The sequence below is a fragment of the Pseudoalteromonas sp. BSi20429 genome (assembly GCF_000238895.1).
Taxonomy (GTDB): Bacteria; Pseudomonadota; Gammaproteobacteria; order Enterobacterales; family Alteromonadaceae; genus Pseudoalteromonas; species Pseudoalteromonas arctica.
The window spans coordinates 1-51,755 of sequence record NZ_BADV01000045.1; the positions used below are offsets into that span (position 1 = coordinate 1).

A 51,755-nucleotide genomic window follows, 5' to 3' on the forward strand; every position below is an offset into this window, starting at 1 on the left:
ACGGTTAATCGCGCGCGTTTTTTTGTATCTAAAATTCAAAGCTTATCTTTGTAGCTCAGTTACGCTTGCATCAGCAAGTAAGTTTTCAAGCTCGTCCTGTAACTCAAATAATTCAGGTTCAATATTCTCTAACAAGCATTTATTTTTAAGTGATGTTTCAATTGTTTCTGCGAGTGATTTAAGTTTTGGTACACCAGTGTAACAACATGCGCCATGAAACTTGTGGACAATACTTAGGACTTGCTGACAATCATTACTCTCTATCGCTTTAGCAAGCAATGTAAGAGTTTCAGGGACGCTTAGAAGTAGCATATTAAGCATCTCTAGCGCTAACTCGCTCTTTCCTCCAGCACGCTGCAGGGCTTGTGCCCAATCAATTCGACTACTTTGAAATGGAGCCGGGCTTTGTGGTGTATCTGTTTTAGCTTTATCGCGATTAACCGGGGTCTGTGGACTATGATCGCTAATAATTTGTTTAAGCATATCTTCATCAATAGGCTTAGTTAAATAGCCTTTAAAGCCATCTTTTAGTAATTGCTCTTTTTCGCTTTGAAGGGCGTGTGCCGTTACAGCTATAATGGGTGTATCTTCATTAAGTGATGATTCTTGTATAAGCTTGCATGCGGTTATACCGTCCATAATTGGCATCTGAATATCCATAAAAATTATGTCGTATTTATGACTTTTACTTAAGCTGTATGCTTGTGAACCATTATGTGCCGTTTCTATTACTTCAATCTGTTCACTTAATAAAGTATGGAGAAGTTTTAAGTTGGCATCGTTATCATCAACAACTAATACTTTTAACGGCAGCAAAGCTTGATCGTTTTGTTCAATATTATGAGTAGGGTGGTCAAGCCTGTAAGGTGCAGCAAGTACTTCACATAACTTACGGTGATTAAGTGGTTTACTTAAACACGCATCAGCACCGCTGCCTATAAAGGCTTCTCGCATATTGTGCGATACAGTATTAAGCATTAAATATAAGTAATCAGTAGATTCACGCACGGCTTTTACATAGCTTTTTAGTTGCTGCATATCATCAACTGATGCCATATGGCCAATTAAGCAAACATCATATTTATGTTCAGTATTTTTTATAGCGTCTAAAAAGCTAGTCTCGTTAAAACATGCCGTTACGCTTGATTCCCATTGAGTCAATAACGAAAGTACAGCGTGATGTGTATGCTCGTGTGGCTCTAAATACAAAATACGTTTACCAATGAGCGATTTAGTCGGTAAGTCGTTAGTAAATACATGATTGGGCAAACTAAACACACTATTGAATGTAAAACAGGTACCGTTACCTGGTGCAGAGTTTAATGTTATGCGGCCATTCATCGCTTCAACAATATGCTTAGTAATAATGAGGCCAAGACCTGTACCACCAAACTTACGTGTAATGCTTGAGTCTGCTTGCCCAAATGGAGTAAATAAAGAGTCTTGCTTATCCATAGGTATACCCACGCCAGTATCTGTTACTGACACAAGTAAAGAGGTGCGTTCGTCGTCGAGTAACCGATGGCTTATGTCGACCTTAATGGAGCCTTTTTCAGTAAATTTAATCGCATTACTTAATAGGTTTATCAGCACTTGTTTAAAGCGAGTGGGATCGCCCGTTAAGTCATCTGGTACTTGTTGGTTAATGTAAATGGATAGCTCTAATTGCTTATCGTGTGCGCTAGGAGCGAGTAGCGTCATCACTTCATTTACAGCATCACGAAGTTGAAACTGAATCGACTCAAGTTCCATTGCACCCGCTTCTAGTTTGGAGAAATCTAGAATGTCGCTAATAATAGTCATTAAACTATTTGCTGATAGCATAATAGTGTCGAGATAATCTTTTTGATGCTTGTTTAGTGGTGTTTTATAAAGCTGGCGTGTAAATCCAATAACACCATTTAACGGAGTACGAAGTTCGTGACTCATTTTAGCTAAAAAGTCTGATTTTACGCGGTTAGCATCTTGAGCTTCTTTTTTTGCAAACGAGAGTTCTATATTTGAAGTTTCGTATTGCTCTAGTGTTTCACGGTAGTCGCTAGTTGCTTGATCAATATTTTTTTGCATTTCATCTTTTTGCATCACCATAGTGTGAGCAATGGTATTTAAGCCTTCTCGCAATAGCTCAAATTCACCTATCATGTTGTCGTTAAGGCCAGTACTTCTTTTACCTTCGACTAACTTGTCGGTTGCAAGTACTAACTTATTAAGCGGCGTCATAAACATGCGGCTTAACCTTAAAGCTAAAATTGCTGCAAACACCAATGATAAAATAATTACAATACCGCTAATTAATAAAGCACGTTGCTGCCCTATAACCGCTTGGTCTTTGTTTAGCTGTATAATAACGGTGCCCAAAGATGACTGAAAAGCAGATGGGTCCCATTTAGAGTCGTGACTTGTATGGTTAATAATGGGCGTGAAGAATGTAACAAGCTCATCTGACTTTTGCACGTGGGTCGTTTTTAAATTTATGAGCGTCTTTTGATTAATTAACTTTTCAAATGAGCGGTGATAATTACTCGTCATTAATAGCGCATTATTTTTATCAAAAATTGCAATCGACTTAATTGTAGGGGAGTGCTTGTTATGTGTGTAGCTTATAAGGCGATTCAATAGCTGTTTGTTTTTTTCGAGCATGGGTTGCTCAAGCGCAATAGCAAGGGGCTCAGAAATAGTAGTACCTTGCTGATATAAAATTTCATCAAGCTCAATGTAACGATTTATTGTAAAATAGCCACCAAGTAGTAATCCTATGATCACCGTTGGGATCAGGGTCAGTGTTAAAACAGAATCGCGTAAGCCTAATTTGGTCATAATGGGAGCGTTTTATCGTTATTAGTATGATTTGAGTATATACGGTTCAACACGCATTCTAAAGCATCTAAATATAGGTGCTTCATAAATAAACTGAAGGTAATGCCTAATGGCGCAAATTTTTAAAGCGAAAAAAAAACCGCTTAAGCAACAAACATTAGAATTAAATATAACGGGAATGGATCATCAAGGGCGTGGCATTGCTAAGCATAATAATAAAGTATGCTTTGTAAGCGGTGCATTACCAAATGAAACAGTTAAAGCAATGCTCGTCGAAGATAAAGCTAAATACAGCAGTGCAAAAGTAATTAAAGTTATTAAAGCGAGTGAATCAAGAGTAGACGCTTTTTGTGAGCACTATAATCAGTGTGGTGGCTGCCAATTACAGCATTTAGAAGTAAGCCAACAAGTTGTAGAAAAACAAACTGCAGTTACTCAGCTATTTAGTAAGTTTGCTAAATTAAACAGCTTAAACTGGCAAGCTCCATTATTAAGTAAGTCTGTGCATTACAGGCGCAGCGCTCGCATAGCCGTTATGTTTGATAAAGCAGCAAAAAAAATGCGTGTGGGTTACAGAGCCAGTGGTTCAAAAAATATTGTCAGTATTAATAAATGTGCAGTACTTGATGAAGCATTTGCAGATGTTTTTACACTTTTTGATGGTTTAATTAATCAACACAAAGCGCTGCACAGTATAAGCCATTTACAGTTATGCCAAAGTGATGAGAAAAACTTTGTTGTTATTCGTCACACTAAAGCAATTAACGATGATACAAAGGCTTTGGTTGAGCACATAACAAAAAGCCAACAGTTTGAAGTTGTATGGCAAAGCGAGAGCGATGTAATTGAGCATTCACACTTAGCCATGCCGTTTTATTATCTTAAAGAGTTTGATCTAAAATTTGAATTTGGTTTAGGTAATTTTATTCAGGTAAATGCGCAAGTTAACGAAGCTATGTTAAAGCAAGCCGCAAATTGGCTTGATTTAAAAGGTGATGAAAATTTATTGGATTTATTTTGTGGCATTGGTAATTTCTCATTAGTGTTGGCAAAACAAGCAAAATCTGTAATTGGCGTAGAAGGTGTGACTTCAGCGGTTGCAATGGCTGCTCAAAATGCGCAAACTAACTCTATTACCAATGCGCAGTTTCATTGCTTTGATTTAACGCAAAGCATACAGAGCGCCCCATGGTTTAGTAAAAACTTAGATGTGCTTGTACTCGATCCATCTAGGACTGGTGCAATGGCTGTATTAGAGCAATTATCTTTAAAGCAGTTTAAAACTATTTTATATGTCTCTTGTGACCCTGTTACTTTAGCCCGTGACAGCGCAATTATTTCACAAGCTGGCTTTGATCTTAATAAAATTGGGCTAATGAATATGTTCCCTCATACAGGGCATATTGAAACTATGGCGTTATTTCAACGGAGGTAGAACGCATTATGGTAGCTACACGACAATCACATCAACAAGATGAGACAACAGATTTTAGCACTCGGCTTTCATTTCTTGCCTTGTCTGAAGAAAAAACAGAGCTACTTACTAAAGCGCAAGCGCTCTGCGTAAAATGTGATAATGAAAGCAGGCAAACTACTGCAATCGAAATGGTTGAAATTTTAGCTGAGCTAAATCTCGACCCCGAATCGTTAGCTACTGCGTATTTAACCCCGTATTTTTTAAACGATTTAATATCACTAGAAACCATAGAAGAGCAGCTTGGTAGTAATATAGCCATGCTGTTAACTGGGGTTGCACAAATGGCCACTATTAGTACTTTATCGCATCAAGGTAAAGGAACTATGCAAGTTGATAATATTCGAAAAATGTTATTAACCATGGTTGAAGATGTGCGCGCCGTGGTCATTAAGCTTGCCGAGCAGGTATGTCATTTACGTAATGTAAAAAATGCGGATGAAGAAGACCGCGTCATTGCCGCTAAAGAAACGGCTGATATTTTTGCACCATTGGCAAACAGATTAGGAATAGGGCAATTAAAGTGGGAACTGGAAGATTTATCGTTTAGATATTTGCACCCAGGCACCTATAAAAGCATAGCCAAACAACTTGACGACAAACGTCTTACGCGCGAAGCCTATATGGAAGATATGGTTGAGCAAGTAAAAAACCGTTTAAGTGAAGCGGGCATAGAGGCCCAAGTTTATGGCCGCCCCAAGCACATTTACAGCATTTATAAAAAAATGCAGCAAAAAAACTACGAGTTTGATCAGCTTTTTGATATTCGTGCAATGCGTATCGTTGTTGAACGCCTACAAGATTGTTATGGAGCGCTGGGTATTGTGCACACCAATTGGCGTCATCTTAATAAAGAGTTTGACGACTATGTAGCAACCCCAAAACAAAACGGCTATCAGTCAATCCATACCGTAGTATTTGGGCCTGAAGGTAAAACAGTAGAAATACAAATTCGTACCAGCGATATGCATCAAGATGCTGAGTTGGGTGTGGCTGCACACTGGATGTACAAAGAAGGTGCATTACCGGGACGCGGCTCGGGTTATGAGCAAAAAATTAGCTGGTTGCGTAAGTTACTTCAATGGCAAGAAGAAGTGGTTGATGGTGGCGATTTAGCAGAAGAGCTTAAAAACCAAGTAGTAGAAGACCGCGTATACATATTTACCCCAAGCGGCGATATTATCGATTTACCACTTGGCGCTACACCACTTGATTTTGCTTACTACATTCACTCAAATGTAGGGCATCGTTGTATTGGCGCAAAAATTTTCGGCAAAATAGTGCCGTTCACGCATCAACTTACAACTGGGGATCAGGTAGAAATACTGACCCAAAAACAACCAAATCCAAGTCGTGATTGGTTAAACCCGTCATTAGGATACATTAAGTCATCGCGCGCTAGAGCCAAAATTCATCACTGGTTTAAACAGCTCGACCGCGACAAAAACTTAAGTGCGGGGAAAGAAATTCTCGACAGTGAATTACAAAAGCTTAATTTAACATACAAAGATTTAGAGCCAGCCATCAAGCGTTTTAATTTTAAAGAACTTGATGACTTAATGGTTGCAATTGGTGCGGGCGATGTACGCCTCAATCAAATGCTTAACTTTGTAAGTGATCGGACAGAAGATGAACCGGTTATTCGTATTAAAGCGCCTAGCAAAGTAACCGGTGACAAAAACGGCATAGTGGTTGATGGCGTTGGTAGCTTAATGAGCCATGTAGCAAAATGCTGTCGTCCTGTCCCTGGCGATGAAATAATAGGTTATATAACGCAAGGTCGAGGGATAGGTGTTCATAAGGAAGACTGTGATTCGTTTAATAACTTAAAAAATCAGCATCCAGAGCGTGTTATTTCGGTAAGTTGGTCTGAAGATATCAACGGCTCGTACGCACTAAGTATTAAAATAGAAGCAACCGATCGTTCTGGGCTAATACGCGATATAAGCTCAGTACTTGCTAACGAAAAAGTAAATGTTTTAAATATGAACGTAAATACGGTTGAAGATAATCAGTTAGCTATATTTACGATGCAAATAGAAGTACATGACTTATCGGGTACTAACCGTGTTCTTTCTAAGTTACACCAAATTGAAGGTGTACACGATGCCAAGCGTGGTCATTAATCATGAATGATAATGCAGCGCTTACACAACTTCTTAGCATAATGAAAACACTGCGAGATCCCAAGGGCGGTTGCCCGTGGGATCTCAAACAAGATTTTAAATCTATTGTGCCGCATACGCTAGAAGAAGCGTACGAAGTTGCCGACTGTATTGAATCAGGCAACTTAGATGAGCTTAAAGGTGAATTGGGTGATTTGCTATTTCAAATAGTTTTTTATGCGCAACTTGCACAAGAGCAAAATCTATTTGATTTTAATGATCTAGTAGAGCAATTAAACGATAAGCTTACCCGTCGTCACCCGCATGTGTTTGGTGAAAAAAAAGAGCTAACAGACGCTCAATTATCGCAGCAGTGGCAAGCAATCAAAGCACAGGAGCGAAGTGCTAAAGCGCAAACCGAATCCCCTTCTTTTTGGCAAGATATCCCTGGCAATATGCCAAGCTTAAGTAAAGCCAAAAAAATTCAACAACGCGTGGCTTCCCTTGGCTTTGATTGGCCAACGTATCATGGTGCACTAGATAAAGTGAGTGAAGAAGTGCTAGAAGTAAAAGAAGCGATTGAGCAAGACCCGCTATCTGATCATACAGCGGAAGAGCTCGGCGACTTACTTTTTGCCACGGTTAATGTTGTACGTCATGTTAAACGAGATCCCGAACAACTGCTTCGTAGCGCTAATGATAAGTTTTCAGCGCGTTTTGAAAAGGTAAACGCCTATTTGCATGTGCAAGGTAAAAGCTTAGATACAGCAACCTTTGAAGAGATGGATAGTGCGTGGGATGCGATTAAAAAAGTAAAATAGGCTTAATGTTAAATAGTGCACATTTTTTGTGCGCGTATTAGCTAATTTTAGCTGGATTGATAAGCAGTGTTTTGGTACAATTTCGCCCCGTCTTGATGATATACCCTTAGGCTCTTCTTTGGGTGTTATATTCCTTTTAATTCCTGATATTCTAGGGTTCGCATGAGTACAAAATTTATCTTCGTTACTGGCGGAGTTGTTTCTTCGTTGGGTAAAGGTATTGCCGCAGCTTCACTGGCCGCTATTTTAGAAGCCCGTGGTTTAAATGTTACCATTTTAAAGCTGGATCCTTACATCAACGTTGACCCAGGCACAATGAGCCCAATTCAACACGGTGAAGTTTACGTTACAGAAGACGGCGCAGAAACTGACCTTGATTTAGGTCACTACGAGCGTTTTATCCGTACCAAAATGACTAGTCGTAATAACTTCACACAAGGCCGTGTATATGAAGACGTATTACGTCGTGAGCGCCGTGGTGAATACCTAGGTGCTACTATTCAGGTTATTCCACATATCACTAACGATATTAAGCAACGTGTATACGACGGTGCTGAAGGTTATGATATTGCTATTGTAGAAATTGGCGGCACTGTAGGTGATATTGAATCACAACCGTTTATTGAAGCAATTCGTCAGATGGGAACTGAAATTGGCCGCGAACGCGCGCTATTTATTCACTTAACGCTAGTGCCATTTTTAGGCCCTGCCGGTGAAGTTAAAACGAAACCAACTCAGCACTCTGTTAAAGAGTTACGCTCAGTAGGTATTCAACCAGATATTCTTATTTGTCGTTCAGACCGTAAACTACCTAATAATGAGCGTGCAAAAATCTCATTATTCACAAACGTAGAAGAAAAAGCGGTTATTTCACTACCAGATGTAGACAGCATTTATAAAATTCCTGCGTTATTAAAAACACAAGAATTAGATAACTTTGTATGTCGTCGTTTTCACTTAGATCCACCAGAAGCTGATTTAGCTGAGTGGGAACAAGTACTTTATCAAGAGTCTAACCCAACGGGTGAAGTGACCATTGGTATGGTTGGTAAATATATTGAATTACCAGATGCGTACAAATCGGTTAACGAAGCATTAAAGCATGCGGGTCTTAAAAACCGCCTAACAATCAACATTGAATACGTAGATTCACAAGACTTAGAAAGCAAAGGTGTTGAATTACTTTCACACTTAGATGCTATTTTAGTACCGGGTGGATTTGGCGGACGTGGTGTTGAAGGTAAAATTTTAGCAGCTAAATATGCACGTGAAAATAAAGTACCATACTTAGGTATTTGTTTAGGGATGCAAGTAGCATTAATTGAATATGCACGTAATGTTGCAGGTTTAACGGATGCAAACTCTACAGAATTTAATGCAAATTCAGAAGCACCGGTAGTTGGCTTAATTACTGAATGGCTAGATGCTGAAGGTAATGTTGAAACACGTAGCGAAAAATCTGATTTAGGTGGCACTATGCGTTTAGGCGCACAAAAATGTCATTTAACGCCTGGTTCTAAAGTACATGGAGTATATGGCAGCGACGAAATTGTTGAACGTCATCGTCATCGCTACGAAGTAAATAATAACTTCGTAGAAATACTTGAAAAAGCAGGCTTAAGCTTTACTGGTTTATCAGAAGATAAAAAACTGGTAGAAATTATCGAAAATAAAGATCACCCATGGTTTATTGCCGCGCAGTTCCACCCGGAATTCACGTCAACGCCACGTGATGGTCATCCGTTATTTGAAGGGTTTGTAGCAGCTGCGCACATCCACCAAAAAGCGAATTCGTAATTTTAAAAGCCGTGCATATTGCACGGCTTTTTTGTTTTAAGGGCTGACTAAGCTATATAAAACGTAGTAAAGTTAGCTGAACTCACCATTTTGGGAATATAGAGGAATCAAGATGTCAGAAATCGTAAAAGTAATCGGTCGCGAAATTATGGACTCGCGTGGTAACCCAACTGTTGAAGCAGACGTACATTTAGCAGATGGTTCTTGGGGTCGTGCAGCAGCACCTTCAGGCGCATCTACTGGTACTCGTGAAGCATTAGAGTTACGCGACGGTGATAAATCACGTTACTTAGGTAAAGGCGTATTAAAAGCAGTTGGTTATATTAATAAAGAAATTGCTGATGCTTTAGCTGGTCAAAATGCATTAGATCAAAACGCTGTTGATAAAGTGATGCTAGATTTAGATGGTACCGAAAATAAAGAAAAATTAGGTGCAAACGCAATCTTAGCTGTATCATTAGCAACTGCGAAAGCAGCTGCACAGTCTAAAAAAGTTGAGCTTTATGAACATATTGCTGACTTAAATGGCACACCAGGTGTTTACTCTATGCCACTTCCAATGATGAACATCATCAATGGTGGTGAGCACGCAGATAACTCTGTAGATATTCAAGAATTCATGATCCAACCTGTTGGCGCTAAAAACTTCCGCGAAGGCCTACGTATGGGCGCTGAAGTATTCCACAGCCTTGCTAAAGTGCTTAAAGCTGATGGTCACTCAACAGCGGTTGGCGATGAAGGTGGTTTTGCACCTAACCTTGCATCTAACGAAGCGGCTCTTGCTGCAATCAAAGTGGCTGTTGCAAACGCAGGTTACGAGCTAGGTAAAGATATTACTTTAGCGATGGATTGTGCTGCATCTGAGTTTTACGACAAAGAAGCAAACATCTACGACCTTAAGGGTGAAGGCAAAAAATTCACTTCTGAAGAATTTAACTTCTTCTTACAAGATCTTACTAATCAGTACCCAATCGTTTCTATTGAAGATGGTCTTGATGAGTCAGATTGGGATGGCTTTGCACATCAAACTAAACTAATGGGTGATAAAATCCAATTAGTAGGTGATGATTTATTTGTAACAAATACTAAGATTTTAAAACGTGGTATCGACAACGGTATTGCTAACTCAATCTTAATTAAGTTTAACCAAATCGGTTCTTTAACTGAAACTTTAGCTGCAATAAAAATGGCTAAAGATGCTGGTTTTACTGTTGTTATTTCTCACCGTTCTGGTGAAACTGAAGATTCAACAATTGCTGATTTAGCTGTTGGTACTGCTGCAGGTCAAATTAAAACAGGTTCATTGAGCCGTTCTGACCGTGTTGCAAAGTACAACCAATTGCTACGTATTGAAGAGCAATTAGGTGATAAAGCACCGTACAACGGTCTTAAAGAAGTTAAAGGTCAGTAATTCTATTTTATATAGAATCTAATTTTTAATTTTAGATGATAAAATCCTCGCATAAGCGGGGATTTTTTATGCCTGATACTTTTTCACAGAGATGAGAATAAGTTGTAGCGTTAAGCTTGCTGACGCGCGCACGCAGTGCGAAAAGAGGGTACCCACAAAAATGGCTCAACAATTAATATTTTATAACACAGTTAAAGCTGAAACTGCTGTTTTAAAATATCACCTGTAAAACCGGTTTTTAAGTAAAAGCCACGGGGTAGGGTTTTAATTATTTGCCCATTTGGACCAATAGCATCAGTCACTATTTTACTATGAGCAGCTTTAGGGCGTATTTGCATCGCATCGCCTAAATGGCCTGATATTTCGTCGACTCTACCTAGTGCAATTAGCTCCATTTGCTCTTCCCAGTCGCGTTGTAATAAAGCGTCTTGTTCAAACGTGGGTTGCCACAAAAAGCCGCTGCCGATGGTTCTATCAAACGGGGCAATATCACGTTCGCTTAAAATTGGCAGCCATAAAACATGATTTAGTTTTTTACGCACAGAGCTGGTATGCCACGTCATTCCCGTCACGTTCATTAAAGGTGTAACCGATACAAACGTAGTTTCCAGTGGCTTACCTTTATAAGAAATGGGGAGTGTTTTTAGCTCAATTCCTAAATCTTCAAAATCCGGAAGTGGTTTTGAGCCCGCAGTAGCACCTAATACATATTCAATTAACTGACCAGTCCAACCTTTCTCGCGCAGTAAATCATCTGGCGTTTTAAAATTATACTTGTTAGCAAGCTGCCCTAGAGTTAATCCGGCAATATTATTAACGCGTTGCATTAAATCGTTTATTGAGTGTGGTTTTGTAGGTCGCATGTCATGCCAATTTTATTAAAATATGAATATTATAGAGGTTTAACAACTCACTAACTACGTTGAAATTACTTATGCGGAGAAACTGCATATGATAGTTTTTTGTTATTGAGCTACTTTTTATTGCGATTATAAATATCAATGCAACGTAATTAGTATTCTTAATTTTGGTTGTATAAATATCATAGCCATGATAGCAAATAGGCTAAGCCGTGGATATCACTAGAGTTGTGTGTTTTTTGCTCGCTTGTTGTTTGGGTTAATTTTGAACATATTGAAATTAAGCTGCTTTACTTTAAGTTACTGACTCAGTTGGTTTTTTTAATGTTGTACATTCAGTTTTGATTAAGCAATTTAAAAGTTGTAAGGATAAATACAACTATATGAACATGTTTATCCACAGAATCTGTGGAGAAGCCAAGTTTTTAGATCTAATATTGTGGATTTGTTTGCAAAATGAGCGTGTTTTACAAAAGTTATGCACAAACTGTGAGTAACTAGAGGAAAACAAGAACCGCAATAGCCTTGTTAAGTTATTTTCCAAATATTTACCCACTCTCCATAATTTATCAATGTACTAAAAGCTCAAACTTAGCTTACTAATCGGGTTGGGTATAATAGTATTTGCCGTATTGCGGCTAATGTGGAACAATCATTAAAAATCGACTTACAAATGAGGCACTAAGGTGATTGATGCCGAAGGTTTTCGTGCCAATGTCGGAATTGTGATTTGCAATAATCAGGGACAGGTTTTTTGGGCCAGACGTTATGGTCAACACTCTTGGCAATTTCCCCAAGGTGGTGTTGATGATGGCGAAACTGCAGAACAAACCATGTACCGTGAATTACACGAAGAAGTAGGGTTGCGACCAGAAGATGTAGAAATAGTCGCAAGCTCAAAACATTGGTTACGCTATAAATTACCCAAACGATTAATCCGCCGAGACTCTAGTCCGGTGTGTATTGGGCAAAAACAAAAATGGTTTTTACTAAAATTACGCTGTAAAGACGAAGATGTAAATTTACTTAAAACCCATCATCCTGAATTTGATGATTGGCGCTGGGTAAGTTATTGGTATCCTGTAAGACAGGTTGTATCGTTTAAACGGGATGTTTATCGACGTGTAATGAAAGAGTTTGCTCCTTTCGCCATGCCTTTTAATAAGAGAGAACAACATAAAGATCATTGGCGAAGTAAAAGGTAGTTAATTCAGAATAAAATAAAGGAGCAGGACATGCTGGCTACACTGAGATCTATTGCGGAGTCTGTATCGCGACAAGCGAATTTAGACAGCGCATTAGTGTGCTTTGTGCAAATGGTTAAAGATGCCATGAAAACCCAGTGCTGCTCCATTTATTTTGCAGATTACAGCCAGGACAATTTTGTACTTATGGCAACCGAAGGGCTAAACCCCGATGCGGTAGGTAAGTTTAGAATTGGTTTTACCGAAGGTTTAGTTGGCCTAGTAGCGCAACGCGAAGAACCTATTAATATTGCATTTGCTAAATCGCATCCTCGTTTTAAGCTCTCCCCCGAAGTAAACGAAGAAGGCTACAACGCTTTTTTATCTGTACCCGTTGTTCATCAAAAAAAAGTACTGGGCGTTATTGTTGTCCAACAAAAAATGGCACGTGTATTTAGCCAAGACGAAGAGTCTTTTTTAATAACACTTTCTGCTCAACTTGCTTCACAGTTAGCGCATGCTGAAATTAAAGAAATACTACGCCAAGATGAATCATCTCATCAAACGTCTGTTTTAAAAGGTGTATCGAGCGCGCCAGGAATAGGTATAGGACAAGCATTTGTTGTATTACCAAAACTTGATTTTAAATCTATTGAGCTTTTAAAAGACAGTGACGTCACTGAGCAGCGGCGTTTGTTTACTCAAGCTGTAGCTGCAACGCGCAAAGAATTTAATACCCTATCGATGACGCTAAGCGATTCTATTCCGCACGAAGCTCTTGCGGTATTTGATGTGTATCAACAACTGCTTGATGCTAAAAGTTTAGGGCATAATGTTGAAATGCAATTACAAGAAGGCTGGTGTGCTAAAAGCGCCCTAAAAATTGTAATAGAGCGTTTAATATCTCAATTTAATGCCATGCAAGACCCTTATATAAAAGAGCGTGCTGTTGACGTTAAAGACATTGGTCTTCGCGTATTACACCACCTTGTAAATACCGAGCACGCTGTTAAAAATTATCCGGCCAACACTATTTTAATTGCTAATACCTTAACGCCCGCCATGCTTGCTGAGGTGCCAAAAGGTCACTTAACAGGCGTTGTAAGCGTAAATGGCTCTGCAAATAGCCATGCTTCTATATTAACGCGTGCGATGGGCATTCCTGCTATTTGGGGTATAGAGGATTTACCTCTACTGCAGTTTAATGGCAAACCGATGATTTTAGATGCATTTGCTGGGCGTTTATATATATCGCCTTCACAAATGCTGATGGACGAATACACAGAGTTACAGCATCAAGATAACCTACTTAATAACCGCTTTTTAGCTGAGCAAGACTCAGAATCAATTACGCTTGACGGTGAACATGTTAGCTTATTATTAAACGCAGGCCTTGAGCTTAATACTGAGCAAAGTAGCGCGCATATTTGTGACGGTGTGGGGCTTTATCGAACCGAAGCGTGGTTTATGCAAAAGGGTCAGTTTCCTTCGCAATCAGAGCAAGAAAATTGGTACCGAGAAGTACTAACTAGCTATCATCCTAATCCTGTGGTTATGCGTACATTGGATATTGGGGGTGATAAGGTACTTGATTACTTTAATATTACCGAAGAAAACCCATTTTTAGGTTGGCGTGGTATTCGTATTAGCCTTGATCATCCAGAGTTATTTTTAGATCAACTAAAAGCGATGCTTAAAGCAAATATTGGTTTGGGTAATTTAAAAATAATGCTCCCTATGATCAGTGGCACTGAAGAAGTTGATGAGTCACTCGCGTTATTTGAACAGGCTTATTTTGAGTTAAGTGAAAAATACCCAGAGCAAACCATAGAAAGACCCGACATAGGAATAATGCTGGAAGTACCTTCAAGTGTATTTATGCTTCCAGAGTGGTCAAAAAAAGTCGATTTTTGCTCAGTAGGCAGTAACGATTTAACACAGTATTTATTAGCAGTAGACAGGGCTAATGCACGTGTAGCCGAACTTTTTAACCCTTATCACCCAGGTGTACTAAGAGTACTAAATAAAGTGGCGCACGAATGTGAGCAATATGAACTGCCATTTAGTTTGTGTGGTGAACTAGGCGGCGATCCTGAAGGAGCTATTTTACTTATTGCCATGGGTTACAGACGCCTGAGTATGAATTTATCATCGCTTAATAAAGTGAAGTGGGTACTTAGGCGTTTAAATGTCAGTGACATGGAACAACTACTAAGTGAATGTTTAGCGCAATCCACAGCCAAACAAGTACTACGTTTAACGCGAAGCTTTATGCTAGAGCATAAATTAGGTGATTTGTTTTACACCCCAAAATAAGCTTGTACACCTAATTAATTGCAATACACAGATGCTATTAGTTTTATAATCCTTTAATATATAAACCTTAAAAGGGTATTTGAGATTACTATGTATGACTTAGGTTTGTTAGTCGCAAGCTGCGCACTACTAGGCTGTATTGTTGGGTTTTTAGCTGGGTTACTAGGCATTGGCGGCGGTTTAATTATCGTTCCAGTACTAACCACTCTGCTACTCTCATTTAATGTAACGTCGGCTGATCATGTATTAGTAATTGCTATTGCAACCTCACTCGCTTCTATTTTATTTACTTCAACGTCTTCAGCGCTGGCTCATCATAAAAATGATAATGTGCCTTGGGCAATCGCCCCGTGGGTTATGTCGGGTGTGGCTTTAGGTGCACTTATTAGTGGCTTTGCAGCAAGTTTAATCCCTGAACAAATATTACGTACAGTGTTTGCTATAAGTGTTGTATTTATTGCAGCAAGAATGGTGCTCTCCGCGCGTAATAAACCGATGTCAGAAAAACCGTTGCCGGCAGGTCCTATTTTAGGGGGCGTTTCTGCAATAATGGGCGGGTTATCAGGTTTAATAGGGATTGGCGGCGGAGCTTTAATAGTACCGATGCTTAATTATTTTTCGGTTGATATAAAAAAAGCAATTGGCTGCGCGGCAGCGTGCGGAATTGTTATTGCATTATTTGGCTCTATTGGTTACATCAGCGCAGGCTGGCATGTTACCGATTTAGAGCATGGTTTTGCCGGGTTTGTTTATTTACCTGCATTATTTGGGATTGTTATTACCTCGTGGTTTGTTGCGCCCATTGGCGCCAAAGCAACTCACTATTTACCTGTTAATACAATTAAGAAAGTTTTCGCGGTGCTGCTTGTAGTTATCGCAATTAAAATGGTTTTTAGCTAAAGGTTTATTTTTTATGGCACTTGAGTTTCCTCAAATTGATCCAATTATTTTTTCTGTTGGACCGCTAAGCGTACGTTGGTATGGCTTAATGTACTTAATAGGTTTTGCATTTGCGATGTGGTTTGCTAATCGTCAAGCGTCAAAGCCAAATTCGGGTTGGACTAAAGACCAAGTAAGCGATTTACTGTTTTACGGCATGTTAGGGGTAATACTAGGTGGGCGTATTGGCTACGTATTGTTTTACCAGTTTAGTTATTTTATAGAAAACCCACTGTATTTATTTAGGATAGATCAGGGCGGTATGTCGTTCCATGGTGGAACACTTGGCGTTATAACCGCCGTCGCAATTTTTTCGTGGACGCGTAAAAAGTCACTGCTTCAAGTAGGCGACTTTGTTGCACCACTTGTTCCTGTAGGGCTTTTAGCAGGGCGTATTGGTAACTTTATAAACGGTGAGTTATGGGGCCGAGTTACCGACGTGCCATGGGCAATGGTATTTCCAACGGGCGGTCCGCTTGCGCGCCACCCATCGCAATTATACGAAGCATTTTTTGAAGGCTTAGTGCTGTTTTTAATCCTGCAATGGTTTATTAAAAAACCACGTCCAGCAGGCAGCGTAGCCGGTGTATTTTTATTAGGTTACGGCGTGTTTAGATTCTGTATTGAATATTTCCGCCAACCCGATGCACAACTCGGTTTATTTGCCGACTTTATTTCAATGGGACAAATACTTTCGTTACCTATGATAGTGGGTGGTTTAGGTTTATTAATTTGGGCATATAAGCAACCACAACACGTTAAAACAGCTAAGGCATAATAAGAAAAACATGAAACAATATTTAAAATTATGTCAGCGTATTGTTGACGAAGGTCAGTGGGTCGAAAACAAACGTACAGGTACGCGTTGTTTAACCGTTATTAATGCCGATTTAGAATACGATGTGGCTAATAATAAGTTTCCAATGATCACGACGCGCAAAAGTTACTACAAAGCAGCGATTGCTGAGTTACTAGGATATTTACGCGGTTACGACAGCGCTGAGCAGTTTCGTGAGATTGGCTGTAAAACATGGGATGCCAACGCGAACGATAACAACGCATGGCTCAATAACCCTAACCGTAAAGGTGAGGATGACATGGGGCGTGTTTATGGCGTACAAGGCCGTGGTTGGCAACGTCCAGATGGCTCAACGCTTGATCAGCTTTCCAAAGTTATTAATAACTTAAAAAATGGCATTGATGACCGTGGTGAAATAATCACGTTTTATAATCCAGGTGAGTTTGAGCTTGGTTGTTTGCGCCCGTGTATGCATACGCACACTTTCTCCTTACTTGGCGATACGCTATATTTAACGTCATACCAGCGAAGCTGTGATGTACCGCTTGGCCTTAATTTCAATCAAATTCAGTGTTTTGTGTTGCTTGCGTTAGTGGCTCAAATTACCGGCCACAAAGCGGGTAAGGCGTACCACAAAATTGCTAATGCACATATTTACGAAAACCAACTTGAACTGATGCGAGACGTGCAGTTAACGCGTGAGCCATTTGAATCACCTCAGTTAAAAATTAATCCAAAAATTAAATCATTAGAAGACATAGAAACGTGGGTAACACGAGACGACTTTGAAGTAACAGGCTATCAATGCCATGAAGCGATTCAATATCCATTTTCAGTATAATAAAAGATTAAGGAAAACATAAAATGAAAGCAGTGATCCCAGTAGCGGGCCTTGGTACTCGTATGTTACCAGCCACTAAAGCAATTCCTAAAGAAATGCTTCCAGTGGTAGACCGTCCTTTAATTCAATATGTAGTAAACGAAGCCGTTGCTGCAGGAATTAAAGAAATAGTGTTAGTAACGCACTCAAGTAAAAATTCAATCGAAAATCACTTCGATACGAGCTTTGAACTAGAAGCTACTTTAGAAAAGCGTGTTAAGCGGCAATTACTTGCCGAAGTGCAAGCAATCTGCCCTAAAGACGTAACCATTATTCACGTACGCCAAGGTGAAGCAAAAGGCTTAGGCCATGCTATTAGTTGTGCAGCGCCTATTATTGGTAACGAACCGTTTGTAGTTATTTTACCAGATGTAATTATCGACGATGTAGAGAGCGATCTTAAAAAAGATAACTTAGCAGAAATGATCGCTAACTTTGAGAAAACTAAGCACAGCCAAATTATGGTAGAACCAGTACCAATGGCACAAGTGAACCAGTTTGGTGTGGTTGATTTAGGTGATGTTGACTTAAAGCAAGGTGAAAGCTCGCCAATTCTTAATATGGTAGAAAAGCCGCCAGTAGATGAAGCTCCATCAAACTTAGCTGTAGTGGGTCGATACGTATTAAGCGAAAATATCTGGCCGTTACTTGCAAAAACTCCGCAAGGTGCAGGCGACGAAATTCAATTAACTGACGCAATTGCGATGTTAATGGAACACGAAAAAGTAGATGCATACGCAATAAAAGGCCGTAGCCACGATTGTGGAAGTAAAATTGGTTACTTAAAAGCAACGATTGAGTTTGCACTTCGTCGCGATGAATTTGCCGATGAATTAAAATCATTTATCAAAAAACTGATTTAACAGTTAACAAAAACATGAAAGGCGCCTATATCGGCGCCTTTTTTTATGAGTTTTATTAGGATAGAAGTAAGAAAAGGAATAGCTCTAAAATAAAAGTTTTTAAGTCATTACAGACATATTGTTATTTATGTTGTAAAGTTTGTGTTAATTGGCATTGAATTTGTATTAAATAATGCTCTCAAGGAAGGGATGGAGTATGCAACGTTGTGTTTTACGAAATACTGACAAGCATGCGAAGAGCTATGTTTTATAGCTCACAGCTTAAATAAAGTTAAACGCTTTCTTGTGAGAATGTTTAACTGAAATGTAGTGTAAAAACACTGCTTTCAGGACAACTAATACATGTTTATATATAAAAAAATAACATTGAGCTTTTACTTAGCTTGCTAATGCTTTTATTTGGTACAGCATGCAGCGTCTCGCCTGAAATAAAAACCATTGATGAACAACCTCAAAGTAACTCGCCTGACTACGTATCAATTACAGCCCTTGAACTTGCACAGCTAAAAGATGCCGCAATGCAGTGGCAACAAGCTCGTGAAGGCATAGAGCGAATTTTAAGATTAGAAAAAGAAATAACTTACCTCGTAAATCATATTGATATTATAAACAGCAAAGCTATTGCGCAGTCTAATCAAGGGTATAGCAGCAAGTCTGTACGCTCACCACGAAACACACGTAATGTTAAATCACGCCAACAAGTTAAACAAAATTACAGTAATAAAAAACAAACTGTAAAATTAAATAAACCTAAACATGTATTTGCTTTACAGGTAGCTTCGGTTGACTCAGAGCAAGGTGTGGCTAAAGCATGGCAAGAGCTAAATACTAAAGCAGCGCCGTTGTTTAGAGACAAAATATTGACTAACGTAGAAACCGCCAAAATAAACGACAAAATGTTTTACAGGCTAAAACTTGGCTCTTACCAAAACTTTAAAAATGCAAAAGCAGACTGTGACGTATTCAAGTTGTACAAACTCGATTGCATAGTAAGTAACTATACCGATAAGCCAGTAAGGCTTTAGCTCACAGTATGTAATATCAATCTGCAATAATACTTAATCAATTTGAAGGATTAGACCTGACGCTAACTTTGCTAATAATTTTTGATCTACGACTGCATGAATGCAGGAGGTAGAGCAATGCAGCAGCAATTAGTGATACCAACTAAATGATGAAATTTTGCCTTATTATCGATATGGCTTTTCTTACTTCAAAATAGACTACTTAATTAAAAAGTTGCTATAAAGTGGCGCAAAATTTGCTTTGATTTATTATCTTGGTTAGTAGAGTGCATTTTGCAATGCGGTATTTTAAGTCTTGTCATTTAATATCAGTTTTATTCTTATCTTTTTATTTATATGGATGTAGCAGCGCAACTGTAAATAACGAGAGCGTGCAGCATTCTTTAATAACTGATAAACAAGTAAAAGAGTATGTTTCGCAGTGGCACTTACAGCAAGAAAGCATTGGTCGTTTAACTGCTATGGAAGATGATTTACAGCTATTAATTATGGCGTTATCGTCTCAAAGTGAATTAACTGAAAACCCGCCTTTACTCATGCAAAGTAAAACCGATATCACCTATGGTAATCAGCCTTCACAGAATTTGGAACCGACGGCACTAAATAACACTCCCGAAGTAAAAACACCAAACTTACAAAATTCAGAACTCACCTTAACAGATGAAACTAAAATTGGAGCACAGCTTGGTTGGTATTTAAAGCCAGAGCTTGTTAAAGCAAGAGTCGAAAGGCTTAAGCAATTATACCCCAGTGCATTTACTCAATTTAATTTTACTATGTTTGAACGTAAAAATAATAATATGACTTTATATGGATTACGTGTAGGTCCATTTAAAAACGATGCTCAAGTAAGTGCGTTTTGTTATTTAGCTAATCAGCTTGATCAAGTATGTAATATTGCTGCTTTTGTCGGAAAACCAATATAATTAATAAATTAGGCCTTTTAAACTTATATAGTATTAAAGTATTTGTACTAATAGTCGATACTAACTATAGTTGGGCAAATATTTGATAAAGCCCATTTTCTTATAAGGATTTAGCATGAAGTTTTATTTATCTGCATTAGCTGTAACCACCGTGGTCAGCTCGTTTAGCACTTATGCTGCTACAGAATCATTTGAAGCGAAAGTAACGGTACAAAATGCTGTAGTACTCACAAAAGATAACGATTTAAATTTTGGTACTATTCGTGCTATTTCAGATCCATTAGGCGCCGAACAAGCAACGCTGACAGTTAGTCCTGATCCAGCTGCGAGCCCTGTTACTTCAAAAGAGAATCCAACTGGTAACGCTGCGAGTATCTCAATAATTGAAGGTGGTGAAGCGGGGGCTTTTAGTGTGTCAGATGTAGTACCAAACTCTATTTTAACCATTAGCGACCCAGTAAATACTTTAATACTACCCTTAGCTGGCCAAGGCTTAAATGAACCTGATTTTACTGTAGATGCTTGGACTTACTTTATAACGAGCGGAACAAATGCAGGAGCGCTTTATACGCAGGGTACTCCCAACCTACAAGCTGGTGTTGATGGCGCTGTATCATTTAATATAGGCGCGACTCTTTCTACTTCATCAAACGCATCAAGTGTGGATTACCCTGATGGTGAGTATTCTGGTAGCTTTAATATTGAAGTGTCATATTAATTAGTGTTTAAACAAACAATGCGCTTTTTGTATGTTTCTGCTTGGCTTTCGTTAATGTTTAGCGAGCAAGCCTATAGCGCAAGCATACAACAAGAAGCGCTTAATTTTGGCACTTTAGTTATCCCTCAAAATAATACTTTAAGTTCTATAACCATTAGCCATGAAGGTGAAACAACCACATTTGGTAATATTTACGTATTAACTGAGGGTAATCCCGCAGAACTTTTATTTACCGATTTACCTCCCCTTACTCAAATATCGTTTAACAAAACGAGTGATTCTACATTGCAAAGTGAAGTACTTGGAGCTAATAGTGCTAAGTTTTCGGTTGTATTAGTGGATTTACCAAGAACGCAAACTAGCGATGAATTTGGAGAGCTTTTACTCAAAGTAGGTGGCCGTTTAATAACGACAGGGACTAGCCAAAGTTACTTAGATGGTAGTTTTATTACTGACACCCAATTAGAAATTACGATTGATTACTAAAGGAAAAACATGCTTTATAAAGTTGTAGTGCTGCTCGCACTGAGTGTATGTATTTTAGGAAAAAATGCATACGCAAATTTACTTATCTCTCCAACCCGTATTAGTTTTGATGAACGTCAACGAACCGCTAAAGTTACCGTAATTAATACGGGGGATGAATATCAAACATATCGTGTTTTATGGAGTGAGAAGCAAGCGCAACCTAGCGGTGGCTACATACAGTTGGCAGAGGCTACAAGCGAAAGTTTAAGTTCAATGGCACGTTTGTCACCAAAACAAATGCGTTTAGCACCTGGTGAAAAACAAACAGTAAAAATAGCAATACGTAAACCTAAAGGTCTAGCTTCTGGTGAGTACCGCTCTCATCTTCTATTTCAAGCATTGCCTGGTGAAAATACTAATAAAACAAGCTCAATAAAAGTTAATATGATTATGAGCTACAGCATTCCTATTTTGTTACGCAAAGACATGAAACAGCCAGAAGTTGCCATAGAGCAAGCTAAGCTAGTGCTAAATGAAAGCAATCAACGTCCTCAGTTTTTATTGAATATAAAACGAGAAGGTAAGTTTAGTAGCTACGGTAAATTAAGTGCTTACTTTGTTGATAGTAATAACGAGCAAGTTAAAATTGCAGAAATTGGTAATTTAAGTATTTATCCAGAAGTAGATAATGCGTTTGTAACCCTTAGTTTATTTAGTGACAAAAATTTAGATAAAGCAGGAAAAGTCATTTTTAAATATGAAGGCAGTCAAGAATATAAAGACCTTACATTTGCACAATACACTCTGCCTTTAACCTCACAATCACTTAATGCTTTAACAGTGAATGACGCTAAATAATTTATTGTATGCACTATTACTAAGCATAAGTAGTTTGCTTAGTAATAGTGTAATAGCTAATCCTAATTCTTCCGTGGGGGATGCTTTAACAACACTACGCGCAATTGAACTAAAGCTAACTAAGCCCGTTGAAGTAATTGATTATAAAAACAAAGAAAATCAGCAACAGCGAATCGCCACAGGCGAGTTATTAATACTTTCGCTTTATTTAAACTCATACTACTTAGGTGAAGTTGCAGCAATTAAAAGCGAGCAAAGTGTACAAGTTAGTTTAAGCGACTTATTTGATATTCTACAATTTGCAATGAATGTTGATGCTAGCAATCGAATTGCTCAAGGTGTTGGAGCAAATCAACAACCTCTTTTTCTAAATGCAGCGGTTACACCCGCTGTATTTACTAGTCCTACACAGAGCTACTTATTAGCAAAAAATCAAATTACCATTGAAGATGATATTTATGTAGATATTCAAAGTTTACATAATGCTTTAAATCTAGAGTTTAATATTGATTACCCAGATTTAGAATTACTTATAAGCTCAGAGAGCCCCTTACCGGTTGAACAACAAAGATACAGACAGTCGCGCAACCTTAAATCACCTAACAAAAGATCGCCACCTACGCTGCCATGGAAAGCTAGCCCATATAAAGCGCTATCTTCTCCGGTTGCCGACTTACAACTAAATTTTACCGCGAGCGATGATAGACATTCTACGAACTATTCACTTTTAGGCACTCAAGACTTTGCGTATTTATCTGCAGAGTATTTTTTGTCTGGACGAAGTACTGACTTACTTACCAACTCTAGGTTAACGTTTACAAAGCAAAACTTAGACAAAGAAATAAAAAACAGCTTCATACCTACTGAAATATCTTTTGGTGATGTTATCGCCACGCAAGTGGGTAATAGCTACAGTAGTCAGTATGCCCGTGGTGTTAAAGTTTCTAATAATGTAACCAATAGAAAAATAGTCAATAATCAAATTAACTTAAGCGGTGCTATACAGCCAGGTTGGGATGTAGAGCTGTATCGTAATGAAATATTAATAGACCAGCAGCTTAGCCTCGCAGATGGGCGTTATATTTTTGATAATATAAACCTATTATTCGGAGCTAATAATTTTGAGCTTATTTTTTATGGGCCTCAAGGTCAAGTTGAGCGTAAAAGTGATTATTACTTTGTGGACGGAAATCAACTTAAGCAGGGGCAAGGTAACTATGAATTGTCGGTTACTGAACAAGGCAAGCAGTTACTAAATAACAATGTTTCAAGCTCGCAGGGGCAGGGTTGGCAAATTGCGGGTAGATATGAGCAAGGGCTTACAGATAATATATCTTTATACACGGCTACATCAGGTCAAAAAAATACAGATGACGATCTACTTAAGTATGCATTTGGTACCAATATAAGCTTGTTTGACCGATTATTATTAAATGCGAATGTTGAAAAAAATAATAACAATGAACAAGAATTTGAATTTACAGCCCGAACTCAAATTGCCGAACAATCACTACTTTTTAGCGCTACAAATCGTACCGACGAACAGCAGCAAGATTTTAACAGCTACCAAATAAATTTAGCTGGTGGGCTAATGAATAATATCTATGGACGCCTTTCTTATCAAAATAACGTCCTATATGACGATAGTGATATTAGAGGGCGTTTTAAACAAGTACGCAACCAGTTCAACTACTCATACTCAGGATTTGCACTAAGTAACCAATTACTGTGGCAACAAGACGATAGCTCTAAGAGTACTTTTGGAACAACACGTTTTCAAAAGCGCTTTGGGAGAACCTACACAAGGTTTGGTATAGATTATAGTATATCGCCAGTAAGTGAGCTTGTTAGTTACGAGGCTGAGTTTAGCCGCAACTTGGGCCGAGATTTACAAGCGGAACTTACTTTAACTGATTCACTTCGTAATAATATTCAATCGGCCGAATTAGGGCTCAATTGGCAAAGCGACAAGTTTAGTTTAACGAGTAACTTAAACTACAACAGTAACGATGATTGGCGGCTCGGTATTTATAGTCGTTTTAGCTTAGGGTTTGATGTTGAACACAATACATATTTTGTCTCTAAGCGCAGCTTAACTAACACGGGTAGCTTAATGTTACGCGTATTTTTAGATCAAAATAATAACGGTATTATGGATGATGATGAGCACGGCGTTGCCGGCGTAAAAGTAAAAGGCGTTCACAATTATCGTCAAGCAATTACAGACGAACACGGCGTTGCGCTATTAACTTCAATGCCAGCAAATCGTACAACAGATATAATACTTGATAGAAATAGTTTTGAAGATCCGTTTTTAATACCAGCTAATGAGGGTTTTTCTATTACCCCAAGGGCTGGTTTTGTAGAGTATATGGACTTCGCATTAAATAATGCCAGTGAAGTGGAGGGAGTTGTTTATCAACAAAAAGGTGATACAACACAGATCCAACCCTTTGCAAATATAGCGCTGTTGAATGAAAAAGGGGATCAAGTTGCACAAACTCAAGCAGCATATGATGGCTATTACTTATTTACAGACCTTAAACCGGGGCAGTATAAAGCAGTAATTGATGATGAATATAAACAACGCAAGCAGCTAAAAAACACTCAAAATATAACAGTTAATTTATCGCCTCAAGGAGATGTAGTAATGGGCGTTGATTTAACGTTGAAGGCGCTCAGTGCAACAACTGGAAGCATTGCCAATGCAGGAAGTTTTAGTTCGTTAAATATCTTAAAAATTTATTACCGTTTAATAGCACCACGAATAGAGCAGCAAGAAGCTTTTTATATGCATGATAAAGCTAAAAATAAATTTATTTTAGCCCTAGCGTACGCAACAAACAGTTCGCCAGAGCTTATTTCTGTATGCGACTCAGTAAAAGCGCAAGGATTAAAGTGTGTTGTTGAAACACATAAAATACTCCATTAAAGGAATTAGGATGAAAAGAGTTCAATGTATATTTTTAATCAGTGCAATGTTGCTAAGTTATGGTTGTACGAATAATAAAGCAATTGATGGTAGTGCTACTCAGACCAACGTAACTGACGAGAAAAGCTACGTAAAAATAACAAAGCAAGAACTTGAAACTCTAAAAATGAGCTCCCAGCAGTGGCAAAATATGAAGCCAGAACTTGCGCGTTTATTACTTATTGAAGAAGACTTAAGCTTACTAATATTGCAACTCAATACAATTGCAAAAGAAAATGAGCAGAAAAACGCACCAGTAATAAAAGCAGAAATAGTTAATACCAACACAATTAATCGATCCAATTTACAAGTAACAAAACCAGTTAATCCCAGATTTGCTTTACAAGTGCTTTCAATAACGCAAAAAGAACAACTCTCTTTAGCTTTTAGGCAACTACAGAAAAAGCTTCCTAGCTTACTAGGCGATAACTTTGTGATGAATGTTGAAACAATAAATGTAAAAGGAGTTATGTATAACCGCTTAAAGCTAGGCGCATACATAGACAAAAAAAACGCTATGGCTGACTGTCAAAATTTAAAGAGCCAAAATATAAATTGTTTAGTTAGTTATTACGTAGAGCAGCCCTTTAGCGCACAATAGCTAAGTCGGCATACAAATTGCTTTATCCTCAGTATGTTTTGAAGAGGATGGCAATTATGCGCCTTTTACTGCCTTTATTATTTTTAAATTTAGCTGCTTGTAACTTGGTGCCACCGCCAGAACCAAGTGTTCCTACAGATGCACCTAAAGCAGCCATGGCTCCTTTTACGGTTAATGATTATGTAGTTAATTTAACGTCGCAACTTAACCACCTAAACGGAGCATTAAATGCTAATGCACGTGTTGGCGTTAGTAGCTTCTTTTATGCAGATGCACTAGATACAAAATTAGTGACAGGGCAAGCCTCAGGCTTAAGTCAGCAGATCCAAGAAAGTCTGCTTACACAATTTACTCAACTGGGTTATCACACCGTTGAGTACAGACTTGGGAATAACCTCTCTTTATCAGAAAACTCAGACAGTATTTTAAGTCGCGATTTAAGTAAATTACGTAATCGCCAAAATATTGACTTAGTTATCACAGGAACAGTGACTCGTCAGCAGCATGCATACATAGTTAATGCACGACTTGTGAATATAGAAAATAAACAGGTGCTCTCTGCGGGAAGTACCGAGATCCCAATTAATGTAATGTGGGGCAATGAGAAAATTCAGCAGCGTGACGGTCTTTTATACCGAAGCGAATACTAATTTGGAGCACAAAATGAAAAACCTATTAATTACATTATGTTTACCACTGGGCTTTGGTTGCTCTCAAATACTAGGCACAATGAATACAGACACCACAACACCACAAAGTGAGCAAAGCAACCAACTGGTGAGTAACCAACGCGACGTTGCAGCGCCTGTTTCTGACGATAACTTATTTCAGTCAGGAATGGCTCCACAAGATAACTACACAAAAGCAACACCGCCAATGCGCAAAAATATTAACCATTATGTGCGCGGCATAATGCAAGACATGGTTGAAAACTTACAGTACGTAAGTGAACAAACACCGTTAGCTGTTTCGAGTTTTATTTTTTTAGATGAAGACTACAACGATGGTAGCTTACTAGGAAACCAAATTGCAGAAAGCTTCATGCATGAATTGCACAGCTTTGGTGTACCTGTTATTGATTTTAAAACAACTGATTATATGCGTGTTACCTCAACAGGCGACTTTGTATTTAGTCGCGACTATTTAGAGCTAAATCAAGATCAAAACTTTAAGTATGTACTAGCCGGTACGCTTGTAAACCATCAAGGTGGTGTACTTGTCAATGCACGTATTGTTGGGCTAGAAAGTAAGGCCGTGGTAGGTTCTGCACAAGGGTTTATTCCACAGTCGGTTGTTGATGCGCTTAATAGTAGCTATCGCACTGATGGCATAATGTTAAAACAAGCAAGCAAGTGAGATAATTATGTATAGTAAATTATTTAACCGCTTTATCATTTTTTTTGCTTTAGCTAACTTAGCAGGTTGTGCCTTTACTCAAAATAATGAAAGTGCTGAAATGAATGCATCTTCAACCACACAAGTAAATTATGACTTAGCAAGCATGCTTAAAACAGCCGAGCAAAAATCAACTCAAGATAATATTAACGGCAATCAATTTACACCACTTAAACACCATAAAACACTTGCTAACTATGTAGAGCAAATGGCGCTTGATTTGGTTGATACGCTTGAGTTTGAAAGTGATACCAACGCCAATATTAATATTGCCGTTACTACCTTGGTCGATCTTGATTCATCGCTTACTAAAAGTAATCAATTGGGTAATCAAATATCTGAGACGTTAATTCATCAGTTACAAAAGTTTGGTTATGGCGTGGTTGATTTTAAAACAACCCAAACAATAGATGTAAATAGCCGTGGTGATTTTGCTTTTTCGCGTGATATTGAAAAGCTCAGCGAAGAGCAAATGGCGAGCCATGTATTAGCGGGTACATTAATTTATCGCCATGATGCTGTTGTTGTAAATACACGTGTAATTAACGCGCATACAAAAAAAATCGTCGCGAGTAGTCGAAAACTAATCCCAATTTATGTACTAAATAAAGAAGATATATACTTATCAAGCAATTAAGTTCAGTTGTCGCTTGATATAAAAAACCAGATGCCGTTATAATTCACACTCCTAAGCACACAGCTTGTTTGTGGCCTCTTAGTTAAATGGATATAACGGCCCCCTCCTAAGGGGCAGTTGCAAGTTCGATTCTTGCAGGGGCTACCAATTAAATCAATGAGTTATATTTTAACTTCTCTTCCTTATACTTTGTGTATAGCGTATATGTAGTAGTGTTGCACTTTTTAATTAAAGGCGTTTAAAGCTTCTTGCTCGCATTTTTCACGCTCTGTAATCATGGCTTCAAAGTCAGTTTGAATTTGTGCTAGAGCAGTTGGTGGGTTAAGTCGTTTGATTCTTTTAAATTGAATACTTTCTTCTTCATCATAGGCGAGTATTGCTAAAGTAATTTTTTCGCGTTCGATACCATTTGAAAATATTCCTTCGGTATCTAATTGTATGAGCACTTTCTCCATGATTGTAAGCCATTGATGCCAATTATCCATTGCTTCTATATCTGATTGAAACAAATCAATGCTGTTTTCTAGTTTTTGACACTCTAGGGTTGTTTCATCAAAGTATTCGGAATAATCCTCAAGCGTGGGGTAGTCTTCTGGATTCCATTTAGCCATGTAGAAACTACTTACATCATTGCCGTACTCTTCTTCAAATACTTTTTTTAAATCCGATAAGGTATTAAACATTGGAAGTAGTGAGTAGCTACCTGTGTGGTAAAAGCCCATTACATAAAGATCGTTACCGTATTTTTGTATAATGTTTTTAAACGCTTTTTTTGTATCTTGATAAAGTGTTTTTTCGAAGTTTTTAGTATCTAACATGAGGTCATTATTTCTTTTATTATTACAGAAATTTATATGAAAAAGAGAACGATTAAAGCTCACTCTACTAAAATAAAATAACCAGAGCTATTATATGACTCTGGTTATTGTAAGTTAATATTAGCCATCACTTGTAATCGTATCGATTAACTCACTAAGCACGGCTTCAGATTTACTTGTTTCTACTTGGCAAGTACCTGCATTTAAATGACCACCACCGCCGTATTTAAGGCACAGTTCGCCAACATTCGTGTTTGAGCTGCGGTTAGTGATTGATTTGCCAACGGCATACACTACGTTTTGTTTTTTAAGGCCCCACATTTTATGAATCGAGATATTGCAGTCGGGGTACATTGCATAAATAACAAATCGGTTTGTGGCGTAAATTGTTTCTTCTTGGGTTAAATCAAGAACCACTAAGTTTTTATGAACGGTAGCGCATTGAGAAATTTGCTCTTTGGCTTTTTCGTTATGCTCGTTATATAAAGCAACACGTTCGGCTACGTCTTCCATTTGTAGGATTTCTTCGATGCTCTGATCTTTACACGCATCAATCAGTTTCATCATTAATTGGTAATTTGAAATTTGAAACTCGCGAAAACGGCCAAGTCCAGTTCGCGCATCCATAATAAAGTTCATTAAGACCCAATCGGTTGGGTTTAATATTTCGTCTTTTGAAAACTGAGCAGCATCGCCTTTATCTACCGCGTCCATCATTTCAACAGAAATATTTGGAAGTTTTTCAGCGCCGCCATAATAGTCATAAACTACGCGAGCTGCTGATGGGGCTTCTGGATCAATAATATGATTTTTTATGTCGCTTGAGTTACGAACGGTTTCGCTAAGGTGATGATCGAATGCGATGTGACAACCTGCAACGTAGGGGAGGTTGGTGGTAATGTCGTTTTCGGTAATGTCTATTTTGCCATCTTGCATGTCTTTTGGATGAACAAATAAAATATCGTCAATTAGGTCTAAGTCTTTAAGCAATACGGCACAAACTAAGCCATCAAAATCGCTGCGAGTGACTAGTCTAAATTTATTATTGGGCATAGCTATTCCATCTTTTTAATTGAATTATCAATTAAGTGTAACAGCTAAATTTTTTTTTGAGAGGTCAGCTTAAAAAAATTATAAAAAAAAGCCAAAACGTTAGTTTTGGCTTTTACTTAGCAAGTTTGTATGTGTAGTAAATAGGTTATGCGCCTGGACCACATTCCATACATGAATTTACAATGTCTGGGCCAAATTTAAGTTTGGCATTTAAGTCGCGAAGGGCGGTACGTAACCCTTCTTCAATTACTGGGTGGTAAAATGGCATATCAAGCATTTCTGGTACGGTCATTTTGTTTTGTACAGCCCATGCTAGTAAGTGAGCGATGTGTTCGGCTTGTGGGCCAATAAACTCAGCACCTAAAAATAAGCCTGTGCCTTGCTCCGCATATACACGCATATGACCTTTGTTTTTAAGCATTACTCGGCTACGGCCTTGGTTTTCAAAGCTGACTTCGCCTACTTCAAAACAACCACATGGGCCTAAACGGTCGGTAATTTGCTTGTAGCTTTCGCCTACCATTGCTATTTGTGGGTCGCTAAATACAGCTGCAATTTTAGCTCTGCGCAGACCTATACGCACATCTGGGAAGCGCCCGGCATTTTGACCTGCAATAGCACCTTGGTCTGATGCTTCGTGTAACAATGGGAGCATGTTACTCGCATCGCCTGCTATAAATATGTTCGATTCACCACACTGCATTGTGTGCGTGTCTGCGTGCGGTACGCCGCGTTCATCAAGTTCAATGCCGGTGTTTTCAAGGCCTAGTTTATCTACGTTAGGTACTCGGCCTGTGGCTGCAAGTACGTAGTCAAACTGTTCGGTGTGTTTTTCACCTTGTTTGTCGGTGTAAGTTAGCTGTGCTTTGTCGCCAACTTGCATCATGTCAGATACGTTTGAGTCGGTATCTACAAAAAATTCTTCAGCAAAAACAGTATTTGCATAGTCTTTTACTACTGGGTCTGTAAGTGGGCCAATTGCGCCGCCTACACCAAATAGTTTTACATTTACGCCTAGTCGGCTAAGTGCTTGGCCAATTTCAAGACCTATTACACCAGGGCCAAATACAGCGACTGATTCTGGTAGGTCATCCCAATCAAATACGTCGTCGTTTATAATAAGTTTGTCGCCAAAGTTATTAAATACGCCAGGGTACGAAGGGCGTGAACCGGTGGCAATTACAAAGCGTTTTGCTGTAATAATTGTGTGGTCGTCTATTTGTATGCGGTTTGTGTCTAAAAATTTAGCGTAACCACGAATTTTATCACCATCTGGTAATTCATCTACGGCTTCTACTACGAATCCTGCAAAACGATCTCGTTCACTTTTAACGCGTGCCATAACTGCTTTGCCATCAATAACTGGCTTTGAGCTATGAACACCAAATGCAGGTGCCATTTCAATTGCGTGTGCAGCTTCTGCGGCTGCAATCAATAACTTGCTTGGCATACAACCAACACGTGCACATGTGGTGCCGTATGGGCCTGATTCGATCATTAATACATTTTGTGTGAACTGTTTAGCATTACGATAAGCACTTAAACCAGCAGTGCCTGCGCCTATAACAACAACATCGGTTTGCAATTCTTTCATAGTATTTTTTCCTCTAATAAATAGGGGCATAAAAGCCCCTATTTTTTACCTACTAACGTTAGGTATTTAATTTACTTATTAATTAAGCAAAGTATTTTTCTAAGTCGTCTGAACCACCGATGTGTTTACCACCAATGAATATTTGTGGAACAGTGTCACGACCAGATACAGCTTTTAGACTTGTTAGTGATGCGCCTGCACCCATAACAATCTCTTCATATGCGAAGCCTTTTTCTGCAAGAAGCTCTTTTGCTTTTTTACAGAAAGGACAGCCAGGTTTAGTAAAGATGCTTACTGGTTCTGGTTTAGCTTGCTTAGGGTTGATGTAATCAAGCATTGTGTCTGCGTCTGATACTTCAAACGGGTCACCTGGTAAATCTGGTTCGATAAACATTTTGTCAATCACGCCATCTTTAACAAGCATAGAGTATCTCCAGCTGCGCTTACCAAAGCCTAGGTCGTTCTTGTCTACTAACATGCCCATGCCGTCAGTAAATTCGCCGTTGCCGTCTGGTAATAAAGTAATGTTTTGCGCTTCTTGATGCTCAGCCCATGCGTTCATTACAAAGGTATCGTTTACTGATAAACATACAATTTCGTCAACGCCGTTTTGCTTAAGTACGCCTGCTAATTCGTTGTAACGTGGTAAGTGAGTTGATGAACATGTTGGTGTGAATGCACCTGGTAGTGAAAACACTATAACAGTTTTACCTTTAAAAATGTCATCTGTTGTTACTGATTTCCAATCGTTATTTTGACGGGTTGCAAATGTAACACTTGGGATTGTTTGACCTTCGATATTGTTTAACATAATTTTTGTTCCTCTTGATTTGTTGATAGCCATTATGGTGAATAATTAAATATAGTTCCAATCGTTTGTTTGTATTAAACTGATAGTTATAAACTATCACGTAGAGCTGAATATGAACTTAAAAGATTTTGAATATGTAAAAGCAATAGCGCAATATAAACATTTTCGCAAAGCTGCCGATGCATGTTTTGTAAGCCAGCCTACATTAAGTGGTCAAGTAAAAAAACTCGAAAATGAGCTTGGCGTTACTTTGTTTGATCGCTCAACCAAGCAAGTTACCTTAACAGCAAAAGGTGAACGTTTGTTGACGCAAATAGAGATTATTTTAGAACAAACGCAAATACTCAAAGAACTTGCTGCTACTTCTAACGAGCCTCTACAAGGTAAATTAACTATTGGTATTATTCCTACCATTGCGCCTTACTTGTTGCCTGCGTTATTAACATCGATGAAAGCGGCATTTATTGATAGCCAGTTTTCGTTTATTGAGATGCAAACAGCAACAATTTTAGAAGCTTTAAACAAGGGTGAACTCGACTTTGCTATTTTAGCCGATGTGCCAGAGCTTATTAATTACCATACGGTTACTTTATACAAAGAAGATTTTTTAGTGGCGGTATCACACGATAACGCGCTGTCTAAGCATAAAAAAGTAGCGCTGAGCGATCTTCAAGGATGCAGCCTATTAATGTTAAGTGATGGCCATTGCTTTAAAGATCAAGCCCAAAAGTTTTGTTTTTCTGCAGGAGTCGATGTATCTAACCAGTATAAAGGTAATAGTTTAGAAACATTATTAGCGTTAGTGGCTATGGATGACGGTATTACATTTGTACCAAAGTTGGCATGTACCGACCGTGTAGGGATTGATTACTTGCCTATATTCCCTAATCAGCAGCGTAATGTGGTGTTTGCATGCAGAAAGCATTATCCGCATTTATCTGGTGTAGAACAATTGGGCGAGTGGTTATCGGCTCACCCTAATTTAAAAGCTAAATTAACTAAAAAAGTTAATTAAATATTTAAAGGTTTTGGCTGATTATTTCTACAACATCGTTAATTTGCACGCCAGGTAGCGGTTTGTCATCAATACTGACTGCTACAGCAGTTTGCTGATAAAGCTGTTCTACACGGATTTTATTAAGTGTGGTAATAGTGTGTGGCATAACATTACCTGCCGCGTCGGTTAAATAGTTATGGTGCGCAATGCTTAGCATTTGGCCTTTTTTTAACCCATGAGCTTTACCTAAGTTAATAACGATTTTGCTATTTTCCATATGCATTATTTTACCTTGAGTAGGTAAACACGCCATGGCTGCTTGAATATCATAACTTACTGCTTGGTTGATATCGGTTATGCTTTGACCATAAGGCGATTGCCAAAACCTATCACTATTAACGTCAACTATGGCTGTTTTTTCAAATGGCCAAATTGCTTGAGTATGGTAACTATTTTGCCAAAGTTGCTCATAGGTAGTGCCATCAAACAGTGCAAACTCAATGTTGTAACTGCGCTCATATGCCTCGTCTTGCCAAAATGCATAATCGTTATTGAGTTTGTTGCTAGTTGAAAGGCTGGTTATTTGGCTAAGCAGAACATATTGAGCGTTACTTCGCGAAGATATTTCTTCTAATTGGGCATTTGAATAGTCGTGCTGCTGCGAAAAGTATTTATCAACGCTTATTGCATTATTATAGTAAGCAATAGGTACGGCGCTCATTTTTGATTTTTGCAGGGAAGTAAAAATATTTTTGCTAATCGCTTTGCTTACGTCAAATATTTGACCCATTTTGGCGTGTTCACGATGAACAAGTTGGCTTTGTGTAACGGCCACAAACTTATTAAAACTATTTTGTGGGCATTGCTCTGTTTGAGAAAAAATATCGAGTCGTAATGTAACGGCAAATTTATTGTCGTATTTATTTTCGCTGACCAGTTCAATTTTTTGAATTTCGCCGTGGCTGCTAATTTTTAGCTGATCTTGCATTAACACGCCATCTACCAGGGTTTGTACAGAGCTAACCCGTGCGCCAGAGAACACTAGCGCTTGTGTAATCGCATCTTTTATAGCGGCAGATTTAGCTGCGCTCGTATCACCATTTTGAACGTTCGCATGGCCCGTTGATTCATACCACTGTGCTTTAGTAAAAGGGGAGAAGGTTAATAATGCCGTTACACTTAATCCTGCAAATGCCAATGATAAAAACGACTTCATACTTTTACTCCAATTAAACGTTAGCTATTAACTAGGTAGAGCAAGGACTGTACCAATGTTATTTGGTAATTATTAGTAATGCTATAAATGGCATTAAACGTGCATATGTACTGCTAATTACTATACAAGGGCTAGATGCTATGCGAGCAATTTCATTACTTATTACACTTGGGTGTTTAACCTTAGGTGGTTGTAGCAGCGTTTTTGATAAGCATGTTGAATATAAATATGTAGAGCCAAATAATTACCCCGTTTTAAAAGCGATAGGGTATGCACCTATTAGCTTGCAAAAAGGCGCTAACGCGTCGCAAAAACAACTTATGGCCATTAAAGCTTCTAAGCTTGAGGCTTACCGCGAGCTTACTGAGCAAGTATATGGGCAAAAAATTACCGCCGGAACAACGGTGGAAGGTTCAATTGCTCAAGACGATTACTTAGAAAGTAAAGTGCAGGGGCTTATTAAAGGTGCACAAATAATTAAAACTTACGCAGTAGATGACACTTACGTGACCGAGCTTGAGCTTAATATGAAGCGTGTGCACGATTTATACATAGGTGAAGTAAAACCACGCGAAGTTAAAAAAGTAACTTATTACTAAATAGCCCAGTTAATTAAAAAAGTTATTCAAAATATCTCATCCTCTTATATTGAGTGCTATGCTGTTGTTAGGATTAATTTTTAAGCAGATTGCGTAGTGCTCAACAGATGTATTTTATTGCCACTTATATTAACAGTGGCTCTGTAAATGGCGTTTAAGCCAACTTATTTAAATCCTAAATTATTTATATGGTGCAAAGCCAATTTGCGCTACCTATTACTGTTTTTTGTACTCTCTAGTGGTGTGCTTGCAAGCCGACTAACTATTCAATTTAATACCTTTATTGAGCTGATGGGTCAAAAATATGGACCTGCGCGAGCGGCTGTTGCACGTAACTGGCAAAGTATGTTGGTACAAACTCAAAATAAACCAGAGCAACAACAAATTCTTATTGTTAATGATTTTTTTGCGCGTAATTTACGCTACCAAACTGATATTTTGCTATGGAAACAAAACGATTATTGGGCAACCCCTTTAGAAACGTTAGGCAGAGGCTTAGGTGATTGTGAAGATTACGCAATAGCAAAGTATATAAGCTTGAGAGCCCTAGGGGTGAGTGACGACAAGTTACGCCTTATTTATGTAAAAGCAAAAATAGCGGGCACTAACAAAACGCAAGCACATATGGTGTTAGGTTATTTTGCTACACCAAACGCTCAGCCACTTATTTTAGACAGTTTAATAACAAAGGTTTTACCTGCTGCAAAACGTGTAGATTTAAGCCCTGTTTTTAGCTTTAACAGCCAAGGTTTATGGGCTAATAATTCAACCAAAAGTGTAGCCAGCCCAACAGCAAGACTTTCACGCTGGCGTAAAATTTTGGAGCAGACAACCAAAGAAGGAGTTATGTGGTAATGGCATCATTTTCCTTATCTAAGTATCTTAAAAAACGAAAAATAACACTCAGGCAAGAGCTGTGGATTGCATTATTAATTGTTATTTTTGTAGGCTTTATAAGTAGTGTTTTAATTAGCACTAATTCGGCTAAAAGTTATTTTTCGACCCAGCTGTACTTAAAAAATGTAGATAACGCCAGTTCACTCGCGTTAATGATCAGCCAATTAGATAAAGACCCCGTTGAGCTTGAATTATTAGTATCGGCCACATTTGATACCGGTCACTATAAGCGAATAGAACTACAAAACCCTAATGGTGAGGTGATTGTTAAACGCACGTTTACCGATGAACTCGAAGCGACGGCTCCGCAGTGGTTTAGAGCAATGTATGGATTAAATGTACAGCCAGGGGTTGGGCAAGTAAATAATGGTTGGCAGCAGTTTGGTACTTTGTTTATAGAAAGCCACAGTCAATATGCTGAGCAAGCATTATGGGAAAGTGCGCTTAAACTATTTTTTAGTTTTTTAATTGTCGCTTTTTTTGCTTGTATAGTTAGTGCTTACTTTTTAAGTAGAATATTAAAACCACTAGATGATGTTGTGTATCAGGCTAATGCATTTGGTGAAAAACGTTTTATTAAATCGAGCGTTCCGCGCACATTTGAGTTTGCACGTTTAGTGCAGTCTATGAACCAATTATCTACCCGTTTTAGCCGTATTATTAAAGAAGATAATAAACGTTTAGAAGAGCTTAGATTTAAATCGCAACACGATGAGCTAACTGGTTTAGCAAATAGAGAATACTTTGGTGCAACGCTTGAGGCTCACTTACAAAAATCGAAAGATCATGCCCATGGTGCCTTATTTTTATTTAGGGTTGTTAACCTCGATCGCGTAAGTGAGGAAGTGGGACGAGTAGAAATGGTTAACTTTCTACGTCGATTTTCACAGATGTTGGTTAGCTTCTTAGAGAGCAACCAAGAACACTTTTCTGAAAATTACATTGCACGTATTTCTCACAGCGATTTTACCGTTTTATTTAGTGATATTGATGATATTCAAGCAATCAGTGAACGTATTTTATTGATGCATCAATCGTTTGTTGAAGAGTATAAAAACGTTAAGCTAGCGATACCTCACAGCTGTACTTATATTCAAAAAGACGACACGCGATTTGATGTATTAAAGCGTGCGGATGAACTTTTAAAATCATCGGGTAAACAATCTGATGTACAAGCAAAAGTAGCTCAAATCAAGCAAGAAAGTGAGCTGTTTGATAATGCAACTAGCTGGAAAAATGCCATAGAAGAGGCACTCAACAATAATAATTTAGAAATAAATACTTACCCAGTAACGAGCTTTACAGGGCAGGTAATGCAAAATCAATTAGGGTTGAGCCTAAAGCTTGGTGGGCAAGTATACCGTGCTAGTTACTACTACCAGTGGGCTAACCGATTAAAGTTATTAGCGCGTTTAGATTGGGGTTTAATTAAGGCGTTGGTGGCTCATTATAGTATTGAGCCACCAAGTGAACTGATTTCGGTTGAATTATCTGCTCAAACGTTACTTGATGATGCTGCACTTGCTTCGATTCTTACGTACCTTTCGGCGTTTCCTGATTTAGCCTCTAAAATTTGTTTTGATATTCGTGAAAGTATTGCCGTTAGCGAAATTGAGATATTTAAAGATTTTTGTGAGCAGGCTCGATGTATGGGCGCTAAGGTAGCATTAAAACGTGTGGGCCCTGAATTTACTAAAATTAATAAAATTCAGGAATTTGGTCTTGAAATGATTAAGGTTGATAGCGTTTACGGACACAATATTAGTTACAGCCAAGATAACCAAACATTTCTGCGAGGAGTGTGTACGTTAGCGCATTCTATTGGCATTAAAGTGGTGGCTCAAGGTGTAACAAGCCAAGATGATATAGATACGCTTATTAACTTAGGTTTTGATGGGGTTATTAAAGAGTAAGTAATAGGCATTAACTGTGCGGTTAATGCCCTTTTACAACTAACATTAATTGAATACGATCGCGAACTTTTAGCTTATTAAATATAGAGCTCATATGCTCTTTAATTGTGCGTTCTGTAATATTTAAAGATTCTGCAGCTTGCTTATTAGTTGCACCTGTTACAACAATATCAACTACTTGGCGTTCTCGTTTTGTGAGTACATCAAGCTCGCATGTGCTCGCATATTTAAACGGTGTATTTGATAAAGCTCCTACTAAGTTAGATAGTAATTGCCCTGGTAACCATATTCCGCCAGTACAAATTGTCTCAAGTACTTGTTCAATAATTACTTTAGTAGCAAGTGCTTCTACGTACCCCCTAGCTCCTGCTTCAAGCGCACTTCTTAGTTGATTTATTTCTAGTTCGTTGGTCATAACGATAACCAGTAAACGTTGCTGAGAATACTTTTTAACAAGCTCAAGCCAATTAGGTGTGCCGGCTAAAACCCAAATAATACTTGATGCCGTGACTCTGTGTGGTTCTTTTGTGCATATCAAACAACCAGGAAACGCTGTATGCCAGTGTTTCGATTCAAATTCAGGCTGTGTAATAAAAATACTTTGGCGCATTACTTCTCCATTTATAAAATGTTTTAACGCTCTGTCATTGCTTGCGATGTAGCTCTAAGAACCGGTTTTAAAATATACTCAAGTACGGTTTTTTTACCGGTAATAATATCCACTTGAGTGGTCATTCCTGGAATAATAGTCAGCTCTTTTGAAAAATTATTTTTGGTGGTTTTTAGTTGCACCAAATAAAAGGTATTCTCGCGGTCATCTGTAATTGTATCGGCGCTAATATGTAATACTTCGGCTTCAAGGCCACCATATACGGCAAAGTCGTAGGCACTAAATTTTATCATTGCAGATTGACCAGGCCGTAAAAATGCAATGTCTTTAGGCGGGATTTTTGCCTCTACTACAAGTTGATCGTCAAGCGGGACAATTTCCATAACATCACTACCTGGCTGTAAAATACCGCCAAGAGTATTAACTAATAATCGTTGTACAGTGCCTTTAACAGGAGAGCGTATTTCAGTTTGAGTTACTTTATCGGCTAAGCCAGATTCAGTTTCTTTAATTGAATCTAGTCGCAGTAGCGCTTCGGAGAGTTCATTGTTCCAGCGGTTAATCATAACGAGCTCAACTTCGGTTACCTTATTTTTAGCTTCGTTAATGGCCGAAAGACTCCTATTTATAACTGCTTTGGTTCTGTTTATCTCGCCGTTTAAATCAACTATTTGACGCTCTAAACGAATAATATCTATATCCGAAATAGCACCGGTGCGTAACAATGGGCGGGTCACTTTAAGCTCCCTGTTTGTTAAGCGTAGCGCGCTGGTATGCTGCTGAAGTGCCGCTTTTGCTTCAATATAATCTTGGTGTCGCTGCTCTAGTTGGCGTTTGTGAATACTTACCTGTTGCTCCAACTCTTGGCTGTTACTCAAATAAAGAGAGCGTTCGTGTTGAACCACCTGAGGCGCATTTTTTATAACATCTTCGTTAAATACGAGCTCCTTTTTTTGAGTGAGCGCTCTGAGCCTCGCAACTTTTGCACTTAACGATTCAACCTTGGATTGATTTTCCCTAAAGCTAGAAATAAAGCGGGTAGGGTCTATTTTAATGAGTACATCACCCTCGTTTACTATTTGGCCTTCTCGGACATTTATTTTTTCGACCATACCACCATCATAAGATTGAATAAGCTGTAATTTATTAGAGGGAATAACCCGTCCCTCGCCACGAGCAACTTCATCCAAATTAGCAAAACCAGACCACACAATAAGGCATATAAACGTTAAGCAAATTAAATAAAGTAGTAACCTAGCGCTTGCTGGTTCCTGCTGCATTTTTTCCCACTGTGCATCTACTACCCAGTCTTGAGTATTTGGCGGTGAAATCCATCCTTTAAATAGTTTATTAAATACGGATGGCTTACCTTGTTTTCTTGCTTCTATTGCTTTGCTAACAGATTCAAAAGAGCGTTGTTCAAGTGGTTTTTTGTTATCACTCATGAGGCCTGCTCCACGGTTTTATTATTTAACGCCGCAATTACTTTTTGTTTTGGTCCATCAGCAACTACTTTTCCGTTATCTAAAACTATAATTCGGTCAACAAGCTCAAGTAATGATGAGCGGTGAGTCACCACGATTAAGGTTTTATCTTTAGAATAACCCTTTAAATTATTAATAATTTTACTTTCACTATTATGATCTAGTGATGAGGTTGGCTCATCTAGTAATAGTATTGGAGGGTCGTTAATTATGGCTCTTGCCATACCTACAGCTTGGCGTTGCCCTCCTGATAATTGGCGGCCTTGCTCGCCTACTTGTAAATCAAATCCGTCTGGGTGCGAATTAATTAAATCAAATAATTGGCTTCGCTCACAGGCTTCAATAATTTGCTCGTCTTTGGCATGCCAAGCGCTTATCGTAAGGTTGTCTTTTAAGGTCCCATAAAACAGGGCAACGGTTTGCGGTACATAACCAATATTATGGCGAAGCTCTGCAGGGTCAATTTGATGTATATCGTTATTGTCCATCAAAATTGCTCCTGAACAGGGTTCATATAGCCCTAAAATAAGCTTTTCTAATGTACTTTTACCTGAGCCATTACGTCCTAAAATTGCGACTTTTTCACCAGCTTTAATTTTAAAACTAACGCCGTTGAGTGCATTATGAGATTCGTCAGAGTATTTAAAGCATACATCTTTAAATTCTATATCGCCCTTTAAAATAGGGTGGCTTAACCAATGCTTACCAGGTGGGCGCTCGACCTCTTTTTCCATAATCTCATTTAGTGATTGCATTGCTATTGCGGCATGATGATATTGCGCTAAAACAGCGGCTGACTGCCCAATAGGGCCCATAGCACGAGATGATAATAAGTAGGCTGCAATTAATCCGCCTTGAGTTAGTTCACCTTCAATAACGAGGTGTACGCCTATTATCATTATTATCACGCCTACACATTGCTGTATCCACGATGCTGTATTTGATATAGAGCTAGAAACGAGTCGGCTTTGTGCGTTTACTTGCGCAATGTAAATGGTCGACTTTTCCCATACAGATTGTGTTTTACACTCTGAGTGAAAACTTTTTACATCTTCAATGTTGGTTAAACTTTCTACTAATACTGCATTTCGCATTGAGCTTGCTTTCATTGTTTGCTCTGAAAGGGCTTCAAGTTTGCGGTGTGCGGCTATAGCGTAGGCTAATAATATAAGTGCGCCCGCTATAATGGGTAAACTTAGAGGTACGCCAATAATGGCGATAACAATTAAATATAAAACTACGAATGGTAAGTCGACTAATGCGACAAGCGTTATGGAGCTAAAAAAGTTACGTACAGCTTCAAATGATTGAATATTGCTAGCAAAGGAGCCAGCTGATGATGGACGGTTTTTTAGTTTCATACCTAATACCCGCTCCATAATTACAGCCGATACTTTTACATCTATTCTGCTTGCAGCAAGCTCTACAAAATAGCCTCTTACTAAGCGTAAAACAAAGTCAGCAGTGAGTGCTATTAAAATACCAATGGCAAGTACCCAAAGGGTTTCTGTTGCATGGTTAGGCACTACGCGGTCATATACGTTCATTACAAATAAAGGCATAGCAACCGACAAAAAGCCCAACGCAATAGCTGAAATGATTACGTCTTTATAAAGTGAGCGGCACTCTTTAATTACTCCCCAAAACCATCCGTCTTTTGATAGTTTTTCAAGTACGGGTGTTCGCTCATCAAATGCAAATTCTGGTTGTGCATAAATAATTAAACCAACACTGTTGCCTGCTAATTCATCAATGCTTTGTTCGATAACTGATTCGGTAAGCTCTGGGTAAATTACACTCACCACCTGCTTATCGTAATCAATAGAATTAATAACACAGGCTTGATTGTCTTTTAAAATTAAGATGGCAGGTAGCAGTGCTGTATTAATTTTTTGTAGTGGCTTATTAACTACTTTTGATTTAAAGCCAATGCGCTTTGCTGCGCGCGAAAAACCTGATGGAGTAAGATTTCCATCAGTTAGAGGAAGTCCATTTAATAGTGCTTCTCTTGAAAACTCTTTATCATGATGGCGACATAAAACTGCTAGGCAGTCAACGAGTATGCCACCGTGATCAAGTACATCGTTTAATTCCATAAACCATCCAATGTTATGTAGAACTGCATGCGGTTGTTACTACTAAACCTAAACTCGAGAAATAAATTTAGCTTAAATATTTCAAGCCGAGTTTAGGCTATTTACATAACGTTAATTGACTTAGCTATCAGTAATTACAGCTTCGATACGTCGATTCGCAGCATTTGCTCTTACTGATATTTCGTTTACTCGAGGTTGATCAATACCGTACCCGAACGATTTAACACGTTTTGGTTTTATATCGAATTGTTTAATTAGAATTTCAGCAACGGCAAACGCACGTTTTTCAGATAGTTTGCGGTTATATGTTCGATCTCCATCTAGAGAAGCATGACCTTGTATTTCAACCTGCTTATTTGGGTTTTCTTTTAAAAAATCTGCAAGCCGACTAATTTCTTGAATATATTGAGACCTTACATCGCTTGAGTCAGCAGAAAAAGGGATACCAATCTCTATATTCGAGGTTGATGCGCTATAAATTGTACAGCCAGATAAATCAACATTAGTGGACAGCGGCGTACTCGGACAAGTGTCTTGCTCGTTTGGTACGCCGTCACCATCATCATCTAAAAAGCTACTTTGTGTAGTGTCGGTTTCCAACGGTATATCTAAGTACCTTGGCATAGCGGTTACACTCATGTAGGCATTATCTTGCTTCGCTTTTTTTTGTAGAAATGCCTTGCGGCTAAAGGTGGTTGCTACATCGTAACTCGGACAAATATTTTGTGCGTTATGCACAATAGGATCGTCAGTTAGCTCTTTTAATGTAGGGTATTTACCTGACATTACGTCAAGTGCTGGCAATAATTTCCCCATTTCTTTTAGCATAGTTAAAATAGCCGATTGGCGGTCGTATAGCGCAACTATGTATGAACGTGTTGATTGGAACGATTCGTTTTCGGCATCAAGTACGTCTAGTAGAGTTCGTTGGCCTATATCAAATTGATCTTTATATGCAATTTTAACTTTAGTTGATGATTCGCGGTGTTGATTAAGCGCTGGCAACTTTTGCTCTAGTATAGTGACGTTGTAGTAGGCAATTTGCAGACTTTGACGAATATCAATACAGGCTTGATCTCGTTGATATTTTGCAATGTTTATATCTTGATAAGCTTGTTCTAAATTAGCGCTATCAAGACCACCGTTATACAAGTTATAACTAATATCTATGCCGACTCGCGCTTCTGTTCTGGTTTCATTTTGACCAAGCTCATCTCTATCTTGGCTACCGTAGCGGGCAGATAAATCTACGTTAGGATGAAAGGCCGCTTTTTGTGCTTTGGCGTTCGCCTTTTGCGCTTCAATATTATACAAAGAGGCATAAAATGAAGGGCTGTTTTTGTAGGCGACGTCTAGCGCTTGGTTAACCGAAATTGGTATATTGTTTTCATCAAGGTCAGCTTGCTTTATATCGTTCATAGGTAGCTCACCTACAACTCTTAGGTAGCGAGCGCTTACATCATGTAAATTTGAGTACTCCGTTAATACATTAGATTGCGCTAGAGATAAACGGCCACTAATTTGTTCTAGGTCTGCTGCGCGCGCTACACCGGCGCTTACGCTTTGTTCTATTTGTTGGTATACAGACTCGTGCTCTTGTAAATTAGCTTCTGCAAGTTGTACTAACTCTTTGAATTTTTGTACGTCAAGTAGTGCAATCGAGGCTTCAAGTGCTGTTTGTTCTGTTTGAGAAATAAGCTCAAAGTACCTAATAAGTTGAATACGTTTAAAACGGTCAACTGTATTAGATGTTCTAAAACCGTCATAAAGCATTTGAGTAACGCTTAATTCGGCTGTATTACGGTTATATTCTTCTTCAATACCGTAATTTCTTCTTTCATATCCTGCACTTGCTGATACATCAACACTTGGTAAATAACCTGAACGGGCAGCATCCACTCCATAAATAGAAGATTTAAAAGCATGCCATGCTTCTTGTACTTCAGGATTGTTTTCAATCGCTTTACTTGAGACGTATGTAAGTGGCATTGCTGATTGTTCGTTTGCATGCACGTAGTTTGATAAAGTTACGGTTGCAATCGCTAATCCGATTAACATAGTCCCTTGATGCTTTTTAAAAGTGTTTTTTATAATCATTTCTTCCTCTTAGATCCTGTTAAGACCGAAAATACTCTTTTAAATATTTAGTAAAGGAGTGCTAATTTTGCAAGTAATCTTTTCGGGTAGCATGAAAAAAAATTTCTACCACTTTTTTGTTGATTTTTTATTTTTGAATATTTCTTCTAAACCTGTACTTGAGTCCAGTATCTATGTGCTTTTTTTGTTCTACCTTTAACTTATTAGATTGTTATTTTAAAAAGTTTGAGGGTACCTAAATGGAAGCAAATCAACTTGTAGTTATTGATATTCAGGGTTCGGCGGGTATTGTGTTGGATGATGGATCAATAAGAGCGTTAAACGTGGGTGACATTATTACCGTAGGTGATTTAGTTGTTACTGCTATTAAGTCGTCGTTACAAATAGATGTGCAAGGTGAAACCTTATCTATACCCGCAAATCAAAAGGTAAAAATAACACCAGACCTATTAGCTAAAGAAGCAAGAGACTCTAGCGAAACAACTGTTTTTGATGAAAGTTTAGATGAAGCAATCGCAAGCTTAGACTTAGGTACAGAGCAAGACTCATCAACGGCGGCTAATTCAGATGTAACAGATTTTTTAGATGCATTAGAGGGTGATGGGGACATTTTAGATAATTTAGAGGCAACAGCCGCTGGTGGCGGTAATGCAGCTGGTGCAGATGGAGGTAGTTCGTTTGTACAGTTAACCCGAATTTCTGAAAGTGTTGATCCTAGTAGTGTTACTTTTGATTCTTCTTTTGATCAAAACGCTACTGAAGCTTTTAATTTAAGAGATACCTCTGATGGTATTGTGCCTGATGCAACTTCGGCTTCTATTTCACTTAATGAGCTGGGCGTTACTAATTCATCACAACCAACAATTACCGGTACGAGTGAAAACTTAATTGGCGAAACGGTTAATGTAACGGTAACTGATGTTGATGGAAATTCTCAAGTAGTTAGTGTTGTGATTGGCCCTGATGGTACCTTTGAAATAACTCTACCAACTCCGGTTGCTGATGGCCCTGTGACCGTTGTTGTTGAAGCGACAGATCCTGTTGGCAACCCTATAAACGACACTATTTCTATAGAAATTGATACAACACCTCCGCTTATTGCTATTGATCCTGTTGCCGATTCTGCTTCGCAAACAGTGACAGTAACAGGGACTGTATCTGGGTTGAACACTGGGGATAATGTGTCAGTCACGTTAACGGATAGTGCAGGTACGGTACAAACAATTGTTACTCAAGTTGATGCGCTAGGAAATTGGGTTATTACTACTACCTCACCTTTATCTGAAGGAGAGTTTAACGTAAGCGCAGTGGCGATTGATGCCGCTGGAAATCAAGCTGTAGATCAAGCTTTAGCGAATGTAGATTTAACTGCTCCGGTAATCACAGTAAATGTAACTGATGAAACAAATAACGCAACACCACCACTTGTTGGAACAACAAATGGTGTTCCTGAAGGCACGCAAGTAACAATTACTGTTACAGATAGTGCAGGACAAATACAAACATTAACTGCGGTTACTCAAGCCGATGGAAGCTGGAGTGTAGAAGTTGGGACTCCTTTACCCGAAGGTGATTTTACTGTTGATGCACAAGTAAGCGACAGTGTAGGAAACTTAGCATTAGCAAGTGATTCAGGAGTAATTGATTTAACGGCGCCTTCGGTACAAATTAATAATATTAACGACACTCAAGACACCACGCCAACGATTACAGGTAACGCGCAAGATGTACCTGCAGGCTCTATTATTAGTGTGGTTATTACCGATTTTAATGGTCAAACTCAAACATTATTAACCCAAACAAACGCTGATGGTGATTGGTCTATCGACGTAACTACGCCATTGGCTGAAGGGCAGTTTGAGGTTGATGCAAGTGTAAGCGATGCTGCAGGTAATCAAGCCCAAGCAAATAACCAAGGTGTTGTTGATTTAACAAACCCAGATATTACCGTTACTGCAATTGCTGATACTAACGATACTACACCAACATTTGTAGGTAGGGTGGAAGACGCTCCTGCGGGCTCTGTTATTACAGTATTAGTAACCGATATTAACGGTAACGTACAAACTTTAACTACTTTATTAAATGAAGATGGCACATGGAGTGTTGATGCTAATGAAATCTTGCCAGGTGGTGAGTTTACAGCAACTGCGTCAGTAACCGATCCAGCAGGTAATGAGGCTACTGCGCAAACAAACGGCGAAATAACGTTTGCTCCTATTTCAATTCAAATCGATGCAATTGCTAATACTAACGATACCACTCCATTTTTAAGTGGTAACACCGGTAATGTGCCTGCTGGTACAACCATTACTTTAACTATTACGGCAAGCGATGGGAGTACATTTACATTACTTGCAGTGACGCAAGCAGATGGTTCGTGGACTGCACAAGTAACAACCCCTCTACCTGAGGGCGACTTTACAGTAGTTGCTGCTGTTATAGATGACTCGGGTAATGAAGCGCAAGCAAGTGCAGTAGGTAATGTTGATTTAACGGTAAGCATTAATTTTATTATTGATACTAACGATACAACACCAACAGTTAGCGGCTCTACCCAAGACGTAGAGCCTGGAGCATTAGTAACCGTTACATTTACAGGAAGCGATGGCGTAGCAGAAACCGTGCAAGTAGTTACTGGTGCTGACGGAAGCTGGTCAGTTGAGGCAAGTAATGAATTAGTTGAAGGCCAGTTTAGTGTGGTTGCAACTGTAACTGATGCTGCGGGTAATACAGCTTCTGCAAGCGAAACTGGAGAGATTGATTTAACCGATCCTGCAATCACGATTAATCCTATTGAGGATACGAATGATGTAACCCCATCTGTAAGCGGTAACGTAATTGATGTACCTGCAGGGACCGAAGTTACATTAGTAATAACTGACAGTGAAGGCAATGAACAAACACTCACAACACTTACAAATGCCGATGGTACATATACAGCGGATATTATTGCAGATCTCAGTGAAGGTGATTTCATAGTAACAGCAAGTGTTAGCGACACTGCAGGCAATAGCAGTACGGCAACTGTTACGGGTACGGTCGATTTAACCGCACCAAGTGTCACTATCAACAATATTGCAGATACAAACGATACAACACCTATTCTTACCGGCTCTACCCAAGGATTAGCATCGGGCAGTGAAGTGACTTTAACTGTTACCGATAGTCTAGGAGTAGAGCAACAGTTAGTGACTACTATAAGTGCTGATGGTACTTGGAGTATTGAGATTCCAACTGCTTTAAGTGAGGGGGATTTTACAGTAACAGCTAATGTATCTGATAATGCGGGTAACGCAGCTCAAGATTCACAATTAGGCTCAGTTGATACCACCCCTCCTTTAGTTGCAATAAATGACTTTGCTGATTCAAACGATACAACGCCTACATTTAGCGGAACAACTAGTGATGTAGATCCGGGTAGCCTTGTTAGTGTTTTAGTTACTGATGCAAATGGTGAGTCTCAAACATTGACGGCGGTTGTGTCAGAAGATGGAACTTGGCAAGTAGGTGCAACTCAAGCTGTTGCTGAAGGCGACTTTACAATTACGGCAACAGTAACAGACGCTGCGGGTAATGAAGCAAGCGATACCGGTACTGGAACAATTGATTTATCAGCTCCAATTATAGCAATTAATGCAATCCCAGATAGCGCCGATACTACTCCAACAATTTCAGGTTCCGTACAAAATGTGCCAGCTGGAACAACGGTTACGTTAACATTGACGGACGCTGGTGGTAATACACAAACAATTACAACACAAACGCTAGCTGATGGTACTTGGACAGCTGATGCTATTAATGAGTTAGTTGAAGGTGACTTTAGCGTTAATGCCATCGTTAGCGATGAAGCAGGTAACCAAAGTGAAACTTTAGCACAAGGAACTATCGATAATACCGCACCAACTATTACGATTGATGCACTCGCTGATAGCAATGATACAACACCGACAATTTCTGGCACAGCAACGGGCGAGCCAGAAGGCACCGTTGTTACTATTACCGTGACTGATGAAGCAGGTAACCCACAAACCATCACCACAGAAGTACAAGTCGATGGCACCTTTAGTATTGATGTACCAAATGAATTAAGTGAAGGTGAGTTTACTGTTGAAGTATCGGTTACCGATACAGCAGGTAATGAAACTACCGCAACAACAACGGGAGAAGTCGATACTGCCGCGCCAACGGTTATGATTGACCCAGTAGGTGATACTAACGACACCACCCCAACTATTTCAGGCACCGCAACAGGTGAGCCAGAAGGCACGGTTGTTACTATTACCGTGACTGATGACGCTGGTAACGAACAAGTTATCACTACAGAAGTGCTCGCTAATGGCACTTTCACTGTTGATGTACCGAACGAATTAAGTGAAGGTGAATTTATTGTTGAGGTATCGGTTACCGATACCTCAGGTAATGAAACCACAGCAACAACGACGGGCGAAGTTGATACTGCCGCGCCAACAGTTACTATTGACCCCAGTAGGTGATACTAACGATACCACCACCAACAATTTCAGGCACCGCAACGGGTGAGCCAGAAGGCACATTAGTTACAATTACGGTAACTGATGAAGCAGGTAATCCACAAATAATCATCACTGAAGTACAAGCCGATGGCACCTTTAGTGTAGATGTACCAAACGAATTAAGTGAAGGTGAGTTTACTGTTGAAGTATCGGTTACCGATACAGCAGGGAATGAAACCACAGCCACAACAACGGGAGAAGTTGATACCACAGCGCCAATAGTTACTATTAATGCGCTAGGCGATACGAGTGATACAACACCAACTATTTCAGGTACGGTTAGCGGGGAGCCAGCTGGTTCAACCGTAACTTTAACCGTGACCGATGCTAACGGTGAATTACAAACAATTACAGCACAAGTAATTGCTGATGGAAGTTGGACTGTAGAAGTGTCCGCGGCTTTAGCTGAAGGAAGCTACTCTGTAGATGCAAGTATTAGTGATAGCGCTGGTAATGAAGGCACAGCAAGTGCTTCAGGCACAATTGATACAAGCGCATTGACCATTACCATTGATATTATTGGCGAAACTAACGATCAAACACCTCAAATAAATGGTGATACTTTTAATGCACAAGTTGGCTCTCAAGTGGAAGTTCAGATCACTGACTCAGCGGGTGCAGTAATTACTTTAACCACAGTTGTTGATGAAAACGGTCTTTGGAGTGTTACTCCGCCTGCAAATTTAGCTGAGGGCACCATTTTAATTAGTGCAACAGTAACAGACATAGGTGGTGGAACGGCTAATGCAGAGCTTGATGCTGTAATTGATATTACGCCTCCAACAATACAAGTTAATGAACTAGAAACTAGTAATGACACTACTCCAATTATTTCAGGTAGCACAACAGACGTAGCTTCAGGCACAGTTATAAATTTAACGGTTACTGATTCTCAAGGGGTTGTTCGTACATTTAGCACTACAACGGATGCCGATGGTAATTGGAGTGTTGAACTTTCTCAAGAGTTGGCCTCGGGCGATTATTCTGTAGAAGCTGAAGTATCTGATGCTGCAGGAAATAGCGCTTCAACTACGGCTACCGGTAATATAGACACATCAGGACCTAGCTTAACCGTTGACTTTGAAGCTGTAACCAACGACTCAACGCCTACTATTTCAGGCACTAGTGATGCAGGCGTTGGTACCAGTATCACGGTTGTTATTACAGATGAAAATGGAGTTGAACAAACACTTAGCACCACAGTAGATGCAAATGGTAACTGGGAAGTAACTCCACAAACAGATTTAAATGAAGGTGATAACACCATCGAAGTGAGTGTATCTGACGAAGCAGGAAATACGACAACAGTTACAGATACAATTACGTTAGACACACAAGCGCCAATACTCACCATTCAAAACGTAGGCGATGTCAGCGATTTAACACCTGAGCTGCAGGGCACTAGTAATGAAATTGGCGGCATCGTAACACTGACCATCACCGACAGCCAAGGCGCTGAGCAAACCTTCACCACCACCGTTGAAAGTGATGGCCACTGGAATATTGAAATTCCAGGTGCCCTTGCACAAGGTGACTTTAGCGTTGTTGCCAGCATCACTGATGCTGCAGGCAACGACACCACGGCCAACAGTAGTGGTAATGTAGATACCATTACACCGGTTATCACCGTTGATGCACTGGGTTTAGGCAACGACAGCACCCCAGTTGTTAGTGGTACCTCAACAGAGCCTGAAGGCACCGTTGTGAATATTGTTATCACAGACAGTAACGGCGATGAAACACCAATTACAGCCACAGTCGATGCGAACGGCAACTGGCAAGCAATCAGCCCTGAATTACCAGAGGGCAGCTACAGTGTGCAAGCCAGCATTACCGATGCCGCAGGTAACACCGATAGTGCCGTGCAATCGGGCACCATTGATAGCCTCGCGCCAACGCTTGTGCTTGATACCGTGGGCGCAACGAACGATAGCACCCCGACTATCAGCGGAAGTACCAATGCGCCAGCGGGGACTGTTATTAGCATCAGCGTGAGTGATGGCACCACAACAGAAACGTTCACCGCGACAGTACAAGCTGATGGCAGCTGGTCAGCGGATGTACCGAATGCACTGAGCGATGGTGAGCTCACCATTGAAGCTAGCGTTAGTGATAACGCCGGTAATACCACTACATTAAGTGAAACCGCAACACTCAACACCACGGCCCCAAGCATTAGTATTAATGCACTGGTTGACACCAACGACACCACGCCAACCATTAATGGTACAAGCGATGCAGTAGATGGCACTATCATCAGCTTAACGTTTGAAGACAGTGCAGGGAATATTACGACTGTTGATACGACCGTCACCGGTGGCGTATGGAGCGTTGATGCACCAACTGATTTAGCCGAAGGCGAATATACTGTCACCGCACAGGTAGATGATGGCCTAGGTAATATCGGCAGTGCCACCGAAACAGGCGAGATTGACTTAACCGCACCAAGCCTTGTTATCACCGACAACGGTGTAGGCAACGACACCACGCCAACGATTGCAGGTACCAGCGATGCACCGCAAGGCAGTGAAGTAACCATTGTTGTCACCGACAGCAACGGCGCAGCGCAAACAATAAATGCCACCGTGCTTGCTAATGGTACGTGGTCAATTCCTGTACCGGTAGCACTTGCAGAAGGTGCATACACCATTAGTGCGAGTGTAGAAGATGCCGCAGGCAACGACACCACCGCTACAGGCACTGGTGAAATAGATACCATTGCACCGACCCTTGTACTTACCAGCCCAGGCTCAAGTAACGACGTAACCCCAACCTTAAGCGGCACCAGTGATGCGGTTGAAGGCACCGTGATCACCTTCACCGTAACGGATGATTTAGGGGGAGAGCAAACGTTCACCACCACGGTTGATGCTGATGGCAACTTCTCAGTAGAAGTACCGACTGCATTAGCTGAAGGGCCTTACAGCATTGAGGCGGCTATTAGCGATGTCGCGGGCAACAGCACAGACATCACTGGCAGCGGTAACATTGATACCACCGCACCAAGCATTACCGTAGATGCGCCAGTATTAACGAACGACAGCACGCCTACAGTGACAGGGACTAGTGATGCACCTAACAGCACCATCACGGTTACGTTTACAGATGCAGCAAATACCACTCAAAGCATTGATGTACAAACCGATGCAAGTGGTAACTGGAGTGCAACA

Annotated in this window: 38 protein-coding genes and 1 tRNA gene; 28 read left to right on the top strand and 11 right to left on the bottom strand. The window is 39.4% G+C overall.

The window, feature by feature from the left end; translation table 11 throughout:
- Positions 1-42: 42 nt before the first annotated feature.
- Positions 43-2,817 carry a two-component sensor histidine kinase BarA gene (gene barA / locus P20429_RS10390; protein ID WP_007583105.1) on the bottom strand — a complete coding sequence of 925 codons (2,775 nt, stop codon included), beginning with the start codon at positions 2,815-2,817 and terminating at the stop codon, positions 43-45.
- 109 nt (positions 2,818-2,926) lie between these two features.
- Between barA and rlmD the strand changes: the two genes are divergently transcribed.
- From rlmD to eno, 5 genes are all read left to right on the top strand, one after another.
- Positions 2,927-4,252 (top strand): 23S rRNA (uracil(1939)-C(5))-methyltransferase RlmD, encoded by a 1,326-nt coding sequence (gene rlmD / locus P20429_RS10385; RefSeq protein WP_007583107.1) that lies wholly within the window; start codon positions 2,927-2,929, stop codon positions 4,250-4,252.
- Between the two features lie 8 nt (positions 4,253-4,260).
- Positions 4,261-6,417: a GTP diphosphokinase gene (relA, locus tag P20429_RS10380; RefSeq protein WP_007583109.1), complete on the top strand. Its 2,157-nt coding sequence runs from the start codon at positions 4,261-4,263 to the stop codon at positions 6,415-6,417.
- A gap of 2 nt (positions 6,418-6,419) precedes the next feature.
- A complete protein-coding gene (mazG, locus tag P20429_RS10375; RefSeq protein ID WP_007583111.1) occupies positions 6,420-7,217 on the top strand; it encodes a nucleoside triphosphate pyrophosphohydrolase in 798 nt (265 codons plus the stop codon).
- 162 nt (positions 7,218-7,379) lie between these two features.
- Positions 7,380-9,014: a CTP synthase gene (locus P20429_RS10370; RefSeq protein ID WP_033020682.1), complete on the top strand. Its 1,635-nt coding sequence runs from the start codon at positions 7,380-7,382 to the stop codon at positions 9,012-9,014.
- A 112-nt stretch (positions 9,015-9,126) separates the two neighbouring features.
- Positions 9,127-10,425 (top strand): phosphopyruvate hydratase, encoded by a 1,299-nt coding sequence (eno, locus tag P20429_RS10365; protein ID WP_002958706.1) that lies wholly within the window; start codon positions 9,127-9,129, stop codon positions 10,423-10,425.
- Positions 10,426-10,616: 191 nt separating this feature from the next.
- On the opposite strand, the gene mutH is transcribed toward eno, so the two are convergent.
- Positions 10,617-11,288, bottom strand: coding sequence for a DNA mismatch repair endonuclease MutH (gene mutH, locus P20429_RS10360; protein WP_007583114.1), 672 nt, complete (start codon positions 11,286-11,288; stop codon positions 10,617-10,619).
- 683 nt (positions 11,289-11,971) lie between these two features.
- Here mutH and rppH point away from each other — a divergent pair.
- The 17 genes from rppH (at position 11,972) to P20429_RS10275 (ending at position 28,012) form a co-directional block, all read left to right on the top strand.
- Entirely contained in the window at positions 11,972-12,490 is a 519-nt protein-coding gene (gene rppH / locus P20429_RS10355; RefSeq protein WP_002958704.1) for an RNA pyrophosphohydrolase, read from the top strand.
- A gap of 30 nt (positions 12,491-12,520) precedes the next feature.
- Positions 12,521-14,785 (top strand): phosphoenolpyruvate--protein phosphotransferase, encoded by a 2,265-nt coding sequence (gene ptsP / locus P20429_RS10350; protein WP_007583118.1) that lies wholly within the window; start codon positions 12,521-12,523, stop codon positions 14,783-14,785.
- A 90-nt stretch (positions 14,786-14,875) separates the two neighbouring features.
- Entirely contained in the window at positions 14,876-15,685 is an 810-nt protein-coding gene (locus P20429_RS10345) for a sulfite exporter TauE/SafE family protein (protein ID WP_007583120.1), read from the top strand.
- 13 nt (positions 15,686-15,698) lie between these two features.
- Positions 15,699-16,502: a prolipoprotein diacylglyceryl transferase gene (lgt, locus tag P20429_RS10340; protein ID WP_007583122.1), complete on the top strand. Its 804-nt coding sequence runs from the start codon at positions 15,699-15,701 to the stop codon at positions 16,500-16,502.
- 10 nt (positions 16,503-16,512) lie between these two features.
- Positions 16,513-17,364 carry a thymidylate synthase gene (locus tag P20429_RS10335; protein ID WP_007583124.1) on the top strand — a complete coding sequence of 284 codons (852 nt, stop codon included), beginning with the start codon at positions 16,513-16,515 and terminating at the stop codon, positions 17,362-17,364.
- Positions 17,365-17,387: 23 nt separating this feature from the next.
- The gene (gene galU, locus P20429_RS10330) at positions 17,388-18,266 is read left to right on the top strand and encodes a UTP--glucose-1-phosphate uridylyltransferase GalU (protein WP_007583126.1); all 879 of its coding nucleotides are present in this window, start codon (positions 17,388-17,390) and stop codon (positions 18,264-18,266) included.
- A gap of 389 nt (positions 18,267-18,655) precedes the next feature.
- On the top strand, positions 18,656-19,291 hold the full coding sequence (locus P20429_RS10325) for an SPOR domain-containing protein (protein ID WP_007583128.1): 636 nt from the start codon (positions 18,656-18,658) through the stop codon (positions 19,289-19,291).
- Between the two features lie 371 nt (positions 19,292-19,662).
- Positions 19,663-20,217, top strand: a complete 555-nt coding sequence (locus tag P20429_RS10320; protein WP_007583130.1) for an SPOR domain-containing protein — start codon at positions 19,663-19,665, stop codon at positions 20,215-20,217.
- A 115-nt stretch (positions 20,218-20,332) separates the two neighbouring features.
- On the top strand, positions 20,333-20,935 hold the full coding sequence (locus P20429_RS10315; RefSeq protein WP_007583133.1) for a DUF4402 domain-containing protein: 603 nt from the start codon (positions 20,333-20,335) through the stop codon (positions 20,933-20,935).
- 3 nt (positions 20,936-20,938) lie between these two features.
- Positions 20,939-21,421, top strand: a complete 483-nt coding sequence (locus tag P20429_RS10310) for a DUF4402 domain-containing protein (protein WP_007583135.1) — start codon at positions 20,939-20,941, stop codon at positions 21,419-21,421.
- A gap of 9 nt (positions 21,422-21,430) precedes the next feature.
- Positions 21,431-22,261, top strand: coding sequence for a molecular chaperone (locus tag P20429_RS10305; protein ID WP_007583137.1), 831 nt, complete (start codon positions 21,431-21,433; stop codon positions 22,259-22,261).
- Positions 22,262-22,295: 34 nt separating this feature from the next.
- The gene (locus tag P20429_RS10300) at positions 22,296-25,193 is read left to right on the top strand and encodes a hypothetical protein (protein WP_139047184.1); all 2,898 of its coding nucleotides are present in this window, start codon (positions 22,296-22,298) and stop codon (positions 25,191-25,193) included.
- A 10-nt stretch (positions 25,194-25,203) separates the two neighbouring features.
- Complete coding sequence (locus P20429_RS10295; RefSeq protein ID WP_007583139.1) at positions 25,204-25,833, top strand: SPOR domain-containing protein; 630 nt, start codon at positions 25,204-25,206, stop codon at positions 25,831-25,833.
- 56 nt (positions 25,834-25,889) lie between these two features.
- Positions 25,890-26,483: a FlgO family outer membrane protein gene (locus tag P20429_RS10290; protein ID WP_007583140.1), complete on the top strand. Its 594-nt coding sequence runs from the start codon at positions 25,890-25,892 to the stop codon at positions 26,481-26,483.
- A gap of 13 nt (positions 26,484-26,496) precedes the next feature.
- A complete protein-coding gene (locus P20429_RS10285) occupies positions 26,497-27,189 on the top strand; it encodes a FlgO family outer membrane protein (RefSeq protein ID WP_007583141.1) in 693 nt (230 codons plus the stop codon).
- Positions 27,190-27,196: 7 nt separating this feature from the next.
- Positions 27,197-27,865, top strand: coding sequence for a FlgO family outer membrane protein (locus P20429_RS10280; protein ID WP_007583142.1), 669 nt, complete (start codon positions 27,197-27,199; stop codon positions 27,863-27,865).
- Positions 27,866-27,937: 72 nt separating this feature from the next.
- Positions 27,938-28,012 (top strand) — tRNA-Arg (locus tag P20429_RS10275).
- A gap of 77 nt (positions 28,013-28,089) precedes the next feature.
- Here the strand turns inward: P20429_RS10275 and P20429_RS10270 are convergent.
- From P20429_RS10270 to P20429_RS10255, 4 genes are all read right to left on the bottom strand, one after another.
- Positions 28,090-28,683, bottom strand: coding sequence for a DUF4303 domain-containing protein (locus P20429_RS10270; RefSeq protein ID WP_007583144.1), 594 nt, complete (start codon positions 28,681-28,683; stop codon positions 28,090-28,092).
- A 120-nt stretch (positions 28,684-28,803) separates the two neighbouring features.
- Positions 28,804-29,736 carry an exopolyphosphatase gene (locus P20429_RS10265; RefSeq protein WP_007583145.1) on the bottom strand — a complete coding sequence of 311 codons (933 nt, stop codon included), beginning with the start codon at positions 29,734-29,736 and terminating at the stop codon, positions 28,804-28,806.
- 145 nt (positions 29,737-29,881) lie between these two features.
- Complete coding sequence (locus tag P20429_RS10260) at positions 29,882-31,330, bottom strand: dihydrolipoyl dehydrogenase (RefSeq protein WP_007583146.1); 1,449 nt, start codon at positions 31,328-31,330, stop codon at positions 29,882-29,884.
- A gap of 82 nt (positions 31,331-31,412) precedes the next feature.
- Complete coding sequence (locus P20429_RS10255) at positions 31,413-32,141, bottom strand: glutathione peroxidase (RefSeq protein ID WP_007583147.1); 729 nt, start codon at positions 32,139-32,141, stop codon at positions 31,413-31,415.
- A 112-nt stretch (positions 32,142-32,253) separates the two neighbouring features.
- Here P20429_RS10255 and P20429_RS10250 point away from each other — a divergent pair, with 112 nt between their 5' ends.
- Positions 32,254-33,156, top strand: coding sequence for a LysR substrate-binding domain-containing protein (locus tag P20429_RS10250; protein WP_007583148.1), 903 nt, complete (start codon positions 32,254-32,256; stop codon positions 33,154-33,156).
- A gap of 4 nt (positions 33,157-33,160) precedes the next feature.
- Here the strand turns inward: P20429_RS10250 and P20429_RS10245 are convergent, their stop codons facing one another.
- Positions 33,161-34,354: a flagellar assembly protein FlgT gene (locus tag P20429_RS10245; protein ID WP_007583149.1), complete on the bottom strand. Its 1,194-nt coding sequence runs from the start codon at positions 34,352-34,354 to the stop codon at positions 33,161-33,163.
- A gap of 140 nt (positions 34,355-34,494) precedes the next feature.
- Here P20429_RS10245 and P20429_RS10240 point away from each other — a divergent pair, with 140 nt between their 5' ends.
- The 3 genes from P20429_RS10240 (at position 34,495) to P20429_RS10230 (ending at position 37,763) form a co-directional block, all read left to right on the top strand.
- Positions 34,495-34,953: an LPP20 family lipoprotein gene (locus tag P20429_RS10240; protein WP_008168853.1), complete on the top strand. Its 459-nt coding sequence runs from the start codon at positions 34,495-34,497 to the stop codon at positions 34,951-34,953.
- Positions 34,954-35,100: 147 nt separating this feature from the next.
- A complete protein-coding gene (locus P20429_RS10235; protein WP_007583156.1) occupies positions 35,101-35,808 on the top strand; it encodes a transglutaminase-like cysteine peptidase in 708 nt (235 codons plus the stop codon).
- Positions 35,808-37,763: a LapD/MoxY N-terminal periplasmic domain-containing protein gene (locus P20429_RS10230; protein ID WP_007583158.1), complete on the top strand. Its 1,956-nt coding sequence runs from the start codon at positions 35,808-35,810 to the stop codon at positions 37,761-37,763. The genes P20429_RS10235 and P20429_RS10230 overlap by 1 nt, the downstream gene beginning before the upstream one ends.
- A gap of 22 nt (positions 37,764-37,785) precedes the next feature.
- Here the strand turns inward: P20429_RS10230 and P20429_RS10225 are convergent, their stop codons facing one another.
- The 4 genes from P20429_RS10225 to P20429_RS10210 form a co-directional block, all read right to left on the bottom strand.
- Entirely contained in the window at positions 37,786-38,373 is a 588-nt protein-coding gene (locus P20429_RS10225; RefSeq protein ID WP_007583159.1) for a response regulator transcription factor, read from the bottom strand.
- 23 nt (positions 38,374-38,396) lie between these two features.
- Positions 38,397-39,818: an HlyD family type I secretion periplasmic adaptor subunit gene (locus P20429_RS10220; RefSeq protein ID WP_007583160.1), complete on the bottom strand. Its 1,422-nt coding sequence runs from the start codon at positions 39,816-39,818 to the stop codon at positions 38,397-38,399.
- Entirely contained in the window at positions 39,815-41,953 is a 2,139-nt protein-coding gene (locus P20429_RS10215; RefSeq protein ID WP_007583161.1) for a type I secretion system permease/ATPase, read from the bottom strand. Before P20429_RS10215 ends, P20429_RS10220 begins: the two co-directional genes overlap by 4 nt.
- A 120-nt stretch (positions 41,954-42,073) precedes the next feature.
- Positions 42,074-44,050 (bottom strand): TolC family outer membrane protein, encoded by a 1,977-nt coding sequence (locus tag P20429_RS10210; RefSeq protein ID WP_007583162.1) that lies wholly within the window; start codon positions 44,048-44,050, stop codon positions 42,074-42,076.
- A 239-nt stretch (positions 44,051-44,289) separates the two neighbouring features.
- On the opposite strand from P20429_RS10210, the gene P20429_RS20120 reads away from it, so the two are divergent.
- Together P20429_RS20120 and P20429_RS19485 are read left to right on the top strand one after the other, a co-directional pair.
- Positions 44,290-48,546 carry a retention module-containing protein gene (locus P20429_RS20120; RefSeq protein WP_007583164.1) on the top strand — a complete coding sequence of 1,419 codons (4,257 nt, stop codon included), beginning with the start codon at positions 44,290-44,292 and terminating at the stop codon, positions 48,544-48,546.
- The coding region (locus tag P20429_RS19485; protein WP_033026746.1) for an Ig-like domain-containing protein at positions 48,543-51,755 on the top strand (3,213 nt) is incomplete at its 3' end. The genes P20429_RS20120 and P20429_RS19485, both read left to right, overlap by 4 nt.

Excerpts from the sequence above, each read along its gene's own strand:
- barA (WP_007583105.1), bottom strand. The coding sequence starts at position 2,817 with ATGACCAAATTAGGCTTACGCGATTCTGTTTTAACACTGACCCTGATC.
- rlmD (WP_007583107.1), top strand. The coding sequence starts at position 2,927 with ATGGCGCAAATTTTTAAAGCGAAAAAAAAACCGCTTAAGCAACAAACA.
- relA (WP_007583109.1), top strand. The coding sequence starts at position 4,261 with ATGGTAGCTACACGACAATCACATCAACAAGATGAGACAACAGATTTT.
- mazG (WP_007583111.1), top strand. The coding sequence starts at position 6,420 with ATGAATGATAATGCAGCGCTTACACAACTTCTTAGCATAATGAAAACA.
- P20429_RS10370 (WP_033020682.1), top strand. The coding sequence starts at position 7,380 with ATGAGTACAAAATTTATCTTCGTTACTGGCGGAGTTGTTTCTTCGTTG.
- eno (WP_002958706.1), top strand. The coding sequence starts at position 9,127 with ATGTCAGAAATCGTAAAAGTAATCGGTCGCGAAATTATGGACTCGCGT.
- mutH (WP_007583114.1), bottom strand. The coding sequence starts at position 11,288 with ATGCGACCTACAAAACCACACTCAATAAACGATTTAATGCAACGCGTT.
- ptsP (WP_007583118.1), top strand. The coding sequence starts at position 12,521 with ATGCTGGCTACACTGAGATCTATTGCGGAGTCTGTATCGCGACAAGCG.
- P20429_RS10345 (WP_007583120.1), top strand. The coding sequence starts at position 14,876 with ATGTATGACTTAGGTTTGTTAGTCGCAAGCTGCGCACTACTAGGCTGT.
- lgt (WP_007583122.1), top strand. The coding sequence starts at position 15,699 with ATGGCACTTGAGTTTCCTCAAATTGATCCAATTATTTTTTCTGTTGGA.
- P20429_RS10335 (WP_007583124.1), top strand. The coding sequence starts at position 16,513 with ATGAAACAATATTTAAAATTATGTCAGCGTATTGTTGACGAAGGTCAG.
- galU (WP_007583126.1), top strand. The coding sequence starts at position 17,388 with ATGAAAGCAGTGATCCCAGTAGCGGGCCTTGGTACTCGTATGTTACCA.
- P20429_RS10325 (WP_007583128.1), top strand. The coding sequence starts at position 18,656 with ATGCTTTTATTTGGTACAGCATGCAGCGTCTCGCCTGAAATAAAAACC.
- P20429_RS10315 (WP_007583133.1), top strand. The coding sequence starts at position 20,333 with ATGAAGTTTTATTTATCTGCATTAGCTGTAACCACCGTGGTCAGCTCG.
- P20429_RS10305 (WP_007583137.1), top strand. The coding sequence starts at position 21,431 with ATGCTTTATAAAGTTGTAGTGCTGCTCGCACTGAGTGTATGTATTTTA.
- P20429_RS10295 (WP_007583139.1), top strand. The coding sequence starts at position 25,204 with ATGAAAAGAGTTCAATGTATATTTTTAATCAGTGCAATGTTGCTAAGT.
- P20429_RS10290 (WP_007583140.1), top strand. The coding sequence starts at position 25,890 with ATGCGCCTTTTACTGCCTTTATTATTTTTAAATTTAGCTGCTTGTAAC.
- P20429_RS10285 (WP_007583141.1), top strand. The coding sequence starts at position 26,497 with ATGAAAAACCTATTAATTACATTATGTTTACCACTGGGCTTTGGTTGC.
- P20429_RS10280 (WP_007583142.1), top strand. The coding sequence starts at position 27,197 with ATGTATAGTAAATTATTTAACCGCTTTATCATTTTTTTTGCTTTAGCT.
- P20429_RS10270 (WP_007583144.1), bottom strand. The coding sequence starts at position 28,683 with ATGTTAGATACTAAAAACTTCGAAAAAACACTTTATCAAGATACAAAA.
- P20429_RS10265 (WP_007583145.1), bottom strand. The coding sequence starts at position 29,736 with ATGCCCAATAATAAATTTAGACTAGTCACTCGCAGCGATTTTGATGGC.
- P20429_RS10260 (WP_007583146.1), bottom strand. The coding sequence starts at position 31,330 with ATGAAAGAATTGCAAACCGATGTTGTTGTTATAGGCGCAGGCACTGCT.
- P20429_RS10255 (WP_007583147.1), bottom strand. The coding sequence starts at position 32,141 with ATGTTAAACAATATCGAAGGTCAAACAATCCCAAGTGTTACATTTGCA.
- P20429_RS10250 (WP_007583148.1), top strand. The coding sequence starts at position 32,254 with ATGAACTTAAAAGATTTTGAATATGTAAAAGCAATAGCGCAATATAAA.
- P20429_RS10245 (WP_007583149.1), bottom strand. The coding sequence starts at position 34,354 with ATGAAGTCGTTTTTATCATTGGCATTTGCAGGATTAAGTGTAACGGCA.
- P20429_RS10240 (WP_008168853.1), top strand. The coding sequence starts at position 34,495 with ATGCGAGCAATTTCATTACTTATTACACTTGGGTGTTTAACCTTAGGT.
- P20429_RS10235 (WP_007583156.1), top strand. The coding sequence starts at position 35,101 with ATGGCGTTTAAGCCAACTTATTTAAATCCTAAATTATTTATATGGTGC.
- P20429_RS10230 (WP_007583158.1), top strand. The coding sequence starts at position 35,808 with ATGGCATCATTTTCCTTATCTAAGTATCTTAAAAAACGAAAAATAACA.
- P20429_RS10225 (WP_007583159.1), bottom strand. The coding sequence starts at position 38,373 with ATGCGCCAAAGTATTTTTATTACACAGCCTGAATTTGAATCGAAACAC.
- P20429_RS10220 (WP_007583160.1), bottom strand. The coding sequence starts at position 39,818 with ATGAGTGATAACAAAAAACCACTTGAACAACGCTCTTTTGAATCTGTT.
- P20429_RS10215 (WP_007583161.1), bottom strand. The coding sequence starts at position 41,953 with ATGGAATTAAACGATGTACTTGATCACGGTGGCATACTCGTTGACTGC.
- P20429_RS10210 (WP_007583162.1), bottom strand. The coding sequence starts at position 44,050 with ATGATTATAAAAAACACTTTTAAAAAGCATCAAGGGACTATGTTAATC.
- P20429_RS20120 (WP_007583164.1), top strand. The coding sequence starts at position 44,290 with ATGGAAGCAAATCAACTTGTAGTTATTGATATTCAGGGTTCGGCGGGT.